Source organism: bacterium (assembly GCA_004299235.1).
In the GTDB taxonomy this organism is placed as follows: domain Bacteria; phylum Chloroflexota; class Dormibacteria; order Dormibacterales; family Dormibacteraceae; genus SCQL01.
Genome location: SCQL01000022.1, coordinates 55,218 through 103,442 on the forward strand (window position 1 = coordinate 55,218; position 48,225 = coordinate 103,442).

47 protein-coding genes and 1 pseudogene (1 of these 48 cut by a window edge) are annotated in these 48,225 nt (G+C 67.5%); 28 read left to right on the top strand and 20 right to left on the bottom strand.

All coding sequences use genetic code 11. From position 1 onward, the window contains the following. Positions 1–1,135: the 5' portion of a UDP-N-acetylmuramoyl-L-alanyl-D-glutamate--2,6-diaminopimelate ligase gene (locus tag EPN29_06140; protein TAN33333.1), read on the bottom strand. The gene continues 374 nt to the left of window position 1, outside the view; only the first 1,135 of its 1,509 coding nucleotides appear in the window; it begins with the start codon at positions 1,133–1,135; its stop codon lies off the left edge, out of view. 390 nt (positions 1,136–1,525) lie between these two features. On the opposite strand from EPN29_06140, the gene folP reads away from it, so the two are divergent. Together folP and folK are read left to right on the top strand one after the other, a co-directional pair. Beyond that, on the top strand, positions 1,526–2,281 hold the full coding sequence (gene folP, locus EPN29_06145) for a dihydropteroate synthase (protein TAN33381.1): 756 nt from the start codon (positions 1,526–1,528) through the stop codon (positions 2,279–2,281). A gap of 15 nt (positions 2,282–2,296) precedes the next feature. Further along, on the top strand, positions 2,297–2,710 hold the full coding sequence (gene folK / locus EPN29_06150) for a 2-amino-4-hydroxy-6-hydroxymethyldihydropteridine diphosphokinase (protein TAN33334.1): 414 nt from the start codon (positions 2,297–2,299) through the stop codon (positions 2,708–2,710). On the opposite strand, the gene EPN29_06155 is transcribed toward folK, so the two are convergent. The 4 genes from EPN29_06155 to EPN29_06170 all read right to left on the bottom strand — a co-directional run bounded on the left by EPN29_06155 (position 2,707) and on the right by EPN29_06170 (position 5,744). After that, a complete protein-coding gene (locus EPN29_06155) occupies positions 2,707–3,177 on the bottom strand; it encodes a hypothetical protein (protein TAN33335.1) in 471 nt (156 codons plus the stop codon). The genes folK and EPN29_06155 overlap by 4 nt on opposite strands. A 98-nt stretch (positions 3,178–3,275) precedes the next feature. Continuing rightward, on the bottom strand, positions 3,276–3,989 hold the full coding sequence (locus EPN29_06160) for a response regulator transcription factor (GenBank protein ID TAN33336.1): 714 nt from the start codon (positions 3,987–3,989) through the stop codon (positions 3,276–3,278). Positions 3,990–4,027: 38 nt separating this feature from the next. Beyond that, positions 4,028–5,005: a peptidoglycan bridge formation glycyltransferase FemA/FemB family protein gene (locus tag EPN29_06165; GenBank protein ID TAN33337.1), complete on the bottom strand. Its 978-nt coding sequence runs from the start codon at positions 5,003–5,005 to the stop codon at positions 4,028–4,030. A gap of 25 nt (positions 5,006–5,030) precedes the next feature. Further along, positions 5,031–5,744: a histidine phosphatase family protein gene (locus tag EPN29_06170; GenBank protein TAN33338.1), complete on the bottom strand. Its 714-nt coding sequence runs from the start codon at positions 5,742–5,744 to the stop codon at positions 5,031–5,033. A 23-nt stretch (positions 5,745–5,767) separates the two neighbouring features. On the opposite strand from EPN29_06170, the gene EPN29_06175 reads away from it, so the two are divergent. Together EPN29_06175 and EPN29_06180 are read left to right on the top strand one after the other, a co-directional pair. Then, on the top strand, positions 5,768–7,336 hold the full coding sequence (locus EPN29_06175; protein TAN33339.1) for a DUF4388 domain-containing protein: 1,569 nt from the start codon (positions 5,768–5,770) through the stop codon (positions 7,334–7,336). A gap of 66 nt (positions 7,337–7,402) precedes the next feature. Next, positions 7,403–9,001: a hypothetical protein gene (locus tag EPN29_06180; GenBank protein ID TAN33340.1), complete on the top strand. Its 1,599-nt coding sequence runs from the start codon at positions 7,403–7,405 to the stop codon at positions 8,999–9,001. A 50-nt stretch (positions 9,002–9,051) separates the two neighbouring features. Here the strand turns inward: EPN29_06180 and EPN29_06185 are convergent, their stop codons facing one another. Further along, a complete protein-coding gene (locus EPN29_06185; GenBank protein ID TAN33341.1) occupies positions 9,052–10,386 on the bottom strand; it encodes a glycosyltransferase family 1 protein in 1,335 nt (444 codons plus the stop codon). A gap of 155 nt (positions 10,387–10,541) precedes the next feature. Here EPN29_06185 and EPN29_06190 point away from each other — a divergent pair, with 155 nt between their 5' ends. Both EPN29_06190 and EPN29_06195 read left to right on the top strand, forming a co-directional pair. Then, on the top strand, positions 10,542–11,108 hold the full coding sequence (locus EPN29_06190; GenBank protein ID TAN33342.1) for a cytochrome c: 567 nt from the start codon (positions 10,542–10,544) through the stop codon (positions 11,106–11,108). Then, positions 11,072–12,325 (top strand): glycosyltransferase, encoded by a 1,254-nt coding sequence (locus EPN29_06195; protein TAN33343.1) that lies wholly within the window; start codon positions 11,072–11,074, stop codon positions 12,323–12,325. Before EPN29_06190 ends, EPN29_06195 begins: the two co-directional genes overlap by 37 nt. Here the strand turns inward: EPN29_06195 and EPN29_06200 are convergent. The 5 genes from EPN29_06200 to dnaA form a co-directional block, all read right to left on the bottom strand. Further along, positions 12,295–15,072: an ATP-dependent helicase gene (locus EPN29_06200; GenBank protein ID TAN33344.1), complete on the bottom strand. Its 2,778-nt coding sequence runs from the start codon at positions 15,070–15,072 to the stop codon at positions 12,295–12,297. The two genes, EPN29_06195 and EPN29_06200, sit on opposite strands and share 31 nt — an antisense overlap. Further along, positions 15,069–15,446 carry a DUF721 domain-containing protein gene (locus tag EPN29_06205; protein ID TAN33345.1) on the bottom strand — a complete coding sequence of 126 codons (378 nt, stop codon included), beginning with the start codon at positions 15,444–15,446 and terminating at the stop codon, positions 15,069–15,071. Before EPN29_06205 ends, EPN29_06200 begins: the two co-directional genes overlap by 4 nt. Then, a complete protein-coding gene (gene recF, locus EPN29_06210; GenBank protein ID TAN33346.1) occupies positions 15,361–16,446 on the bottom strand; it encodes a DNA replication/repair protein RecF in 1,086 nt (361 codons plus the stop codon). The genes EPN29_06205 and recF overlap by 86 nt, the downstream gene beginning before the upstream one ends. 7 nt (positions 16,447–16,453) lie before the next feature. Next, complete coding sequence (gene dnaN, locus EPN29_06215) at positions 16,454–17,572, bottom strand: DNA polymerase III subunit beta (GenBank protein TAN33347.1); 1,119 nt, start codon at positions 17,570–17,572, stop codon at positions 16,454–16,456. 268 nt (positions 17,573–17,840) lie between these two features. After that, entirely contained in the window at positions 17,841–19,226 is a 1,386-nt protein-coding gene (gene dnaA, locus EPN29_06220; protein ID TAN33348.1) for a chromosomal replication initiator protein DnaA, read from the bottom strand. 611 nt (positions 19,227–19,837) lie between these two features. Here dnaA and EPN29_06225 point away from each other — a divergent pair. Genes EPN29_06225 through EPN29_06255 form a run of 7 tightly spaced genes read left to right on the top strand, consistent with a single transcriptional unit; the run spans position 19,838 to position 23,821 of the window. Continuing rightward, the gene (locus EPN29_06225; protein ID TAN33382.1) at positions 19,838–19,972 is read left to right on the top strand and encodes a 50S ribosomal protein L34; all 135 of its coding nucleotides are present in this window, start codon (positions 19,838–19,840) and stop codon (positions 19,970–19,972) included. Positions 19,973–19,984: 12 nt separating this feature from the next. After that, the gene (rnpA, locus tag EPN29_06230; GenBank protein ID TAN33349.1) at positions 19,985–20,344 is read left to right on the top strand and encodes a ribonuclease P protein component; all 360 of its coding nucleotides are present in this window, start codon (positions 19,985–19,987) and stop codon (positions 20,342–20,344) included. Continuing rightward, complete coding sequence (gene yidD / locus EPN29_06235) at positions 20,341–20,550, top strand: membrane protein insertion efficiency factor YidD (protein TAN33350.1); 210 nt, start codon at positions 20,341–20,343, stop codon at positions 20,548–20,550. Before rnpA ends, yidD begins: the two co-directional genes overlap by 4 nt. 21 nt (positions 20,551–20,571) lie before the next feature. Next, positions 20,572–21,549: a YidC/Oxa1 family membrane protein insertase gene (locus EPN29_06240; GenBank protein TAN33351.1), complete on the top strand. Its 978-nt coding sequence runs from the start codon at positions 20,572–20,574 to the stop codon at positions 21,547–21,549. Next, a complete protein-coding gene (locus tag EPN29_06245) occupies positions 21,494–22,201 on the top strand; it encodes a KH domain-containing protein (GenBank protein TAN33352.1) in 708 nt (235 codons plus the stop codon). The genes EPN29_06240 and EPN29_06245 overlap by 56 nt, the downstream gene beginning before the upstream one ends. Positions 22,202–22,226: 25 nt before the next feature. Beyond that, positions 22,227–22,502, top strand: coding sequence for a hypothetical protein (locus EPN29_06250; GenBank protein TAN33353.1), 276 nt, complete (start codon positions 22,227–22,229; stop codon positions 22,500–22,502). Between the two features lie 47 nt (positions 22,503–22,549). Beyond that, positions 22,550–23,821: an insulinase family protein gene (locus tag EPN29_06255; protein ID TAN33354.1), complete on the top strand. Its 1,272-nt coding sequence runs from the start codon at positions 22,550–22,552 to the stop codon at positions 23,819–23,821. 18 nt (positions 23,822–23,839) lie between these two features. Here the strand turns inward: EPN29_06255 and lepB are convergent, their stop codons facing one another. The 6 genes from lepB to EPN29_06285 all read right to left on the bottom strand — a co-directional run bounded on the left by lepB (position 23,840) and on the right by EPN29_06285 (position 29,571). Further along, complete coding sequence (gene lepB / locus EPN29_06260) at positions 23,840–24,460, bottom strand: signal peptidase I (protein ID TAN33355.1); 621 nt, start codon at positions 24,458–24,460, stop codon at positions 23,840–23,842. A 5-nt stretch (positions 24,461–24,465) separates the two neighbouring features. Then, entirely contained in the window at positions 24,466–25,308 is an 843-nt protein-coding gene (locus EPN29_06265) for a ParB/RepB/Spo0J family partition protein (GenBank protein ID TAN33356.1), read from the bottom strand. Next, a complete protein-coding gene (locus tag EPN29_06270; protein ID TAN33383.1) occupies positions 25,305–26,078 on the bottom strand; it encodes a ParA family protein in 774 nt (257 codons plus the stop codon). Before EPN29_06270 ends, EPN29_06265 begins: the two co-directional genes overlap by 4 nt. A gap of 87 nt (positions 26,079–26,165) precedes the next feature. After that, positions 26,166–27,185 (bottom strand): CPBP family intramembrane metalloprotease, encoded by a 1,020-nt coding sequence (locus EPN29_06275; protein TAN33357.1) that lies wholly within the window; start codon positions 27,183–27,185, stop codon positions 26,166–26,168. 35 nt (positions 27,186–27,220) lie between these two features. After that, positions 27,221–28,027: a slipin family protein gene (locus EPN29_06280; GenBank protein ID TAN33384.1), complete on the bottom strand. Its 807-nt coding sequence runs from the start codon at positions 28,025–28,027 to the stop codon at positions 27,221–27,223. Positions 28,028–28,041: 14 nt separating this feature from the next. Continuing rightward, positions 28,042–29,571 carry a nodulation protein NfeD gene (locus EPN29_06285; protein ID TAN33358.1) on the bottom strand — a complete coding sequence of 510 codons (1,530 nt, stop codon included), beginning with the start codon at positions 29,569–29,571 and terminating at the stop codon, positions 28,042–28,044. On the opposite strand from EPN29_06285, the pseudogene EPN29_06290 reads away from it, so the two are divergent. After that, a pseudogene (locus tag EPN29_06290) lies at positions 28,981–29,793 on the top strand (hypothetical protein). The gene EPN29_06285 and the pseudogene EPN29_06290 overlap by 591 nt on opposite strands. Here EPN29_06290 and EPN29_06295 read toward each other — a convergent pair. After that, positions 29,776–30,147, bottom strand: a complete 372-nt coding sequence (locus EPN29_06295; protein ID TAN33359.1) for a hypothetical protein — start codon at positions 30,145–30,147, stop codon at positions 29,776–29,778. The pseudogene EPN29_06290 and the gene EPN29_06295 overlap by 18 nt on opposite strands. On the opposite strand from EPN29_06295, the gene gcvT reads away from it, so the two are divergent. From gcvT to EPN29_06345, 10 genes are all read left to right on the top strand, one after another. After that, entirely contained in the window at positions 30,107–31,252 is a 1,146-nt protein-coding gene (gene gcvT, locus EPN29_06300; protein TAN33360.1) for a glycine cleavage system aminomethyltransferase GcvT, read from the top strand. The two genes, EPN29_06295 and gcvT, sit on opposite strands and share 41 nt — an antisense overlap. 36 nt (positions 31,253–31,288) lie before the next feature. Next, entirely contained in the window at positions 31,289–31,666 is a 378-nt protein-coding gene (gene gcvH / locus EPN29_06305; protein TAN33361.1) for a glycine cleavage system protein GcvH, read from the top strand. A gap of 11 nt (positions 31,667–31,677) precedes the next feature. Beyond that, positions 31,678–32,970, top strand: a complete 1,293-nt coding sequence (locus EPN29_06310; GenBank protein ID TAN33362.1) for an aminomethyl-transferring glycine dehydrogenase subunit GcvPA — start codon at positions 31,678–31,680, stop codon at positions 32,968–32,970. Next, on the top strand, positions 32,967–34,451 hold the full coding sequence (locus EPN29_06315; GenBank protein TAN33363.1) for a glycine dehydrogenase subunit 2: 1,485 nt from the start codon (positions 32,967–32,969) through the stop codon (positions 34,449–34,451). The genes EPN29_06310 and EPN29_06315 overlap by 4 nt, the downstream gene beginning before the upstream one ends. A gap of 216 nt (positions 34,452–34,667) precedes the next feature. Next, positions 34,668–36,551: a DNA topoisomerase (ATP-hydrolyzing) subunit B gene (gyrB, locus tag EPN29_06320; GenBank protein ID TAN33364.1), complete on the top strand. Its 1,884-nt coding sequence runs from the start codon at positions 34,668–34,670 to the stop codon at positions 36,549–36,551. A 15-nt stretch (positions 36,552–36,566) separates the two neighbouring features. Next, on the top strand, positions 36,567–37,544 hold the full coding sequence (gene plsX, locus EPN29_06325; GenBank protein TAN33365.1) for a phosphate acyltransferase PlsX: 978 nt from the start codon (positions 36,567–36,569) through the stop codon (positions 37,542–37,544). Further along, the gene (gene fabF, locus EPN29_06330; protein ID TAN33366.1) at positions 37,541–38,788 is read left to right on the top strand and encodes a beta-ketoacyl-[acyl-carrier-protein] synthase II; all 1,248 of its coding nucleotides are present in this window, start codon (positions 37,541–37,543) and stop codon (positions 38,786–38,788) included. Before plsX ends, fabF begins: the two co-directional genes overlap by 4 nt. 79 nt (positions 38,789–38,867) lie before the next feature. Beyond that, a complete protein-coding gene (gene gyrA / locus EPN29_06335) occupies positions 38,868–41,303 on the top strand; it encodes a DNA gyrase subunit A (protein TAN33385.1) in 2,436 nt (811 codons plus the stop codon). A gap of 55 nt (positions 41,304–41,358) precedes the next feature. Then, positions 41,359–41,655, top strand: a complete 297-nt coding sequence (locus EPN29_06340) for a hypothetical protein (protein TAN33367.1) — start codon at positions 41,359–41,361, stop codon at positions 41,653–41,655. Then, positions 41,562–42,326 carry a sensor histidine kinase gene (locus EPN29_06345; protein ID TAN33368.1) on the top strand — a complete coding sequence of 255 codons (765 nt, stop codon included), beginning with the start codon at positions 41,562–41,564 and terminating at the stop codon, positions 42,324–42,326. The genes EPN29_06340 and EPN29_06345 overlap by 94 nt, the downstream gene beginning before the upstream one ends. A gap of 27 nt (positions 42,327–42,353) precedes the next feature. Here the strand turns inward: EPN29_06345 and EPN29_06350 are convergent, their stop codons facing one another. Then, positions 42,354–42,995 carry a hypothetical protein gene (locus EPN29_06350; GenBank protein TAN33369.1) on the bottom strand — a complete coding sequence of 214 codons (642 nt, stop codon included), beginning with the start codon at positions 42,993–42,995 and terminating at the stop codon, positions 42,354–42,356. A gap of 101 nt (positions 42,996–43,096) precedes the next feature. On the opposite strand from EPN29_06350, the gene EPN29_06355 reads away from it, so the two are divergent. From EPN29_06355 to EPN29_06365, 3 genes are all read left to right on the top strand, one after another. Beyond that, positions 43,097–43,774, top strand: a complete 678-nt coding sequence (locus tag EPN29_06355) for a response regulator transcription factor (protein ID TAN33370.1) — start codon at positions 43,097–43,099, stop codon at positions 43,772–43,774. Beyond that, entirely contained in the window at positions 43,740–44,270 is a 531-nt protein-coding gene (locus EPN29_06360) for a response regulator (GenBank protein ID TAN33371.1), read from the top strand. Before EPN29_06355 ends, EPN29_06360 begins: the two co-directional genes overlap by 35 nt. Before the next feature lie 62 nt (positions 44,271–44,332). Next, positions 44,333–45,463, top strand: a complete 1,131-nt coding sequence (locus EPN29_06365; protein TAN33372.1) for a hypothetical protein — start codon at positions 44,333–44,335, stop codon at positions 45,461–45,463. 6 nt (positions 45,464–45,469) lie between these two features. Here EPN29_06365 and EPN29_06370 read toward each other — a convergent pair whose 3' ends face one another. Continuing rightward, positions 45,470–46,843, bottom strand: a complete 1,374-nt coding sequence (locus EPN29_06370) for a HAMP domain-containing histidine kinase (protein ID TAN33373.1) — start codon at positions 46,841–46,843, stop codon at positions 45,470–45,472. 105 nt (positions 46,844–46,948) lie between these two features. On the opposite strand from EPN29_06370, the gene EPN29_06375 reads away from it, so the two are divergent. Then, positions 46,949–47,548 (top strand): response regulator transcription factor, encoded by a 600-nt coding sequence (locus EPN29_06375; protein ID TAN33374.1) that lies wholly within the window; start codon positions 46,949–46,951, stop codon positions 47,546–47,548. Positions 47,549–48,225 lie beyond the last annotated feature (677 nt).

The following is a 48,225-nucleotide window of genomic DNA, read 5'->3' on the forward strand; positions in this document are numbered from 1 at the left end:
GGGTGAACGGCCGCAGCTCCGCCAGCGCGCTGGCCAGCGCCCCGGCGGAATGAGCGAAGTCGATGAAGACGCGAAAGTCCTGGCCCAGATCGACCGGCTCGAGCCGGCCCCGGACGCCTTCGAAGCCGGCCAGGCCCCGGCCGATCTCCTCCAGCGGCACGCCCAGCGCCAGGCACACACCCGCCGCGCACAGCGCGTTGTAGATGTTGAAGCGCGCCGGCACGAGCAGCGTGACATCGGTCTCGCCCATTGGAGTCTTCATGCGGAAGCGCGACCCCGAACCGCTGACGCTCAGATCCAGCGGATGCAGGTCCGCCGCGGTGGTAAGACCGTACGACCAGCGGCGCGCGATCGGCCGCTGCGACAGGCGCTCGTAGCTGGCGTCGTCGTGGTTCAGGACGGCCGTCTTCTCGATGCCCTTGTCGGCGGCGCTCGCGGTCAGGTCGATGAGGCGCGCCTTGGCCTCGAGGTAGTTCTCCCAGGTCGGGTGATAGTCGAGATGGTCCCGACCGACATTGGTGAAGGCGGCGACGTCGAAGTCGCACGCACCCACTCGCTCCTGGACCAGCGCATGCGAGGTGGTTTCGATGACTGCACAGGCGACGCCCGCCTCGACCATGCGCTGGAGCCACGCCTGCACCTGAGGCGATTCCGTCGTGGTCTGGCCGCTGTTGTTGTCCATCTTGCGTCCGCTGACCGTGAACGACACCGTGCTCATCGCTCCGGCCAGGATGCCGCTCGCCTGCAGCACGTGCTCGGCCATATGCGTCGTCGTCGTCTTGCCGTCGGTGCCCGTGACGCCGGCCAGCTTGAGCCGGCGGGAAGGGCGGCCGTAGAACTCCGCCGCCGCCTCGGCCAGCCCGATTCGCGTCGACTGCATTTGCAGCACCGGCATTCCGGCCGGCAGCCTGACGGGACGCTCCAGCGCCACCGCCGCCGCGCCGTTGGCGACCGCGTCGGCCGCAAACACGTGGCCGTCCGCCTGCAGACCCTCGACGGCGACAAAGAGTTCGCCGGGTCTGACGAGCCGTGAGTCGTAGGCGATGCCGGTGATCTCCACCTCGCCGTCGCCGTCGAGGCTGGCTCCCGGCACCCCGCGGGCCAAGTCAACAAGCTTCATCCCACATCGCAGCATAAATGCCCTCTCCCCTTGGGGAGAGGTCCGGTGAGGGGCCGCTCGAACCAGCAAGCACCAGCTCGCCCCTGTGAGCGGGCCCGAACCAGCAAGCACCAGCTCGCCCCTGTTGGCGGCCGCCCGAACCAGCAAGCACCAGCTCGCCCCTGTGAGCGGGCCCGAACCAGCAAGCACCGGCTCGCCCCTGTGAGCGGGCCCGAACCGGCAAGCACCAGCTCGCCCCTGTTGGCGGCCGCCCGAACCGGCAAGCACCAGCTCGCCCCTGTTGGCGGCCGCCCGAACCGGCAAGCACCAGCTCGCGCCGGTGAGGGGGAACCCCAACCCTACAATCGGCGCGTGAGAGCCGACATCGGCGGCCACACCTTTTTGTGGGGTAGCCGCACCTACGTGATGGGCATCATCAACGTCACGCCCGACTCGTTCAGCGGCGACGGCCTGGGCGCGGACGAGGACCAAGCTGTGAGCCAAGGCCTGCAGATGCTGCGCGACGGCGCCGACCTCCTGGACGTCGGCGGTGAGTCGACGCGTCCGGGCCATGTGCCGATCAGCGCCGCGGAAGAGGTGTCGCGGACGGCAGCGGTGGTCAGGCGCCTGGCGCGTGAGACCGATGTACCGGTCTCGATCGACACCTACAAGCTGGAGGTGGCAGAGACGGCGGTGGCGGCGGGAGCCACCATCGTCAACGACATCTGGGGCTTGACCCGCTCGCCGGGGCTGGCGGAGCTCGCGGCCCGGAAGGGCTGTGCGCTGCTCCTGATGCACAACCAGGATGGGACCGAGTACGCCGGGGACCTGATGGACGAGGTCAAGCGCTTCCTGCGGGAGGCGGTCGAGCGCGCGACCCAGGCGGGGGTTCCGCGCGAGCGGATCCTCATCGACCCGGGAATCGGCTTCGGCAAGACCGCCGAGCAGAACTGGGAGGTGATGCGACGGCTCGGCGAGCTGAAGGCGCTGGAGCTCCCCATCCTCATCGGCACCTCACGGAAATCGTTCATCGGCAAGCTCCTCGACCTACCGGTCGGCGATCGCATCGAAGGCACGGCGGCGACGGTGACCGCCGCTGTGCTGCGCGGCGCCGACGTCGTCCGCGTGCACGACGTGCGTGAGATGACGCGGGTGGTCCGAGTCGCCGACCAGATGCGCTGACCGCGATTCACGTAGTTGGCAATCGCCTACCTCGGTCTTGGCTCAAACCTCGGTCGAAGAGCGCGCCACCTCAGTGCGGCCCGGCGCCGGCTGCGGCAGAAGGGGGCGCGCATCTTGCGTCAAAGCCGCGTCATCGAGACCGCGCCGTGGGGCGTCACCGACCAGCCGAGGTTCCTCAACCAGGTGCTCGAGGTGGAGTGGGCGGGAACAGCGCGTCAACTGCTGAAGGCCGCCAAGGAGGTGGAGCGCGAGGGCGGACGCGCCCCAACCCGGCACTGGGGCCCGCGCTGCATCGACGTCGACATCCTTCTTTTCGGGGGCGAGCGCATCTCCGAGCCCGGCCTCGAAGTGCCTCACCCACGCCTGATGGAGCGACCCTTCGTCCTGGAGTCGCTCCGCGAGCTCGGCCTGGGTTCGATCGCGACCTAGTAACCGAACCGCATCGCGATCATAAAGCTGATGATCAGGAGGAAGCCGCCGAGCTCGGCCAGCGTCAGCCCCTTCACGCGGTTCACGGCGGCGACGAACTCGGCGCCCTGTGGGGTGCGCTGCAGCTTCTCGACCGCGGGGGTGATGACGCGCAGGCCGAAGGACATCAGACCGACGGCCAGCAGCAGAGAGGCGATCCAGCTGGCGCCGTAGGCGCTGCCCAGGTTGCCCAGCACCCCGCCAGCGATGCCTCTGAGGATGCCGAGCAGGATCACCGCGCCGGCGACCGGGGTGATGAGCTTGGGCGCCCGCCGGCCGAGCGCGCCGCCAAAGGCATGCTGCACCTCCGCGGGGAGGCTCTGCAGCGTGGGCACGATCAGGAAGTCGATGGTGAGGACGCTTCCGAACCAGAAGATGGCGAAGAAAACATGGAGCCACTGCAGCACGGCCAGAGTCCAAAACAGCATGTTTCCCACCTCCACGCCGGCTGATAAACGGGTGGAGTCTAAACCCGTGGATGGCGCCGCGGCGACCCGCGGGCGAGGGCGCCGCGCCGCGGCTGCCGCTACCCGGGGCGGGCGTTCGTGAAGCGGTAGCCGATCCCCGGCACGGCCAGGATGTAATAAGGACGTGCCGGCACGCTCTCGATCTTCCGGCGCAGGTTCCGGATGTGGACGTCGATCACGCGGGTCTCGATCGGGTACTCGTATCCCCAGATCGAATTCAGGATCTTCTCCCGGCTCAGGACCTTGCCGGCGTTGCTCGCGAGGAAAGTCAGCAGGTCGAACTCGGTATGAGTCAGCTGCACCTCCTCGCCGGACTTGTACGTGCGTCGCTCGTTGACGTCGATGGCGAGATCGCGGAACTCGAGCCGGCCGCGAGTCGATTCCCCCGATTCCAAGCGCGTGCGCCGCAGGTGCGCGGTCATGCGCGCCACCAGCTCGCGCAGGCGCAGAGGTTTGGTGACGTAATCGTCGGCGCCGATCTCGAGGGCGACGACGACGTCGATCTCATCGGCCCGCGAACTCATCATGATCACCGGAATCGCGGCGTCCAGCTTGCGCAGCTCGCGGCAGACGTCAAAGCCGGCCCCTTCAGGCAGGGTCATCTCGAGCAGGACGAGGCCCGGGCGAGCCTGCTCGAACCGGCGCAGGGCCTCGGCCCCGCCGTCAGCTTCCAACACCTGGTACCCGTCCTGTTCGCAGGCCGCCCGGATCTGCCGGCGCGTGGCCACATCGGGATCGACGACCAGGACTTTGCGCGATGACTCGGAAGCCACAGCTAACCCGCCCGAATCTTAACCGATTTGAAGGATTGTTAGGAGATGTTTCGTCTTAACACTCGGAGCCGCATACGGGCCCTTTTTTCCAGCGTCATCACCCGCGCTCCGGCGCTCGAGAGGACCAACTCCCAGGCGCCGGCGAAGGCGACCTCCTCGCCGCCGAACTCGGCTTTGAAGAAGCCCAGTCCGCGCCATGGATGGTCTTCCCCGGCGTCTGGAGGCGGGACGCCCCAGAGGTCGAAGTCCCGGCAGCCGCTCTCGGCGGCGGCACTGATCGCGGCCCACCAGGCCAGGTCGTTGGCCATAAGCTCCGGGTGGGCTCCGCTGCGCCCGGCGAACAGGCTGTAGGCGCGGCCTGAATGCCGGGCCACCAGCACGGTCGCCAGGGCCTGGCGAGTCTGGGGTTCGTACCCGACATACGTGCGGCACCACGGGAGCAGGTCCAGTAGGAGCTGGTAGTAGCTCCGGCCCGGCAGGCTGATCGACTCCCGGCGCTCGACCGCCGCCGACTGGCGCCACAGCTCGGCGGCGTCCTTGCCTTCCTCGACGACCACTCCTCGCCGCAGCCCGGCGCGGATGTTGTACCGGCGGCCGTGCCTGAAGGTCGGGAGCAGCTCCGCGGGCGGGCGAAGAGCGAGGATTCGGGTGTGCTGCGGCTGCGTCGGCGCGGTTCGCGCGAAACCCCGCTCGGTGAGGCTCGCGCCAAGACCGTCGGGAACTTCCGGCTCGACCGTGAGCCTGGCCATCTTCGCCCGGCGCGCCCAAACGACGAGGGCGTCGATGGCCTCGGCGCTCGCGGGAACCGGGCCGCGTGGAACGTACGCTTCGCGCACCGGTCCGACAGCGCGCAGCTGCACGCTCGCCATCGCTCCGCCTGCAAGACGGACCCTCTCGATCGTCCATCCGGCCCGCGCCTGGACCTCGCCCCACGCCCAGGACTGCAGCAGCGGAGAAGGCGAGGGCGAGGCGCGTTGCTCGAGCTCGGCGTCCCAGCGCTCTGACTCGGTGGTCACTCGGTTGCGCCCCGCGAGCGCCGGCTCATCCGGGTCCGGGTTCTGAGACGAGAGCCGGTTCCAGATGGCTCGTGTCGTTGACGCCGCCGATGATCAGGTGTCCGTTGCGCCTCTCGAGCAGCGTGATGGACGCGTTCTGGATCTTGAACGGAAAGAGCCCGCGGCTGGGCCTGCCGACCACGCGGTGGAGCGCCACCTGGATCACGCCTCCGTGGGTCACGACCAGGACGTCGCCGTGCTGGTGCCGTTCGAGGATCGCGTCCAGCGCCGCGGCCACCCGGGCCTCGAAAAAGGCCGCGCCCTCGGCGCCCGGCACGAGGTCCCAGTCCGGCTCCCGCGTCCAGCTCGCCCAGGCATCGGGATACCGTTCGGCGATCTCCTCGCTCCGCAGTCCCTCCCAACCGCCGAGCTGGATCTCACGCAGGCCGGCCATCGGTTCAGGATCCACGCCAGTCGTCGCCGCGATGACCTCCGCGGTCTCGAAAGCGCGCCTCAGGTCGCTGGAGTAACAGCCGGCCAGGCGTCGCCCGAGCAGTCTTCGACCCAGCCGTGCAGCCTGGCCTCGGCCCTCATCGGAGAGACGCGGATCTTGCTGACCCTGAATTCTGTGCTCACGGTTCCACGTCGACTGGCCGTGCCGGACGAGCAGCAGGCGCGCGGGCGAAGCGTTGACGGTTGGAGGCGGAGGTGCGCCGGTCTCGGGCAGCTCCGGGAGCGCGGATTCGATCTCGATATCTATACTAACTTCTCTTACTTAGTCTCATGATCGGGCTGGGCCGATCCCAGGAGAAGCTCTTGCACTCACACGGCACTCTCGCCGAAATTCCCCTTCGATCACTGTTGGAGGCCGCTCAGGGTGAGCGGTCCACCGGTACGCTTACGCTCCACGATGGGAACGGCCAGTCGACGTCGCTCTACTTCCTGTTCGGTCATCTCTTCCACGCTCAGGGGGAAGGCACGGCCGGCGACGACGCGGTGGTCAACGCCCTCCACTGGACCAGGGGCGATTTCGAATTCGACACCAAGGCGAAGCTCCCCGCGGACGAAACGGTCAGGGCCGGCATCCACGACCTCGTCCATGCGGCCGAGTCCGCACCGAGGCAGATCCCCGTTGAGCCCCTTGCCGAACCCCGGGTCGAACCTCGGGTCGACGAGCCGGAACCACATCCCGAGCGCAGAGATCATGCTGAACCGGAGAGGAAGTTGGAAGCACCCCAGCCGAGACGAGGCGTGAAGCATCGCCCGCAGCCCAAGCATGGACGCGAACCGATCCCCGTTCCCGCAGGGCAGGTCATCTACGACTCGCTCAAGACTTCGTTCGTCGACTTTCCGCGGCTGATCACCACCCTCGAAAGGGAGGGCTACACCGGTTACGTCCGGCTGCTGACCGACGACGCGTCGGGACTGATCCTGTTCCGCGAAGGTTCGGCGCTCGAGTGCATGTACGACGGCGCGACCGAACCAGGCAGCCTGGTCCTCGGCAAACCGGCTTTGATGCAGTTCAACGATGACGTCACCGCCGGCCATGGGGTTCTCGACGTGGTCGGCCTTTCGGCCGAGCTCATCGACGGGCTGTACGAGCTGACCGTTTCGCGTCCGATGTACACCGAGCTCTACGCCGCGTGGGTCGACATGAAGGCGCTGCTCAAGTTCCTGAGCGACCGCAAGCTGAGCGGCAGCGTGATGATCCGGTCAGGCGCCGGCACCGGCGTGATCATCCTCGCTCAGGGTGAGCTCGCCGGTGCGTACACGAGCGAGTCCCGCGACATCTCCGACAAACCCGACCGGGCGCTCGCCCTGTGCGACGACCCCGCCGCGATGATCGAGGTCAAGTCGGCGGACGCAAGCAAGCACGCGCCCCTGGATGTCGGCGAGATCGCCGGCGGACGGCGCGGTTCCCGGAGCCCGCTGGCGGCTGCCCCCGCGACGCAGGCCGCGCCCGCGGCCCCCGAAACTGTGGTGCCGACCCCGCCGTCGATGCCCGTCATCACGCCAGAGCCGCCGACGGCTCAGTTCTCGACCAGCGCCTTTTCGAGCTATGGGCAGGCGCCCTCGGTGCCGGTTGCGCCGACGACTCCGCCCATCGCCGCCTCGGGCGACACGCAGCTGGACTGGGCGTCGATCGTGGCCGAGCTCCAGGCGATGGCCGAGGACGCGCTGGGCAACCGCGCCCGCAAGGTGAAGGACATCCTCGGCGCCGCCGATCCCTCGATGGCCGGCATCGAGTCGGCCATCGACCAGATCCCCAGCATCTCGCTTCTCTTCGTCGATTCCTCGCGGCTCGAGCAGCTGGCGCAGGAGATGAGGGCCCGTCTCAAGTCCCACCTCTAGCGGCCCATTGGAGCCCTTGAACCGGTGGGTTGTCTTGCGCCTCGGTCGAGCCTAGCCTTCGCCAAGGTGCGCCTCGGCGCCTGGGCGGCCGCGGCGGCGGCAGCGCTGCTTCTTCCGCTCACCTTGGCGTGCGGTGGAAACCCGCCCCAGATAGTCGACTACTCTCCCCAGCGCGGAGCGATCGATGTTTCGACGACCGAGCCGATCCGGATCACTTTCGACCACGACGTCGACCGGGCATCCGTCGAGAGCCGCCTGCGCCTGGCTCCGGCCGCGCGCGGCAGCGTGCGCTGGCTCAGTCCGCGCCAGCTGATTTACGAGCACGCGACGCTTCAGCCCAGCACCACATACGACGTGATCCTCGAGGCCGGTTACCGCGACCTGGCCGGCAACACGTACGCCCTGCGGCACCGCTGGGCGTTCATCACCGAGGGACCTCCAAGCCTGGTGAGCTCGGCTCCGGCCAACGCCGACACCGGCGTGGATCCCGCCACCTATCTGACCCTCGACTTCTCGCGCACCATGGACGCGACCAGCCTGAAGGAGGCGCTGACGCTGACCCCCCCTGCCCCCTTCGATGTGCGGCTCGATCCGGGTGACGGGCGCCGCGCCGTCATCGCGCCCTCGGAGCTACTGGCGCCAGACACCAAGTACCGGCTCGCCCTGAACATCGGCGCCCTCGACGCCGACGGCAATCAGCTCGACCGCGACCAGACCATCGATTTCACCACCAGCGCGCTGCGACCGCTGCACCACTGGGTGGCTTTCGCCACCGAGGGCGCGGACGGCGGTCTCGGTGGATTGTGGATCGTCAACGAGACCGGATTTCCACGCCAGCTGTTCAGCACCAGCGCCGTTCACTCGTTCAACTGGTCGCCCGCCGGGGACAAGCTGCTGCTCCAGGGCGACGGCGAGTCGTGGTCCGAATTCACTCCCGGCGGGGGTTCGGTGGCGCTCGCCTTCAAAGCGCCATGGGCGGCGGCACTCGCCTCTGGAACGGGATATGTGTACATCGACGGCAGCGGCACCCTGCACCGTTTCACCAGCGACGGTGCCGACGCCATCATCGCCACCGACGTGGCTGAGGCGGCCGTGGCGCCGAGTGGCCTGCGAGTCGCATACATTCAAGGCGCCACCGCGCCGGACGAGATCTGGGGCTATGACGTCGGCCTTCGAGCCCGCTACCAGCTGGCGCTGGACACCGCTCCGGTCAGCGCGGTCAGCTGGGCACCAGCCGGGAACCGGATCGCCTATCTGCGCACCGACGTGGGCACGACCACCTTGCGCGTGAGGAACCTGAGCGGGACAGCCGCCACCACCACGGTCGCGAGCGGAGATATCGGCCGGGCCGCCTGGCTTTCCGACTCGGCCCACCTCGTGTTTGCGGCGGCAACTCAGACCTCCGCCGGCGCCCTGCACAAGGCGTTCGTGGTCAACGTCGTCTCTCCGCCGGCGGCGCTGAGCCCGGCTTCAGGATTGCCGGCGGACTCGACGATCGACGTCACCGATCCCGTGCCGTCTCCCGACGGGCATCAGATCGCGTTCCTCAGCGGCGACCAGGTCTGGCTGATGAACGCGGACGGAACCCGACCGACGGCGCTGACGAGGTTCAACCTCGAGTCGTTCCCCTATTCGTGCCGCACGCCGGCATGGTCGCGGGCTTGACCGCGGCCATCCGCCGACTGGACGCGAGCCTGACCGCGGCCATCCGCCGACTAGACGCGAGCCTGACCGCGGCCATCCGCCGACTGGACGCGAACCTGACCGCGGCCATCCGCCGACTGGACGCGGGCTTGGCCGCGTTCGATCACGCCGTCGAACAGCTCCTCCAGGCGATCCGCGGTCCGCGTCCAGGAAAAGCGTTGCGCGAGCAGGCGGCCCCGGCGGCCCATCTGCTGCGCGAGCTCGCGATCAGCAAGCAGGCGTCCGATCCTTTCCGCGTACACCGCGGGGTCGTGGCCGGCGATGAGATACCCGCTCACCTCGTCTCGAACGACCGAACGCAGACCCGAAACGCCTGAGGCGACGACGGGGCACCCGCATGCCTGCGCCTCCAATCCGACCAGCCCGAACGACTCGCTGTAGGACGGCATAACGCAGACGTCAGCCGCGGCGTAGAAGTACGGCAGCTCGTGGTGGGCGACCGAGCCGGCGAAGGTGACACGATCACGCACGCCGAGCCCCGAGGCGACCGCCTTCAGCCGGTCCTTCTCGCTCTCGTCGCCGTCCCGGCTGTCCTCGCCGAGAATGAGCAGGCGCACGTCGTCATGCTGGCGATCCCGCAAGAGCGCCAGCGCGCGAATCGCCACGTCAACTCCTTTCAGCCGCTCGAGCCGTCCGACGAAAAGCAGCATCCGGCCGCTGCCGTATCCGATCTGGCGGCGAGCGTCGGCGCGGTCCATGGGCTGGAACGTCGTGGGGTCGACCCCCGGCGGCACGATGAAAACCCGTTCGGGATCCGCGCTGTAGCCGCCGACGATCTCCTGCCCTTCATCCGCGGTCGAGGCGATCAGGAGGTCCGCCTGCTGCGCGATCTCACCCTCCACCCGGATGCGCAGCGCAGGCTCGGGCCGCGCGCCGCTCGCAAGGGTGCGGTTCTTGACCAGGCCGAGGGTATGAGCGACGTGCGCCCACCCCAAAGCCAGCTCAGGGCGCAGGAGGCATGCCACCTCACCCGAGAGCCAGTAGTGAGAGAAGAGCAGGTCGTAGTCGATCTGCTCTCGGGCCGCGAAGTCGAGGATGCGCGTGGCGAAGGACGGCACCTCGTTGTACAGGGAGTACTTGTCCAGGTCGTGGCCGGCCGGCAGATAGATGACTCGTGAGAGAGGAGCCAGGGATTCGACCTCCGGATCGTCGGGGGACTGTTTGCGGGTGAATATGTCGGTGGCGATGCCCTGGTCGCTGAAGGCGCTGGCGACCTCGTGGACGTAGACGTTGAGGCCGCCGTTGGCGTTGTGGCCCAAAGAGGCGGTGGGCGACGTGTGCATGGAGATGACCGCGACGCGCCTGCGGGCGGTGCGGGCGGAGATCAGGTGACTCGCCTCAGCCACGGTAGGCCGATCTCGCGTCAAGCCAGCGTCTCGAGACGCAGCAGAACCCAGAACGGGAGACCGGCGAACAGGAGCCCATATCGCATAAAACGTACGCGGTCTCGGGCTATTCCCGCAGAAGGCGGAAAATTGGGGCAGGTTATGATTTGGCCGCGATGCCCCTGACTAGAGGCCTCAAGATTTCCGCGTTGGTCGCGCTGGCCGTGCCGGCGCTGCTCGCCCTTACCGCGATCACAACGCTGGCGGATGCGTCGCCCTCGCCGTCCGGGACTTCGGCACTGCCAGGAGACCCGGCCAAGGGTGCGAACCTTTACGCCGCCAACTGCACCTCGTGCCACGGCGTCAGCCTCGAGGGTGGGATCGGCGCCGTGCTCAATCCGATCGACAAGCTGCCCGGGGTGGCGGACACCCTCGCGCCCAGCTTTCTGATCGACGTCATCACTAACGGACGCCAGCCACAGGCGGGAGACCCGAAGCGGCTCCCGATGCCCGCCAAGGGCGGCAACGCCAAGCTTTCCGACCAGGACGTCAAAGACCTGGCGGCCTACATCATCGAGCAGAACCGCAACCCCGGAGGCGCTCCGCTGTCCGCCAACGAGCTGGCCAAGCGAACGATGCTCTGGGTCGGTATCGGGATCATCGCCATGATCTTCGTCACCCTCCTGCTGTCCCGATACAACATGCGGTGGATCGCGCGCCGCGCGGCGGCGCGACGGAAGTAAGCGCCGAACCGGCGGACGCCGGGTCGCTGGAGGCGCCGCCGCCTCTTCTTCCCACACCGACCGGCGGTTCACCTCGGGTCCTCATCCTCTTCAGTGATACCGGCGGCGGCCATCGAGCGGCGGCTCGAGCCCTCACCGACGCCCTGAAGCTCCTCGACCCGACCTGCACGGTGATGGTTGCCGACCCGCTCATCGGCCAGGGGCCCGGCGTCGTCCGCAGGCTCGCCTCGCTCTACTCGCCCGTGATCCAGCGGTCCCGCACCGCCTGGGGGGCCGTCTACCACACGAGCAACACCAAACCAGCATTCGCGGCGATCCGGGCCGTCTTCGGCCGCGGCGTGCGCAACGTCGTCGTGGACCTGTTGAAGAGCCACGACCCGGACGTCGTGCTGTCGGTCCATCCCCTTCTCAACCACATCAGCCACCAGGCGATCAGAAAAAGCGGCCGCCCGCGAGCTCTCATGACGGTGATAACCGACCTGGTCGACTTCCACCGCGGCTGGACATTCAGCCAGGCCGACCTCGTCATCGCCCCCACCGAGCTGGCGCGCCAGGTGGCGCTCAGACGTCGTGTGCCGGCAGACCGCGTCAAGCTGCTGGGCCTGCCGGTCGACCTGCGCTTCCGGCCGCCGGCGCCGGGCGAGAAGCAGGCGCTTCGCCGCCGTTTCGGCCTCGAGGAGAACCGCTTCACCCTCCTGGTCATGGGCGGCGGCGCGGGCGTGGGGCATCTCGCGCAGCAGGTCAGGGTGCTGGCATCGGAGCCCTACCAATGGCAGGTGATCGCGGTGTGCGGTCGCAACGAGAAATTGCGAAGGCGCCTGTCGGAGCTTCACTTTTCGACGCCCACGCTGGTGCTCGGCTTCGTCGACTACATGCCCGAGCTCATGCGCGCTTGCGACATCGCCGTGACGAAGGCCGGCCCGGGCGCGATCGCCGAAGCGCTGGCCACAGGCTTGCCCCTGATCATCACCGGGTTCCTCCCGGGCCAGGAGTCACCGAACGTCGACTTCGTCGTCGAGTCCGGGTTCGGCGCCTTCGCCCCCAAGGATGCCGAGCTTTTTGACGAGGTCCGGGTGCTCGCCGAAGGCGGACCCACGTGGCGCGAGATGTCGCGCAAGGCGGCCGAGCTCGCGCATCCGTACGCCTCGTCCGACATCGCGCGCGAGTGCCTGCTGCTGGCGGCGCGCTACAGGGCTTCGGGGCAGGCGAGCCGGTAGGGACAGAGCCGGCACCGCCGGCGCTCCGGGCGGGGATCGTACCGTCCCGCCCTCACGCCGTCCGCCACCTCGGCTCCCTGCTTTCGAGCCTCAGCCACCAGCGCATCCGCCTTTTCGACCGCGACCGATCTCCCGTTCGCCAGGTAAACGACTTCCAGCTCGACCGGCTCCAGCCGCAGCGCAGACCTGGCGCCCAGCGCGTACAGCGCCACCTGCAGGTCGCGCCGGCCGCGGGTCACCGGCCGGCCGCTCTTGTAGTCGGTGATGCGCCAGCCGGCTTCGGTGCGATCGATCCGGTCGATGACCCCGCGCAGAGTCCAGCCATCGACCGCGACCCTGAACGGCTGCTCCAGGTATTCCGGAGCCACCTCGAATCCTCCGCGCTTGCGATATGCCTCGAGCTGGTCCGCCCCGTTGCGCCGGAAGGTCGGCGCGCGACGCTGATCCGGGAACGTGGTCCGGCTCCAGGCGTCGTCGAGGATCGACCGCAGCCTCGTGGCGCTCACCTTGTCGCCCTGCCGCCGAACCTCGCCCGCCTGCCGCAGGACCTCATGCAGGATCACTCCGTGCACGGCTTCCGCGCTCTGGACCGCCGGCAGGCGCTGCTCGTACCGGTACCAGAACTGCCGCGGGCAGTCGCGATATGCCGCGATGGCGCTGTAGGAGAGGACCACCTCGCCCTTCGTCTCGGGTTGCGGGACTGCGTGCGGGGAGGCGGGGCAGCCTTCGATCTCCCGCTCGCGGACCATGCGCGGACCCGCCGCTCGCACCTCGTCGAGAAAGCGCGAATCGCGCCACCGCCTCCCGCCTTCGTAATGCGATGCGCGCGTCAGGTACAGATGGCGCTTGGCCCGTGTCATGGCGACGTAGAGCAGGCGCCGCTCCTCCGCCACCACGTCCTCACGGCCGCGCACGAGCGGCTCCAACACCGCCGGGGGGAGCTCGAAGCGCGGTGATCGACCAGATTGCGGCAGGCGGCCCTCGACCAACCCGGGCACGAAGACGGCGTCGAACTCCAGGCCTTTGGCCTGGTGGATGGTCATCACCTGGATCGCGTCCGCGACCGCCTCCACAGGCGCCGGCGCCTCGTCCTCTCCCGACAGCAGCACCAGGTCGAGGTGCCGCATGTAAGCCTCGAGCGAGCGATCGTTCGAGGTCTCGCAGAAGTCGGCGATCATTTCCGCGAACCGGCTCACGTTGGCGGTTGCGCTCGCCGCCTCACTCCTCTCCAGGCCCGCGCTCAGCGCCTCGAGGTAGCGCGTGCGCTCCATCAGCTCGAAGAACAGGTCGCGGACATCCAGGCGGCGGGCCTCGGCCGCCAGCTGTTCGAGGAGCTCCGCGAGCTGTGAGCTGGGCGCCCAGCGCTTGAGGGCGTCGACGGGGGAGGCCTCACCGCGATCCCGCAGCATGGTCAACGCCGCGGCCGCCTCCAGGCTCAGCGGTGGACGCGTCATCGCCCGCGCCAGCGCGACCACGTCGGTCGGGTCGCGCAGGACCCTGAGCTGGGCGATGACGTCGCGGATCTCGGGACGGTCGAGAAAACCGTGGCCGCCGGTCAGCACGTGCGGCAGGCCCCGAGCGGCGAGGGCGGCGGCGATCGGCCGCGCGATGGCGTGGGTGCGGCACAGAACCGCGATGCGCGCCAAGGATGTGCCTTGCTCCGCCAGCCGCGCCGCCTCGGCGGCGATGGCCGCGCCCTCGGTCGCCCCGTCGGGACACAGCCAGAGCTCCACCGGCGCTCCGGCGAGGTCGGAGCGGAGCTGTTTGGCCAGGCGGTCAGGGTTGCTTTCGATCAGGGCGGCCGCCGCGGCGACGATGCGGCGCGAGCTGCGGCGGTTCCGGCCGAGGGTGATGGTGTGCGCCACTGGGAAGTGGTGGAGGAATCGCTCCAGGCTGGCGCGTGACGCGCCACGGAATCGATAGATGGACTGATCGTCATCGCCGACGATGAACGGCTCCCCAGCTCCCGCGATCAGCTCGACAAGGCGCTCCTGAGCGAGATTCAGGTCCTGGTACTCGTCGACGAGCACATGCGGATAGCGCGCGGCGTAAGCCCCGAGCAGTCTCGGGTTCACCTCGAGCATCCGCACCGCCAGCAGCAGGAGGTCTTCGAAATCAAGCCAGCGGAGTTGGCGGCACGCCTTCTCGTAGGCGCGAAACAGCCGCAGGCACGCGCGCATCAACTCCGCCCGCTCGCGGTCCTCGCTGGCGGCCGCCCACGCCGCGAGCCGCTGCAGGGGCACCAGCTCCTGCTTCATGCGCTCGAGCACCTGTAGAACGGCGGAGACCAGGTCATCCGGCCGGTCGTCAGCGGTGAGGGCCGGGTCACCGAGCTCCCACATCAGCTCCCGGGCCAGGATCCAGCGATCGGCACCGGTCAGGATGCGAAAACCGGCAGGCACCCCCACCGCCCGGCCGTCGGCGCGAAGCCAGCCGAGCGCGATCGAGTGGAAGGTCCCGACGGCAGCCGCGGGTACGCCGACCAGGTCCTCGATGCGCTGGCGCATCTCGCCGGCGGCGCGCTCGGTGAAGGTCATGACCAGGATCGCCTCCGGCGCCACGCCGCTCGCCACCAGCCGGCGAAACCGCTCGGCGATGACCGCGGTCTTGCCGGTGCCCGCGCCGGCGACCACGCGGACAGGCCCGCGCCCGAGGGCGGCGGCCCGTCGCTGCTCGAGCCCAAGCGAGGCTGCCGGCCTGCCTGCTTCCGCCTGGGAAGGATCAGGGTGGGGACGTGGCGCTGTCATCCCGATCGAGTCGACCGTCCGATCCGCACCCGCAGCGCCCGAACCTTGCGGCCGAGACCCAGCCCGTTCAAACGGCCGACGATCGTCTCGGCGTCCAGCCTCAGCTGGTGGGCGAGCGCCGGGCTCGACGTCGTGATCACCAGGGTGCCGGAATGGAGCTCGATCTCGTCGCACAGCTTCGCCGGCTCGGCCCCGATGAGGTTGCGGAAGGCGGAACCCACCTGCGTCCCGATCAGCCGCCCGCCGCCGGGCTGCCGCCGAAGCACCCGGGGCAGGATATTGCCCAATTTATCCACAGGTCCGGATCCCCCCTTCGCTGACGCTCCAGACCATCGCCCTGGAAATGAGATCGGGGGGAAACGGACCCGCCTCAACGGATGTGATGATCACCTGGCCTGCAGCTGCCACCTGCCGAAGCAGCGCAGCCCGGCGCTCGGCATCGAGCTCGGAGAGCACGTCGTCGAGCAGGAGCACCGGCCGCTCGCCCGTGCGCTGAGTCACCACGGTCGCCTCGGCCAGCTTGAGGCCGACCACGGCGGTCCTCTGCTGGCCCTGTGAGCCGTAGCTGCGCGCCTCCTTGCCGTCCAGCAGAACCCGGAGGTCGTCTCGGTGCGGACCGATGCTGGTCGAGCCCCGGCGAAGGTCCTCGGCGAGCGAGTTATGCACAGCCTCCGCCAGACCGTCCGGCGGCCCCTCGTAGAGGATCTCGAGCCGTTCCCCCGCGGCGATCTCGGCATGAGAGCGCGCGGCTTCCGGCTCGAGCTCCCGGACGGCCGCCGCGCGCGCCGCCGAGATCTGGCCGCCGACCCGGACCAGCTCCTGGTTCCAGGCCTCCAGGACGTCCATGCCCTCCTCTCCGGCGGCCATCCGCTTGAGCAGGCTGTTCCGCTGCTCCAGCACCCGCCGCAGTCCGGCGAGCGCTCGGGCATAGCCCGGCTCGATCTGCACCAGCATCTGGTTCAGGAAGCGCCGGCGCAGCTCTGGACCGCCCTTCACCAGCCCGAGGTCGTCCGGCCAGAACAGGGTCACCCGGAAGTGGCCTGGCAGGTCGAAGGCCCTGCGCCGGATGCCGTCGACCTCGATCACGCGACGTGCTCGCTCGCCCTCGAGGTTCAGGGTGATCGCCAGCTCGACGGTCTTGCCGGCAGTCTCCACCTCGGCTTCGATGCGGGAGGCGCCGGCCACCGGGCCGACCAGCTCGAATTCGCGGCGCGCCCTGGGCGAGGCTGACAGCGCCAGCATCGCCACCGCCTCCAGCAGGTTGGTCTTGCCCTGGCCGTTGGCGCCGATGAAGACGTTGACGCCAGGCCCGGGGGTCAGATCCAGCTGGGCGTAGTTGCGGTGGTTCTTGAGTTGCAGGCGCCGGAGTCGCACTCCGGTTTCAGGACATCGCCACCCGCACGGGCATGATCACGTAGAGGTAGTGCTCCTTGCCCGGCGGTCGCAGCAGTCCCGGGCTGAGGGGGCCGTCGAAGAGCAGCTCGACCTCGTCCTCCCCAATCACTCCCAGGGCGTCCAGGACGTAGCGGGCGTTGAACGCGATCTGGATTTCGGAGCCCTCCACGTCGGCGGCCATCTCGGCTTTGCTGTCCCCGACCTCGTTGGTCGTGGCCGACAGGACCAGGGCGCCCGGTTGAGCTTTGACTCGGATCACATTGGCGCTGTCACGGGCGAAAAGGGAGACCGCGCGAACCGTCTGTGTGAGCTCGCTGGTGGAAACCCTCACCCGGGTTGAGCTTTTGCTGGGGATAACCTGTGCGTAGTTGGGATACTTCCCATCGATCAGCCTGGAGGTCAGCTCCGAGGTGCCGGCCCGGAAGAACACCTGGTTGCGAGCCTTCGAGATGATCACCTCGACCTTGCCGGGTTCGCCTTTCAGCACTCTGGAGAGCTCGGCCAGGGCGCGGGCGGGCACGATCAGGCTGGCTTCCAGGTCGGAGGCGCCCGCCGCGGTCAATTTGCGCACCGCCAGCCGATGGCCGTCCGTGGCCGCGAGCGTCAGGCTGCCGCCCTGGACCTGCACCAGCACGCCGGTCAGCACCGGCCGCGCCTCGTCGGTCGAGGCGGCCATCTGCGTCTGCTCGACCGCGCTGACGAGCTCGTCGAGCGCGACCTCCAGCCGGTCGCCCTCATCCGGCCGAGGTCCGGGAGGGAACTCCTCCGCCTCGATGCACTTGATGTGGGTGTCGAAGCGGGCGCAGCGCAAGGCCAGCGATTGGGTTGCGCCGTCCAGGGTCATGTCGAGGTCCTGGTCGGGAAGGGTGCCGACGAAATCGGTGAGCAGCCTTGCCGGCGCGGTGGTCGAACCCTCCATCGAAACTTCGGCTGGCACCAGCTTCTTGATGCCGATCTCGAGGTTGGTGGCGGTGAGCGCCAGCCCCTCTGCGGTGGTCTCGATGAGGATGTTGTTGAGAATCGGCAGAGTGGTTCGGCTGGAGATGGCGCGAGACACGACCTGGAGCGCCTGGCCCAGCACCGCCGGCCTGCAGGTGACCTTCATCTGAGCTGCGATTACTTTGGCATTCAAGACAGTTGTCCCCCGTTGAAAGAGTTTCTCTTGATTGAAATCATTCGTACTCGATAACAGTAAGCGCTGTGCAGACTGTGGATGTCGAGATCATTTACAGATCGGCCCGAGCCGTGGATAACCTCTTGGCAACCACCAGAGGACCGCTTGGGCCCTGTTGAGCCGATGGGGAGAATCCGGCCGCCACGGACGGATCCAAAGCCCATCCCCAGGGTGCTCGCACAAAGTGTGTAAAGGCGCATCACTGGGCGTAGAGCCGCTCACGGATGGCCTGCACCTCGTAACGCAGCCGCTCGTCTTCCTTCAGCTCGTTGGCGATCTTCTCGATGGAATGCAGCGCGGTCGTGTGATCCCGGCCGCCGAAGGCCTTGCCGATCGCCGGCAGCGATGACGGCGTCTCTTCGCGCACCAGGAACATCGCCACCTGCCGGGGAAAGACGATGTGCTTGTCGCGGCGCTTGCTCTTCATGTCCTCGAGGGTGACGTTGTAGTAATCGGCCACCAGAGCCTGGATGCGTTCGACGTTGATCGGCTTGCGGGTGCCGGCGGGGATGATGTCGGCGAGAAGTCGCGCCGCTTCCTCTTCGTCCAGCTGCCTCTGGTGGACGGCGGCGAAGGCTTGCACCCGGGTGAGCGCGCCCTCCAGCTCGCGGATGTTCCGCTGGACTTTGTGGGCGATGAAGCTGAGCACCTCCTCGGGGACGAGGCTGCTGTTGCCGCCGAGCTTGGTGTGCAGGATGGCCAGCCGGGTCTCGAAGTCCGGTGACTGGATGTCGGCGATGAGACCCCACTCGAACCGCGACCGCAGCCGGTCCTCGAGAGTGGGGATCTCTTTCGGCGGCCGGTCGGAGGAGATGACGATCTGCTTGTTGATCTCATGCAGCGCGTTGAAGGTGTGAAAGAACTCTTCCTTGGTGCGGTCCTTGCCGGCGAGGAACTGCACGTCGTCGATGAGCAGCACGTCGACGGTGCGGTACTTGTGCCGGAACTCACCCATGCGGGCGGTGGCGATGGAGGTGATGACCTCGTTCGTGAACTGCTCCGAAGTGAGGTAGACCACGCGCTTGCGGGGGAACCGGTCGTGCACCTCGTGGCCGATGGCGTGCATGAGATGTGTCTTGCCGAGACCCACGCCGCCATAGAGGAAGAGCGGGTTGTAACTGTCTCCCGGCGCCTCGGCGACCGCCTTGGCCGCGGCGTGGGCGAATTGCGAGTTGTGACCGACGACGAACGAGGAGAACCTGAACCGCGCGTTGAGCTCGGACGGCGTGATGAGCTCTTCGCCGGACGCGGCTTCCACCCCGTTGTCGTGCCCGTTCCCGTGTCCGTTCTCCGCCCCCTGGGCCTCGAAGTCGACCGCCACCAACAGGGGCCGGTGCCCGCTCGGCGAGATGACGAAATCGATGTTCACCTCGGAGCCCGTCACGGCCTGCAGCGTTTCCTGGATGAGGCCGGAGAATCGGTCCTCCAGCCAGTCTTTCGCGAGCTTGCTCGGCACTCCGATGCGGAAGGTGCCGCCGTCGGCAGACACCACAGACGTGTTTTTCAGCCACATGTCGTAGGTGCGCTTGGCGAGCTGGAAGCGCAGCTCCTCCTGGACCTGTGACCAGATCTGGTCCTGGTTCAACTCACCACCCCACGCGGTTGGCGGCCGTCCGCCCGGCGCCCGACCGGGCGGTGGGAGCGGTCGATGACGCCGGCCGTGCCTGGGGAAAGCGGGGGCGGCCGCTCTGCAAATGCTGTGGACAACCTGGGACCAAATCCTCTCCTGCCTTTTCCTGCCCCCGCACCCACGAGGCGACTCATGAATCGCGCCGCCGGCGACCGCAGGTTCAACCGAAGCTCCTTGACCATGAGCTCCGCCTCCGTGGTGCCTGTGGAAAAGAGCGGACCGGATTTCCACAGGTTGGCGGTGCCTGCCTGTCCGAAATCCCCTATCCGGTCAATCCCGAAATATGGAAGCGGTGTTGTACGTCTAGCTTACTGTGACTTGAAGAGATAAATCAGACCAGCGTGGTAAATCTGTACTGGATTGTTGGCCATGCCCCTGCCCCGTGTGCTTCCGGGCGGGGAGTGTACCAAACAGCCAACGTCGCTGCAAGGCTCCGACCGACCCGATGAAGTTACAAAAGCGCTATCAGCATCCGGCAGGCTGGTGTCCGGTACACTACCGCGGTTCTCATACGCTGCAGCCACGCGCGCGCGGGCCTGCGGTCATTTGCAAGGGAGATCCCTCCGATCAAGCGAACCTTCCAACCCAAGAAACGGTACCGCCGCCGCGTGCACGGCTTCCTGCTCCGCATGAGCGCAAGAGGCGGTGCTCGAGTCGTGCGCAACCGCCGTCGCAAGGGCCGCCAGCGGCTGACGAGCTAAGCCCGCACGCCGGTGAAGAGGCGCTTGCGGCTCCGCCGGCATCGCGATTTCCAGGCGACGCTCAGCGGCAGGCGGTTCTACAGCGGACGGGCCCTCGTGGCGTTTGCCGTCCCCAGCCAGGGCGCGGAGAGCCGGGTCGGGGTGACGGTCAGCCGCAGGCTGAAGAGCTCTGTCGAGCGGAACCGAGCCCGGCGCCGGCTGCGGGAGCTGGCGCGCATCAAGCTGCTCGGTGCTGATTCGCCGCTGCGCGACGTGGGAATACGATATGACGTGGTCCTGATCGCCCGCCCGGCGGCGCTGGAAGTTTCGTTCGCCGACCTGAGAGCGGAGGCTGATCAAGCAGTGCTCAGGCTCTCCCGGCTTGACCCATGACGAAGCTCCTGCTCGTTCTGATCCGCGGCTACCAGAAGTCGTTTTCCAAGATCCTCCCGCCGTCCTGCCGGTACTACCCCTCGTGCTCCCAGTACACGTACGAGGCGGTCGAGAGATACGGCTGGCTGAGGGGGGGATTCATGGGGGCGGCGCGGATCGCCCGGTGCCACCCGTTCGCCAAGGGCGGCTACGATCCTGTTCCCTGATCCACGTACTGCCGGCCGCCGATCACAGGAGTGCCTGACATTTTTCTGAGCGCCATCGTCCTTCTGAGCTCGGTCCTGGACGTGTTCAAGCCCATCAAGGACCTGTGGGATGCCGTGTTCGTGCAGAGCCTGGGCGGAGTGCTCGAGTACCTGTACGTCCACCTGCAGGCCGTGCCCCTGATCGAGACGATCGGTGCCTACGGCGTGGCGGTCGTGATCCTGACGGTCATCATCCGGCTGCTGCTGGCCCCGCTTCAGCAGTTCCAGCTGGTCACCCAGCGGAAGACGATGGTCGAGCAGCGCAAGCTCGCGCCCCAGGTCGCCGACCTGAGAAAGAAGTTCAAGAAAGACCCGCAGAAGCTGAACGCGGAGATGATGAAGCTGTACCAGGAGCACGGGGTCAACCCGCTGGGTGGATTGGTCGGCTGCCTTCCGCTCGTCGTCCAGCTGCCGATCCTGACCGCGCTCTACTACGTCTTCACCAACTTCGCCCGGGCGGCCCACCATCCCGCGCCGTTCCTCTTCATCCCCAACCTCAACGACAACCCCAACCACCACCTGCTGCTGGCCGGGCTGCCGATACCCGCCATCGCCTATCTGGTCTTCCCTCTCCTGGCGGCCGTGACCACGCTGGTGCAGTCGAGGATGCTGCAGATGCCGCCGCCGCCCAACCCGACGGACCAGGAGCTTCAGACGCAGCAGATGCAGCGGACGATGGTGTGGCTTTCGCCGCTGATGATCGGCTACTTCGCCCTCAACGTCCCCGCCGGCCTGGGCCTCTACTGGTTTATCGGCAACTGCGTCAGTATCATTCAGCAGGGCTTCGTGGTCGGGTGGGGAAACCTGTTGCCGGCGCGCCTCAGGCCGGCGCCGGCGGGCGCTGACCTCGGGCCGGGAGCCGGACCGAAGAGGGCCGGCGAGGGGCCCAGGAGTGGACCCAGACATGGACCCAAGGATGAACCCAGAAACGGCTCCAAACCCAGGAGGCCAAAGAGGTGAGGTTGCTATGAAGTCCGCTGAAGGCCGCGGCCGCACGCTCGACGAAGCCGTTGACGCCGCGCTGATCGAGCTTGGTGAGAGCCGCCGGAACGTCGATGTCAAGGTGCTCAGCGAGGGCGCCGACGAGACCGTGGTCGAAGTCAGCGTCATCGATCAAAGCGCCGGTGCGAGCGCCGGTGCCGCTCCCGTCAACGGCAAGGCGGACGCGGCGCGGGCCCTGGTCGAGGGCCTGCTGAAGCACATGGGCGTCCACGCGCAGGTGACCGTGCGGCCGGGCGCCGACCCGATCACACTCGACATCAGCGGTCGCGACCTCGGCACCTTGATCGGTTGGCGTGGCGAGACGCTGCGCGCGCTGCAATCGGTCACCAACGTGATGGTCGGCAGGCACCTGGCCGAAGGCGAGCGGATCATCGTCGATGTCGAGCGTTACCGGCAGCGCCGCGAGCACACGGTGCGCGAGATCGCCCTGCGTGCGGCCCGCCAGGTCAAGATGACCGGCGACGCGATCACGCTCGACGCCATGCAGCCGTTCGAACGGCGGGCCATCCACCTGGCGCTCGAAGGCGATCCGGACGTCACCAGCGGGAGCATCGGCGACGAGCCCGAAAGGCGGGTGGTCGTCGGACCTCGCAAGCCGGCGGCCGGCTAGGTACGAGCGGGTAGGGGCGGTTGCGGTGCCGAGCCGGGTCGCGGCTCAGCGGATCCGGAAGGCGATCGCGCTGATCAACTCGGTCGCCGACGGCGCCGGCGACGAGGAGATAACACCCACCGAGATCGCCGAGGCGATTCGCGATTGCCTGGAGCTGGGTGAGGTCGACCAGGTGGCCAACGTCCGCCGATACCTGGGCGAGGCGCTCGATGCGGTGTCCGACGGCATGCCGGCCGACTTTGTCGCGATGACCCTTTACGCCGCCCTCGGGGCGCTGCAGGAGGGGGGCTCGGCGGCATAGTCGAGCCCGGCGGCTCGGTTCCCTGGCGGTCCTATACTGGCGCTCCCATGGCCTCTTCTCATCGCGTCCACGTGCTTCAGGGAGGCGCCAGGCTCATCACCGCCACCATGCCGGAGAGGCTTTCCGCCAGCGTCGTCCTCATGTTCGGCGGTGGTTCCAGGCTGGAGGACGAGCGACTTGCCGGCGTCTCGCACTTCATCGAACACCTGTACTTCAAGGGCACGCGCCGGCGGCCGACCTCCAAGGAGATCGCCGATGCGATCGAGGGCATCGGGGGGTTCATCAACGCGTCCACGGACAAGGAGTTGACCGCGTACTGGACGCGCGTTCCGTCCGAGCACATGGATCTCGGGCTCGATGTGCTGTTCGACATCGTTTCGAACTCCAAGCTCGAGGAGGCGGACGTGGAACGCGAGCGGATGGTGATCCTGGAGGAGCTGAAGATGTACCAGGACCAGCCGCAGGATTACGTCCAGAACCTGTTCGAGGAGCTCGTCTGGCCGGGGCACCCACTGGGCCGCGACATCGCGGGCACGGTGGAATCGGTCAGCCGTCTCACTCGGGACGACATCCTGGAGTACGCGGACGCGCACTACCGGCTGCCGAACCTGGTGATCGGCGCGGCGGGCGCGCTGGATGAGGTCGAGACGCTCTCGGTCGTCCGGCCCCGGCTCACGCTTGCGCCCCATGCGGACGGCATGCTGCCCGCGCTCGCACCGGGGTCGCTGGACGGCGCCCACGTCCTCGTCCGCCGCAAGCGGACCGAGCAGGCACACATCTGCCTTGGCGTCCGCGCCTTCAGCTACCTGCACCCTGACCGCTACGCGCTGGATTTGCTCAACACGATTCTCGGCGAGGGGATGAGCTCCCGGCTGTTCTTGAACATTCGCGAGCGTCTCGGCCTCGCGTATGACGTGCACAGCTTCACGCAGAAGCACCGTGACACGGGCTACCTGGGCGTGTATCTCGGAGTGGATCCGAAGAAGGCGGCGGAGGCGGTGAACGCGGTGATCGCGGAGCTCGCCGGCTGCTGCGATCGCGAGGCGACGCTCGAGGAGCTCGAGCGGGCGAAGGAATTCACCAAAGGCCGGCTGCGCCTCGAGCTCGAGACCACCAACGGGGTCGCGTTCTGGCTCACCTACCAGGAGCTTTTGATCAACGAGATTCGAACGGTCGAGGAGGAGCTGGCGCTGGTCGACGCCGTGACGGCGGAGGACGTCAAGCGCGTCGCCAACGAGGTCCTGCGCTCACCGGTGCAGATGGCGGTGATCGGACCGTTCGTCCGCGACGTGGACTTCAGGACGGCGATCGGAGCCTGACCCGGCGGCTCGGCGACTCTAGCCCGCGAAGGTGGTCGCGCTCTCGAGCGTTGGCATCTGGGGGTAGATGTCACCGAAATGAGACAGGGGCCAGATGCGGAACCACGCGCGGCCGTCGATGCGGTCGCGGTCGATGGGCCCGAACACGCGGGAGTCCTGGGAGCGGTTGCGGTTGTCGCCCATGACGAAGTACTCATTGGGCGGGATCACCTTGCCGTCGGTGCCGTCCTGGGGCCAGTTGTTGAACACCGTCCACGCTTCGGGCAGGTAAGGCTCATCGAGACGGCGGCCGTTGATGTACACGGTGCCGTCCCGGATCAGCAATCGCTCGCCGGGTAGGGCGATGACCCGCTTGATGAAGTCCTTGGAGTTGTCGGTCGGCGGGCGCAGGATGATGATGTCGCCGCGCTGTGGCGCGTGCAGCCGGTAATCGACCTTGTTGGCGATGAGGTAATCGTTGTCGTCCAACGTCGCGAACATCGACAGCCCTTCGACATGCACCGTCTGCACGGCGAAGCTGATGCCGAAATAAAGGATGACCGCGAGCACGACGACTTCCGCGAGCTCGCGCAGGAGCGAGCCGCCAGTCGAAGCTTCGGTGGTGGCGGCTCCGGCCGCGCGCGGTTGTGGGGCGGCCATGAAATTTAAGAGACGAGCTTAGCGCAGACCCGTTCCAGCTCCTCGCGACTGGAGTATCGGAGCTCGACCTTGCCGCGGTTGGGGCTTCCGACCAGCTTGATCGGGAGGCCGAGCCTGGACTCGACGTCCGCGGCCATGGCGCGCAGCTCCGCCGTCGAGTCGGTGCGGGGTTTTTGGCGGGGGCGATAGGTCCTCACCCAGTTCTCGGTCTGGCGAACGGAGAGCCTGCGGGCGACGACCACCTTGAGGCCGTGCTCCTGCGCGTCCTGGCCCTCGAGGGCGATGAGCGCTCGAGCATGGCCGGCGCTGACCACGCCCGCCGCGACCGCTGATTGAACCGCGGCGCAGCCGCCGAGCAGCCGGAGTGACTGCGTGACCGAGACCCGGTGCCTGCCGATCTTCTGGGCAACGTCCTCGTGCGTGAGGCCGAACTCCTCGGTCAAACGGAGCAGGCCGCGGGCCTCTTCGATGGGATCCAGGTCTGCCCGCTGGAGGTTTTCGATGAGGCCGAGCACCAGCTGCGCGTCGTTGCCGGCGTCGGAGCGCACGACCGCGGGGACGGCGAGGAGCCCGGCGAGACGCGCCGCTCGCCAGCGGCGCTCACCGGCGATGAGCTCGTAGCCATCGGTGAGCCGGCGGACGAGCAGAGGCTGCAGCACGCCGTGCAGGCGGATCGATTCGGCCAGCTCGCTCAGCGGTTCGGCGTCGAAGCGCGTGCGCACCTGTTGCTGTGAGGGCCGGATCTGGTCGACCGCGATCATCTGCGGCACCAGGGCCTCGCCTTCGCGGGACATCGGGATGAGGGCGTCGAGTCCGCGGCCGAGGCCGCGCAAGCGTGGTTGGGTCATCGTTCCAAAAGCTCCTTCGCGAGGGCGCGATATGCGGCGGTGCCTCGACACGTGGGGTCGTATTCGATCACCGATTTGCCGTGGCTCGGCGCCTCGCTGATCCGGACGTTGCGCGGGATGAGGGTCTCGAGGACGTGGTGGGGGTGCGAGCGGCGAACCGATTCGAGGACATCCCAGGCCAGTGTCGTTCGCGCGTCAAATTGCGTCATGAGGATGCCGGCTATCGCCAGCTTGGGGTTGAGGTGTGAACGGACGAGCTGGTGCGTGTACATGAGGTGGCGGAGGCCTTCGAGCGCGAAGTACTCGCACTGGGTGGGGATGAGCATGCTGGTGGCGGCGGCGAGTGCGTTGAGGGTCAGCAGCCCGAGACTGGGGGGACAGTCGATGATCACGCAACTGATGCTCTCGGGCAGCGAGGACAGGGCCGTGCGGAGAAGAGTCTCGCGCCCGGGAAGGCCGGCCAGCTCGATCTCCCCACCGGCCAGGTCGATGTGTGACGCCACCAGCTGCATCCCGGCGATGCCGGTCGGCAGGGCCACCTTTTCGAGCGTCGCCTCGCCGGTGAGCAGGTGGTAGACGTTGAGGCGCGCGCGGGTGGGGTCCAGGCCCAGGCCGGAGGTGGAGTTGGCCTGGGGATCCAGGTCCACCAGCAGGATCGGGTGACCGAGCTCGGCGAGCGCCGCGCCCAGGTTGATGGCGGTCGTGGTCTTGCCGACGCCGCCTTTCTGATTGACCACCGCGACGATCGGACGGGCGATGGCAGCCAACATCTTGGGGTAGGCCTGCTCGGCTGATCCTATATCTGGTGCCATTCTGGGGATTCTAGCTCAGGGCTTCGGGGTTGCCTAGCCAGGTGGTTAAGGGTTGGCGGGCATGGCGGCGCGCCGGCGAGCCGACCAGATCGCGTACGCGGCGACGGCGACCAGGGCGAGCTCGACCGCGGCGGCGAGACCGATCAGCGAGTCGGCGATGCCGAGGCCGACCACCAGGTTGTAGGTGATATGGCAGACGCACGACGTGGTCGTGTTGGTGGACTTCCGGATCGCGCCCAGGCCGAGGGCGATGACGAATACGGACAGCGTATCGAGCGACAGGCCGTACTGGGTGTGGATCGACGTGAAAAGCACAGCCGTGGCGAGCAGGCCGAGGCGCGGCTGAAGCGCTCCCCGGAACAGGATCTCCTCACACAGCCCTGGCGCGATCGCCAGCGCGGCGATGCCGACCGGAGTGCCCAGGCCTCCAAACAGGTGCTGTGTGGTGACGTCCACCTGACGGGCCACCGCGGGCGTCCAGGCGTGGCTGAGGCCGCTCATTCCCTGGGCGAAGGCGAAAAAGGCGCCGGCGGCGGCCAGCGCGAGCGCCAGCTGCCACCATCGGGGGGCGACCAGCCCGAGCCGGGTGGCGGCCTGGAGGGAGTTACGCCGGATGTAGATGCCGACGCCGGCGGCGGCGAGGATCAGAAAGGGCGTTTCCTGGGAGATCAGGTCGGCCAGCGTGAGCGGCGGTATGGACCGATCCGAGGCGAGTACGTCCGTGAAGGCGATGGACGTCAACTGGGTGCCGAAGAGGATCACGGCGAGGACGAGGGCAAGGGCGTGGACCGGGCTGTCCGGGTCGATCGGCAGGATGCGGGCGACGCGCTCGCGGACTGGTTTGGAGGCCAGCGCCGCGGCGGCGACGGCGGTGACCATGATCCCCAGGTCCACGGCAAGCGGGCTGCGGCCGCCGGGGGCTCCGGCGCCGGCGAGATCGAGGGCGCCGAAGAGAAACGTCACCCCAGCGCTCAGGCCGGCGAGGATTCCGGTGGCGTGAAAGGCCCATCGCCTGCCCACGGCGGCGTTGGCCGTGATGACCAGGGGCAGCGGCGTCAGGACCACCAGCGCGCTGGCGGCGTCCAGGAAAAGCTGGTCGATCAGGCCTTCGAGCCCTGCTCGGGGAGGGGCCGCCGCCGGGAAGGGCCGCCGTCAGCTCCTCCCGCACCGATGTCGAGGAGCGGCCGGATCAGCTCGATCGGGAACGGCAAGATGACCGTGGTGTTCTTCTCGGAGCCGATCTCCACCAGGGTCTGAAGGAAGCGCAGCTGCAGAGCCCCCTGCTGGGACGAGATCACCTGGGCGGCGTTGGCGAGGGTCTGCGAGGCCTGGAACTCGCCGTCGGCGTTGATGATCTTGGCCCGCTTCTCGCGCTCCGCCTCGGCTTGCTTGGCCATGGCTCGCTGCATGGTGCTGGGCAGCTCGACATCCTTGATCTCGACCACGGCGACCTTGATGCCCCAGGGCTCGGTCTGCTCGTCGATGATCTTCTGCAGGTTCTGGTTGATCTTCTCCCGGTTGGCCAGGAGCTCATCGAGGGTCGCCTGTCCCAGGGCCGCACGCAAGGTGGTCTGGGCGATCTGGGAGGTGGCGTTGATGTAGTTGAGAACCTGGGTGACGGCCTTGCGCGCATCGATGACCTGGAAGTAGATGACGGCGTTGACCTTGGCGGTCACGTTGTCGTTGGTGATCACCTCCTGCGGCGGCACCTCGAGCGTGATCACCCGCAGGTCGATCTTCACCAGCCGGTCGACCCCGAACGGGATGATGAAGAACAGGCCGGGACCCTTGAGCGCGATGAGGCGGCCCAGGCGGAAGACGACGCCTCGTTCGTATTCGTTGGCGATGCGAAGGCTGGAGAAAACCACGATCACCGCCAGCGCGACGATCACGGCGACGACGGTCAGAGTGCCGACATCCACTACTTCTTCTCCTTGGTCTCCGGCGGCTCGCCGGCGACGACCTCCAATTCCAGGCCTTGACGACCGACGACGCGAACCGCCGTCCCCACCGGGATGGGACCCCCTGGGGCGACTGCCTTCCACAGCGCGCCCTGGATAAAGACTAGCCCCTCTGGCGCCAGCGCCTCGCGGGCCTCGCCGGTCGCGCCGACCAGCGCCTCAGCGCCCATGAACGCGGGCCGCAGGCGCGCCGCCCAGACCTTGCGGATGAACACGACGAAGAAGCCCAGCGTCACGGCCGCGGAGCCGGCGGCGGCGATCGGATTCACGCCGAGGCCGACCGGCCCGGTGTTGACCAGGAACGCCATGCCGAGAACGAGCGCGACGACACCTCCGACGCTGAGGATGCCGTGAGTGTTGGCCTTGAGGTCGGCGATGAACAGCAGGAGCGCCAACAGCATCATCAGCGCCCCGGCGATGTTCACCGGCAGGTTGACAAGCGACACGATGGCCAGGATGGCCGCGATGCCGCCGACGACTCCGGGCAGAATCGCGCCTGGGGTCGAGAGCTCGGTGATGATGCCGTATCCGGCGACGAGGATGAGAAGCGCGGCGATCGTGGGGTCGATGAGCGCGCTGAGGAACACCTGCCAGAACCCCATCGGCAGGTCGTAGAACTGGGCGCCCGCCGTGTGCAGGACCAGAGCGCCGCTCGGCCTGGGCACCGAGCGACCGTCGATCGCGGCCATGAGCGAGCCGGGGTCGGTCGCCTCCAGGTCGGCGACGTGCAGCTTGACCGCCTCTTCGGCGTTGATGTTGACGCTGTTCCGCACGGCCTGCTCTGCCCAGTCGGCATTGCGGCCGTGCAGGGTGGCGAGGTTGCGGACCCGGGTCACGGCATCGTTGAGCACCTTCTTGCCGAGATCTCCGGTTAGGTCGGCGCCGGTGGCCTGGATGGGATGGGCGGAGCCGATGTTGGTGCCGGGCGCCATCGCCAGGACGTCGGCGGCCTGAGCGACGAACAGCCCCGCGCTGGCTGCGCGAGCGCCGCTTGGATACACGTAGACGATCACCGGCACGCTCGAGTTCAGCAGGCTGGTGACGATTTCATCCATCGAGGTGGAGACGCCGCCCGGGGTGTTGAGCACGACCAGGAGGGCATCGGCTCGATCGGCTTCGGCCCGGCTGACCGCATTCGCCATGTAGGCGGCGGTGATGGTGTTGATGTCGCCGCTGAGGTCGGCCTGGTCGACATGCGGGGACCTCGCGGACGCGCTGAGCGGCAGGAGGGCGGCCAGGGCGAAACTGACAGCCCCAACTCGCAGCGCACCAACTCGGCGCATGTTTCGAGTATGGCAAGGCTGAGCTCGGGCTGCCGATGTAAAACGTGGAACATTCGGCGACCCGGTCCGGAGCCGGGGGGGGCGCCACGAGAGGGTCGTAAAATCCAGCGGATGGGGGCGCAGTCTCGGCGTGAGGAGCATGGCGGCTCGACCGGCCGGGACCATGTTCACGACGACGATGACGCGCTGCGGGAGCTGGTCCGGCAAGCCGCGATCGCTCGGCCCCTGCAACCAGGGGAACAAGACAAGCTGCTGGAGCTCTCGGCGCTGGGCGACCGGTCGAGCCAGGACCGGGTGGTCTCGGCCAACCTGAAGCTGGTCATCCGCCTGGCCGCCGGCCGCGGCGGACACGGACTGTCGGTTCCCGACCTGGTCCAGGAGGGTTCGATCGGCCTCGTCGAGGCCGTCCGGTCATTCGCGGGCAGTGGAGAGGGTGATTTCGGCCGCTTCGCCGAGCAGAGGATCGGCGCCCACTTGGATGCCGCCATCGCGGCCGAGGCGGCCGCCGTGCGTGATGCGCAGCTGCTGGTCGCCGCCGCCACCGACTACGAGCGCACCGAGCTGCTGCTGCGCCGCGAGCTTCACCGCCTGGCCACCGAGAACGAGCTCGCCGAGAAGCTCGAATGGACGGTGGAGCGCACCCGCTACGTCGCCCAGGTCGTGGCCGACGCCCGCCGGAGGCACGACGAAGAGCTGCTCGCCTTCATCGACCCAGAGGTCATCGACCTCGATCATGACGACGATGACGGCGAGCGGGTTGAATTTGACAGCTAGCGCGATCAACCGAACCGCCCTTTACGACCGCCACGTCGCGCTCGGCGGTCGCCTGGTGGATTTTGGCGGCTGGGAGATGCCACAGCAGTACAGCTCGATTCGCGACGAGCACCTCGCCGTCCGCAAGGTCGCGGGTCTGTTCGACGTCTCGCACATGGGCCGTCTCCTGGTCGAGGGCGCCGCGGCCGAGGCCTACCTGCAGGGCCTTCTCACCAACGACCTGGGCACGCTGGCGCCCGGGCATGCGCTCTACACCCTGCTCTGCCGGCCCGATGGCGGCGTCATCGACGACCTGGTCGTCTATCGCGAGACGAAGCACCGATTCCTGGTCGTCGTCAATGCCTCCAACCGCGCGAAGGACACGGCCTGGATGTGCGACCACCTGCCGCCTGGAGTGTCGCTTGAGGACCGGACGCGGGAGATCAGCCTGATCGCTCTTCAGGGCCCTGCCGCGCAGGCGCTGCTGCCGGGGGGCAGCTCCGACACCGCCGACATTCCGTACTTTGGCTTTCGTCCCGGTGAGGTGGCCGGGGTCAGCGCCCTGATCTCCCGCACGGGCTACACCGGAGAGGACGGTTTCGAGCTCTTCATCGACTCGAGCCAGGTCGGGAAAGTCTGGGATGCGATCCTGGAAGCCGGCGGCGCAGCCGGCGTCCTGCCCGCCGGACTCGGCGCTCGTGATGCCACCCGTCTGGAGGCCGCGCTCCGCCTTTACGGCAACGACATGGACGAAACCGTCAACCCTTACGAGGCCGGCCTGGGCTGGACGGTCAAGCTCGGCAAGGGCGATTTCATCGGTCGCGACGCCCTGGTCCAAGTTCGCGAGCAGGGTCCGCGAAGGACGCTGATCGGGCTCAGGACCGAGCCGGGCAGCATCCCTCGGCATGGCGCCGCGTTGATCGCTCAAGGCCGCCGCGCCGGCCTGGTCACCAGCGGCACCCACTCGTTCTTCCTCGGCCATCCCATCGCGCTGGCGATGGTGGAAGCCCCATCATTTCGTGTCGGAGACAAGGTCGCGGTCGAGGTGCGAGGCCGCGAAGCTCCAGCCGAGGTGGTCAAGCTGCCTTTCTATCGGGGTTCGGCCCGATCAGCGGTCGCCCCGGCCAAGCCTTGACCGGCATCGGCATCCAGCGAGTAGAAGGAGAATCGAATGGCTGACCGCCGCTATACCAAGTCGCATGAGTGGCTCACGGTCGACGGCAAGGAAGTCACGGTCGGCATCACCGACTTCGCCCAAGCCCAGCTCGGCGACGTCGTCTTCCTGGAGCTGCCCAGCCCGGGCCGGAAACTTGAAGAGCGCGAGAGCTTTGGGGTGGTGGAGTCGGTCAAGGCGGCGAGCGATCTTTACGCGCCCGTGGCGGGCCGGATCACGGCCGTCAACGACCAGCTCAGCGCCAATCCCGAGCTGCTCAACTCCGATCCATATGGCGAGGGCTGGATCCTCAAGCTCGAGCTGTCGGGAGACCTGCCCTCCGATCTCCTCGACGAGGCGGGTTACAAGAAGGTGACGGAGGCCTCGGCCGGCTAAGTGATCCACTGATGCCGTACCTCGTCCACTCCCCCGAAGATCGCGCGGCCATGCTGGCGGCCATCGGCGTCCAGTCGATGGACGAGCTGCTGGTCGACATCCCACGGTCGCTGCGGCTCCCGGCGCTCGAGCTTCCGGCCGGCCTTTCGGAGTTCGAGACGATGGCCCAAATCGCTTCGCTTGCGGCTCGCAACCGGGTCTTTCCCGACCGGCTGACGTTCCGCGGCGGTGGGATTTATCGCCGGTTCATCCCGGCCGCTGTGGCCGCGGTCACCTCCAAGCCCGAGTTCTACACCGCCTACACGCCCTATCAGCCCGAGGCGAGCCAGGGCACGCTGCAGGCGATCTTTGAATTCCAGACGCTGATCGCTGAGCTGACCGCGCTCGACGTCGCCAACGCCTCGCTGTATGACGGCGCCACGGCCGTCGCCGAGGCGGCGATGATGGCTCACATCCACACGGGACGCGACGAGGTCCTGGTGTCGGGATACCTGCACCCCGAGTACGCGGAGGTCCTGCGGGCTTTCAGCGAGGGTCGGGGCATCAAGGTGCGGAAGGGAACCGAGCCGACGGCGAAGACCGCGGCGGTGATCTACCAGCAGCCGGACTTCCTCGGCCTGGTGGTCGACGCGCCCGGGTTGACACAGGCGGCGCATCGAGCCGGAGCGCTGGCCATCGCGTGCGTCGACCCGATCAGCCTCGCCCTCCTGGCTCCTCCCGGTGAGTACGGCGCCGACATCGCGGTGGGCGAGGGGCAGCAGCTGGGCCTCAGCCCGAGCTACGGCGGTCCGCACGTCGGCTTCATCGCGTGCCGCAAGGAGCTCGTGCGCCGCCTGCCAGGACGTCTTGTCGGCACCTCGCACGATGCCGGCGGGCGCCGCGGGTTCGTGCTCGCGCTGGCCGCCCGCGAGCAGCACATCAGGCGGGAGAAGGCGACCTCCAATGTCTGCACCAACCACTCGCTTTGCGCCCTGGCCGCCAGCGTCTACATGACCTACATGGGCCCGGATGGGCTGCGTCAGGTCGCCGAGGTCGGCTTCAAGCGCGCGCATGCCCTGGCCGAGCGGCTCGCCGGCCTGCCCGGATGGGAGCCGGCGTTCCCCGAGCGTCAATTCATCAACGAATTCCCGATGCGCGTGCCCAAGGGACCGGCGGTGATCAGGAAGCTTGCCCGCAAGGGCATTCTGGGCGGCCTCGACGTGCATCGCTGGTTTCGTGAGCTCAAAGGCGTGCTCACGTTCACCTGCACCGAGGTCAACGACGCCCGGGCGCTCGACGAGCTGGTGGCGGTGCTGGAATCGTGAGCGAGCCGCTGAGCTTCGAAAAGAGCCGTCCCCACGCTCAGGGACCGCGCCTGCCTGACGCCGAGGTCGTCGCGCCCGAACCCGCCGAACTCCTCCCGCGAGACCTCCTGCGTGCCAAACCTCCACGGCTGCCGCGGCTCAGCGAGCCCGAGATCATGCGCCACTACAGCCGCCTGGCCTCCCTCAACTACTCGATCAGCGAGCAGTTCTATCCGCTGGGCAGCTGCACGATGAAATACAACCCGGTCGTCAACGAGGCCGCCGCGGCCCTGCCCGGGTTCGCCGGCCTCCATCCGTACCAGGACGAGGACACGGTGCAGGGGGCGCTCGAGCTCATGTGGCGCCTCGAGCGCGCGCTGTGCGCCGTGGTCGGGGTGGATCGCGTCACGCTCCAGCCGGCGGCCGGGGCCCACGGCGAGTGGACGGCGCTGCGGATGATCCAGGCCTACCAGCGCTCGCGAGGCGAGGCGCGCACGGAGGTCCTGGTGCCCGACTCCGCCCATGGCACCAACCCCGCCAGCGCCGCGCTCAGCGGCTTCCGCGTGGTCGAGGTGAAATCCGGCCCCGACGGCCGCATCAGCCTGGCCGACCTGGAGTCCAAGCTGTCGCCGAGGGTGGCGGCGCTCATGCTGACCAACCCCAACACCTTGGGTCTGTTCGAGAGGGAAATACTGGATATTGCGGAAATGGTGCATGCGACTGGTGCCATGCTGTACTACGACGGCGCCAACCTCAACGCCTTCATGGGCATCTGCCGGCCGGGCGACATGGGGTTCGACGCCGTGCACATGAACCTGCACAAGACGTTCACCACGCCGCACGGCGGCGGCGGCCCGGGGGCCGGGCCCGTGGGGGTGAAGGCGGACCTCGTCCCGTTCCTGCCGACGCCCACGGTGGAGCGCACCAACGGTCACCTCACCCTCGACTTCAAGCGGCCGCAGTCCATCGGGCGGGTGCGCAGCTTCTACGGCAACTTCGGCATGCTCGTCCGCGCCTACACCTACATCGTTGCCATGGGCGGTGACGGGCTCACCCAGGCCTCCCAGGATGCGGTGCTGGCCGCGAACTACCTCCGCAAGCAGGTGGAGGGCGACCTCGAGATGCCGCACGCGGGGCCGTGCATGCACGAATTCGTCGCCAGCGCCCGCAACCTGGGCAACGACGGCGTCCGCGCCCTCGACGTCGCCAAGGGCCTGCTGGAGCGCGACTTCTATGCGCCGACGGTGTATTTCCCGCTGGTGGTGCCCGAGGCGATCATGGTCGAGCCCACGGAAACGGAGAGCAAGGCCACGCTGGACGCCTTCGCCGCGGCGATCAAAGAGATCGTGGCGGAGGCCAGGACCAACCCGCAAGCGCTCCACGACGAGCCCCGAAGCCTGCCCGTCGGCCGCCTCGACGAGGTGGCCACCGCGCGGCAGATCAACGCCTACCTGCAAGGCCAGGCGGAAGATCCGGTTCTGCGCTGGAAACCCTCCTCCTAGGCTGAGCCGGCGCCCGGCGCGCCCGCGGCCCGGAGCCCTGGTTAAGGCCCGCCGGTGGCCGTGTTTGAATTCGAAATCGGGTAGAATTAGGGGCCTGAACCTCTGCCCAGTTGATCCCTACGAGTTCTCCACGCTGGGAGGGCCGATTCCCCGGTGATCGAGGCCAAAACCCCGCCCCCGGACCGCAATCACAGGCCCAAACCCCTAGGCGCGGACGTGGCGTACACCGCCGAGCAGATCCAGGTCCTCGAAGGCCGGGAGCACGTGCGGCGGCGTCCGAGCATGTACATCGGCTCGACGAGCTCGACCGGCCTGCACCACCTGGTCTACGAGGTGGTCGACAACGCCGTCGACGAGGCCCTGGCCGGCTACTGCACCAGGATCCTGGTCACCCTGCACGCCGACGGCAGCTGCTCGGTCGAGGACGACGGGCGCGGGATCCCGGTCGACATCCACAAGAAAGAGGGCCTTTCCGCCCTCGAGCTGGTGCTCACCCGCCTGAACGCCGGCGGCAAGTTCGGCGGCGGCGGCTACAAGGTGTCCTCCGGCCTGCACGGCGTCGGCGTCTCCGCGGTCAACTTCCTCAGCCAACGCCTCGAGGTTTGGGTCCACCGCGGCGGCAAGGTCCACCACCAGGAATACGAGCGCGGCGTGCCGCAAGGCCCGGTCACGGTCGTCGGCAAGACGGACCACACCGGGACGGTCGTGCGCTTCTGGCCCGATCCGCAAATCTTCCCCGACACCAAGCTCGATGGCGAGATCATCCAGCACCGGCTGCGCGAGATGGCCTACCTGAACAAGCGGCTCGAGATCGCGCTCGCCGATGAGAGCCTGGGCTTCACCAACACCTTCTATTTCGAGGGCGGCATCGTCTCGTTCGTCCGCGCCCTCAACCGCGACAAGGCGGTCGTCAACCAGCCCTTCTACGTCGACCGCGAGGTCGAGGGCACACAGGTCGAGATCGCCCTCCAGTACAACGACACGTTCGTCGAGAACGTCATCGCCTTCGCCAACACCATCCACACGATCGAGGGCGGCAGCCACCTCACCGGCTTCCGAGCGGCGCTGACCAACGTCCTCAACCGATACGCACGCAAGGCGGGCATCCTCAAGGAGCAGGATCCGAACCTCACCGGTGAGGACGTGCGCGAGGGCCTGACGGCCGTGATCAGCGTCAAGGTGCTGGAGCCGCAGTTCGAAGGCCAGACGAAGGGCAAGCTCGGCAACGCCGAGGTCCAGGGCCACGTCTCCATCGCCTTGACCGAAGGCCTGACCCAGTACCTGGACGAGAATCCGTCCGAGGGCCGGCGCATCGTCGAGAAGTCGCTGACCGCGGCTCGCGCCCGTGAGGCGGCGCGCAAGGCGCGTGACCTGGTGCAGCGCAAGAGCCTGCTCGAGTCGAGCACCCTGCCCGGCAAGCTCGCGGACTGCTCGGAGCGCGATCCCGCTCACTGTGAGCTCTACATCGTCGAAGGCGACTCCGCCGGCGGCACCGCCAAGGGCGGCCGCGACCGCAGGACGCAGGCCATCCTGCCGCTGCGCGGCAAGATCCTGAACGTCGAGAAGGCGCGACTGGACAAGGTCCTGACGTCGGATGAGATTCGCAACCTGATCACCGCGATGGGCGCGGGCGTCGGCGACAACTTCAACATCGAAAAGATCCGCTACCACCGCATCATCACCATGACCGACGCCGATGTCGACGGCAGCCACATCCGCACGCTGCTGCTGACGTTCTTCTTTCGCTACTTCCCGGAGGTCATCGAAAAGGGCTATCTCTACATGGCCCAGCCGCCGCTCTTCAAGGTGTTCAAGGGCAAGCAGGTGATCTGGTGTCACTCCGAGGGCGAGCGCGACAAGGCGACGCGACAGCTGGGCAAGAACGCCGAGGCGGCGCGCATGAAGGGTCTTGGTGAGATGAACGCCGAGGAGCTCTGGGAGACGACGATGAACCCTGAGACCCGGCTGTTGCTGCGGGTCGAGGTCGAGGACGCGGCGGCGGTCAACGACACATTTGAAAAGTTGATGGGCCCGGATGTCGAGCCGCGCAAGAAGTTCATCCAGGCGCACGCCAAGAGCGTCCGCAACCTCGACATCTGAGGCCGGTCCCGTCAGATGCGAATAGCCGTGGACGCCATGGGCGGGGACTTCGCGCCGGCTCAGGTCGTGCAGGGCGCGGCGCGGGCCGCGACGGAGTACGGGCTCGACATCTCGCTCGTCGGGCTGCCGCCCGCGGTGCAGCCGCTGCTGGACCGCCATCCGCGACTGCGGCTGGTGCCGTGCACCCAGGTCATCACGATGGAAGAGCACCCCGCGCAGGCGGTGCGGGCGAAACCCGACTCGTCGATATGCGTCTGCGCCCGGTTGTGCAAGGAAGGCAAGGTGGACGGCTGGACCTCGGCCGGCAACTCCGGCGCGATCATGGCCGCGGCGCTGCTCATCCAGGGGCGGATCAAAGGCATCGAGCGGCCGGCGCTGGGCTCGATCGTGCCGACCCAGGACGGCTTCGCCTACTTCTTGGACGTCGGCGCCAATGTCGACTCCAAGCCCGAATACCTGGTCCAGTTCGCCGCGATGGGCGCCGTCTACGCGCGCGAGATGCTCGGCCGCGCCAACCCGCGGGTGGGCCTGCTCAGCAACGGCGAGGAGGAGGGCAAGGGTGACGAGCGGGTCAAGGAGACGACCCGGCGGCTCAAGGGCGCGTTGCGGGGGTTTGTCGGCAACATCGAGCCCAAGGACATCTACGCGGCGCGCGCGGACGTCATCGTGGCGGATGGCTTCCTGGGCAATGTCGCCATCAAGATGGCGGAGGCGACTGCGGATTTCCTCTTCCGCAATCTCCGCGAGGAGATCCCCAAGACGGTGCGCGGCAAGCTGGGCGGGCTGCTGATCAGATCCGGCGTCCGGCAGCTGCGCGCCCGCATCGACTGGCGCGAGTTCGGCGGCGCGCCCCTGCTCGGGATCGATGGCGTGGCGGTGGTCGCGCACGGGCGCTCGGATGCCCGGGCCGTCAAGAACGCGATCCGGGTCACCAGGGATGCGGTGGAAAATCAGCTCGTGCGTAAGATTCGCGCAGAGGTGGGTAAGCCATGAAAAACGGCCGCACGCGCGTCGTGGTGACCGGAATGGGGACTGTTAATCCTCTTGGCAAGAACCTGGATGAGTACTGGGACGGCCTGATCGAGGGGCGCAGCACCGCCCGCATCGTCGAGAGCGCGTATTCGACCGAAAAATTGACGACGAAGTTCGCCTGCGAGGTGCACAACTTCGATCCCCAGGATTTCATGGACCGCAAGGCGGCCCAGCGCATGGCCCGCTTTTCCCAGATGGCGGTCGCCGCCTCCACCATGGCGCTGGCCGACTCCGGCCTCGACCTCGCCAAAGAGGACAGCTTTCGGGTGGGAGTCGACATGGGCACCGGGATCGGCGGCTTCATCGAAATGACCAACGGGGCGATCGCCTACGCCACCAAAGGGCGCCTCAATCCGCTGTACGCCCCCATGATCATCCCCAACATGGCCGCGGCCTCGGTCGCGATGGCCTTCCACCTGCGCGGCCCCAACACCACGGTGACGACGGCGTGCGCGGCCTCCACCCACACGCTCGGTGACGCCACGCGGATGATCCAGCACGGCGACGCCGACGTCATGCTGGCCGGCGGCGCGGAAGCCTCGCTCTGCGAGGTCGGGATCTCATCCTTCAACGCCATCCGGGCGCTGTCGACACGCAACGCGGCGCCGGAGAAGGCGAGCCGGCCTTTTGATCGAGATCGTGACGGCTTCGTCCCTGGGGAAGGCGCCGGCACGCTGGTCCTGGAATCCGACGCGCACGCCAAGAATCGCGGCGCGCGCATCTACGGTGAGGTGCTCGGGTTCGCCCTGACCTGCGACGCGTTTCACCAGGTCGCGCCGGACGAAACCGGAGAGGCGCCGGCGCGATGCGTCACGCTGGCGCTGCAGGACGCAGGTATCGCACCCGGCGACGTCGACTACGTCAACGCGCACGGCACCTCGACGCCGCTCAACGACGCGGGTGAGACGAAGGCGCTGAAGATCGCGCTCGGCGAGCACGCGCACAAGGTGCCCATCAGCAGCACCAAGTCGATGATCGGGCACCTGCTCGGCGCGGCGGGCGCGGTGGAGGCGATCGCGACGCTGCTGACCATCAATCGCGGCATCATCCACCCGACCATCAACTACGAAAACCCAGACCCCGCGTGCGACCTCGACTACGTGCCCAACCAGGCGCGGCGCAAAGATGTGCGCATCGCCATCTCCAACGGGTTCGGCTTCGGCGGGCACAACGCCGTGGTGGTCTTGAAGAGGTACGAGGAATGAATCATCAAAGGCATGGCATCGACCAGTGACTGACGAAAGCACCATCGGAACCGTTCTCGGCCGCAGCCTCCAGGAGGAGATGCAGAACTCCTACCTGGAGTACGCGATGTCCGTCATCATCAGCCGGGCGCTGCCCGAGATACGTGACGGGCTGAAACCGGTCCAGCGCCGCATCCTCTATGCGATGCATCGCGCCGGCGCCACCTCGGGCAGCCGGCATCGCAAGTGCGCGGCTTTCGTCGGTGACGTGCTCAAGCTGTACCACCCGCACGGGGACACGGCCGTCTATGACGCCCTCGTGCGCATGGCGCAGCCCTTCTCTCTCCGCTACCCGCTCATCGACGGCCAGGGTAACTTCGGCAGCGTGGACGGTGATCCGCCCGCCGCAATGCGCTACACCGAGGCTCGATTGTCGGCGATCACCGGCGAGCTGCTGGCGGACATCGACAAGCAGACGGTCGACATGGTCCCCAACTACGACAACACCGAAGAGCAGCCGGACGTCCTGCCGGCTCGCATCCCCAACCTGTTGGTCAATGGTGCCACCGGCATCGCGGTCGGGATGACGACCAACATCCCGCCCCACAACCTGCGTGAGATCACCGGTGGGGTCAAGCACCTAATCGACAACCCGGAGGCGACCGGCGAGGACCTGCTCGCCTTTGTCAAGGGCCCCGACTTCCCGACGGGCGGGCTGATCATGGGCACGGCGGGCATCAAGGCGGCCTACGCCACCGGGCACGGCCGCATCGTGGTCCGTGCGCGGCACACCTTCGAGCAGGCGCCCAACGGCCGGGAGCGGATCATCATCGACGAGCTTCCATACGCGGTCAACAAGGCGACGCTGGTGGCGAAGATCGCGGAGCTGGTCTCCGACCGCCGGCTCGAGGGGATCGCGGACCTGCGCGACGAATCCGATCGCCAGGGCATGCGGATAGTCATCGAGCTGAAGCGCGAGGCGCAGGTGTTCACCGTGCTCAACAACCTGTACAAGCACACCGCGCTGCAGACGACGTTCGGCGTGATCATGCTCGCCATCGTGGGCGGGCGGCCGGTCATCCTCGGCCTCAAGCAGGCGCTGCAGCTCTTCATCGACCATCGCCGCGACGTCATTCTCCGGCGCACCCGTTTCGACCTCGCGCGAGCGCAGGAGCGGGCCCACATCCTCGAGGGTTTGAAGATCTGCCTCGATCACCTGGATGAGGTGATCAAGACGATCCGCGCCGCCGCCGACACCGACACGGCGGCCACCGAGCTGCAGACCAAGTTCGGCCTCAGCGAAAAGCAGGCCAAGGCGGTCCTCGCTCTGACTCTCGGACGCCTGACCAGGCTCGAGCGCGGCAAGATCGACCAGGAGTACGAAGAGATCATCAAGACCATTGCTTACCTGGAGAGCATCCTGGCCAGCGACCAGAAGGTGCGGATGCTGATCAAGGAAGAGATGGACGACATGGCCAAGAAGTACGGCGACGATCGCCGCACCGAGATCACCGACCAGGAGCCGACCGAGCTCTCGGCGGAAGACCTCGTGCCCAAGGAAGACGTGGTCGTGACGCTGACACATCGCGGCTACACGAAGCGACAGCCGCTGCGGGTGTTCCGCGCGCAGAAGCGGGGTGGGGTCGGGCTCAAGGGAGCGCGGCCCACCGCCGGGAGCGACGCGCCGAGCGGCACGCGTGAGGAGGACTACGCCGTCCACCTGCTCACCACGCACACGCATGCTTCGATGCTTTTCTTCACCCAGAGCGGACGCGTGTTCCAGCTCCGGGTCCACGAGGTGCCGGAGCGTGAGCGGCAGGCGAAGGGCATGCCGATCAACAACCTCATCGACATCGGCTCGAACGAGCGGATCACCGCGGTGTTCGTGCGGCCGGAGTCGGAGACCGAGGCGCGCTACATGCTGATGGTCACCCGGAACGGTTACATCAAGAAGACGGCGCTGGCGGAATACGCCAACGTGCGTCGCAACGGGCTCATCGCGATCAACCTGCAGGAAGGCGACGAGCTCGACTGGGTGACGCCGACGAGCGGCTCGGACGAGATCCTCATCGCCACCCAGCTCGGCAAGGCCATCCGCTTCAGCGAGACCGAGGTTCGCGCGATGGGCCGCGACACGCAGGGCGTGATCGGCATCAAGTTCGGCAAGGGCGATTCTGTTGCCGGCATGGCCGTGGCCGCGCCGGGCGGCGATCTCCTGGTCATGACCGAGCGTGGCTACGGCAAGAGGACGCCGGTGTCGGAGTACCCGATGCACCACCGTGCCGGTCAGGGCGTCTTCACGCTCAAGGTCACGGACCGCGTGGGCAAGCTCACCGCCATGCGGGTCGTGAGCGACCCCGAAGAAGAGGTGCTCGTGATCAGCGCCAGCGGCATGGTGCTGCGGACCCAGGTCGGCGCCATCTCGCAAATCGGCCGGCAGACCCAGGGCGTGATCGTGATGCGCATCGCGGCTGACGACCAGGTGGTGGCGATCGCCCCGGTGGCCGCGATCGAAGAGAACGACACGAAGGAATGAGCCGCGAGCCACGGCCGGAAGCCCGCGCCCGAATCTCGCGGCGAGAATTCCTGCCATGACGCCTGCCGGCTGGATCGGCGTCTGGCTGCTGGCGGCGGCCGGGGTGGCGATCGTGGCCGAGGGCCTACTGGCGGCGATTTGGGGCATGGCGATCGGCAAGCGCGCCCGCCTGCTGGCTGAGCGAATCGAGACCGAACGCGTCGGGTTGGAGGCGGACGTCGAACGCCTGCGTCTGGCCGTCGAGGAGATGGCGAGGTTGTGGCGGCCCTACCGGTACGCTTTGCGCCGTCTGCGCCATCCCTTGGTCGTCGCTCTTCTGCGGTCCTATGCCAGGCGTGGGGCGGCGGCGTGACCGAGGCGCGCCACAAGGTGGCGGCCCCGCCGGAGGGCTTCGCCGCCCACCAGGCGGTCGAGGATGCGCTCGTCCGCGAGCGCGCTCGCATCGCCCGCGATCTGCACGACGGCATCGCCACCGATCTTGCCGGTGCCATCTCGCTCTTCAAGGTCTACCTGGAAGGCCATTCGGCGACCGGCAAGAAGGGCCGAGCGGACGAGACGCTGAGCAACGTCTTCGAGATCCTGGAGCGGATGCTGAAGCAGGTGCGCGAAGCGCTGGCCGACCTGCGGCCGCCTCCGATCGGTCCGGAAGGCCTGCTCGGTGATCTGCGGCGCCAGGGCGACGAGTTTGCCCGCCTGTACGGCATCCGGGTCGAGCTGTCGAGCAACGGCACTGAGGACCTGCTGCCGGCCCAGCAGCGTGAGGTCGTCTACCAGGTCGTGCGCGAGGCCCTGACCAACGTGCGGCGGCACTCCGGTTCGTCGATCTGCAGGGTCAGGATGGCCTTCGCGGCCAAGCCGTTCCTGATCGAAGTGTCGGATGAGGGCCGCGGTTTTGTGGCGGCCGGGTCGGGTGGTTACGGACTGGTTGGGATGCGGGAGCGTGCCGCGGGCATCGGCGGCCGGCTGGAGGTGGTCAGCACCCGAGGCCGCGGCACGACCGTCTTCCTTTTCGGCCCCACCTAAGTCCAGGTCATGGTTCTTCCCTCCACTTCATAGCCGGAACGCCCGGCGCCGAAGCCGCATGTCCGCCAGAGGCAGGACCAGCTCGTCAGCGCTCAGGGTCCGGAGCTTGTGAGTCACGCCCTCGACCAGCAGCCGGGTGCCGTGCTCGTCGACCCGGATCGCATGCGCGATCTCCTGCGTTGACAGTCCGTAGCTCAGCAGCTGAGCGACCTCCCCCTCTGACTCGTTGAGACGTCCCAAAGGGCCGCGCAACGCCGCCACCATCGGCGCCAGGGTGATACCGAGGCTCGCCGCATAGCTGACGTCTTCTTCCGAATACCAGTGGTCGCGGCGGCACCCGAGCACGAGCAGGCCGATCGGTCGCCGGCCGGCCTCCCCGACGGGTGCGTAGAGGATCGCGGGCCAGTCCAGCTCCCAGTCGTAGCCGTTGGAGGGCTTGGGATTCTCGATCACCGAATTGACGACCATGGGTCGCTGCTCGTACAGCGCGCGGCGGGACAGGGGCATCAGGGGGCGGCCCTGAAGGAACCGGCGCGAAACCTCCGACGCGGCGATGGGCTGCAGCCGGCCGCCGCGCAGATAGCCGAGGACCCAGCGGTCGTGACAGAGGACGTCGAGGGCCAGTCCCAGCCGGCGCCTGGCTTCTTGGAGGTCTGGGAGCTGGCCCATGCACGCAGGCTAGGCGTGCCTGGCCGGGTCTGGCCTCAGCGGAACCTCAGCGTTTCCTCAAGAAACGCTGAACCTGTTAGGTTGCCGCTGGGGATAGAGGCGTGACGGCCAAACTCCTAGTCGTCGACGACGAGCCGCGCACGGCGGAGCTCACCGCCGGGCTGCTGCGGCGGGCCGGCTACGCGGTGGAGGTTGCGGGCAGCGGAACCGAAGCCCTGGAAAGAGTCCGGTCGAGCTCCCCAGACCTGATGCTGCTGGACTACGAGATGCCCGACATGGACGCCCCGGAAGTCCTGGATTCGCTCCGGTCCGGCGCCGACCGGGTCGCGTTTCCCGTGATCATCCTGACGGGGGCGCGTCACGCGCCTGCGGATCAGGTCGTCGGGATCGAGCGCGGCGCCACCGACTACATCGTCAAGGGCACCGACCGGCAGGTGCTGCTGGCCCGGGTCCGCGGGGCGCTCAGGGAACGGGCGCCGGTGACCCGGATCATCGCCAGCGGGCGGCTGCGCGTGGATGTCGCGAGCGGTCAAGCCTGGCTGGGCCAGCGAGCGCTCAAGCTCGAGCGCCGTCCCCTGCTGATGCTGCAGCTACTGGCGAGCCGTTCCGGCGAGGTCGTGCCGCGCGGCGAATTGCTCGAGCGCGTGTGGGGAAGCACGTATGCCGGTTTTGAGCACAGCGTCGAGCAGGCTGTGCACGAGATCCGCCGCGCGCTCAAGGAGCCGGGCTGGGTTGAGACAGTACGTGGGATCGGCTACAGGCTCGTCGTCCAGGCCTGAGCTGGCGGCGGCGCTGCACCGGCTGCGCTCGACGCTGGCGAGGCTGAAAGCTGAGCTGGAGCTGGCCGAAGCGGACGGCACGGCGCCGGCGGCCGAACGGTTGTTGGGTGATCTGGACGAGGCGTTGACGCTGCTCCGAACGGTGGAGGAGGCCGCCTTCGTGCTGTCTCCCGTGCTCGTCGTGGATGACGACGCGCGGCTGGCGGAGATCACGGCGCGGGGCTTGCGGCGCCTGGGTTACGAGGCGGATTCGAAGAGCGCTCTGCGGCCGTTGCGGCCGCGCGAGATCGTGGTTTTCGACCTGAGCCTTCTGCCGGCGCTCGATCCGCCGGCGCGGGCAATGCTCCGAGCGTCGCGCCCCATCGTGGTCACAGGAGCCACCGATCCAGGATCACATGCGCTGGCGGCAAGCCTTGACGCCAGCGATTACCTGGTCAAACCCATCGAACTGGAAGTTCTGGCCGCGGCGATCAGCCGCCGAATGGCGGAACAATGACCATGAGGACGGCGCCCCGGCGACCGCAGTAACCTGGCGGCGGCGACGCCGTTGGGATTGACGTGAGAAGGCGGAACGTCCTGATGGCCGGCTTCGGCCTGGGCGGGCTTGTCGTCCTGGCCCTGGTCGTGCTTGCCGGCGGCGTGTTCCGATTGCCCGGGCAACGTCCCGCCGGCGCCACCCTCGTTTCTCCCGCACCGTCTGCCGTGCCCTCACCCTCCATCCCGGCGTCGCCTGATGGCAACGCTGTATCCGCGAGCCCCCCGCCCGTCGCGGCCGGACCCGGCGCGCGCGCCGGTGCGGCCCTGATCTACGACCCCGAGGATCATGGGGTCCTGCTTTTTGGCGGCGCCGCCTCAGTCACAACCCCAGATGGTCACAACCCCTCCATCACACTGGGGGACACGTGGCTGTGGGATGGCCGGTCCTGGCGGCAGCTCGACGTGCAGGGGCCTGGGGCCCGCAGCGCCGCGATGGTCGCCTATGACTCGGTCAGGCACGTCGTGGTCCTGTTCGGCGGATCGGGTCCAGGGGGCGTGGGCCAGGGTCTGTATTTCCAGGACACCTGGACCTGGGACGGCGTTCAGTGGCAGCTGCGGCACCCGGCGCACATGCCCAACCCGAGGATGCGCGCTGGAATGGCATTCGACGAACACCACGGTGTGATCGTGATGTTCGGTGGCGAGGGCGAGACGACGACATACACCGCCACCTGGACCTGGGACGGTGTCGACTGGACGTTGCTCGATCCCACGACCACGCCGCCGGCAAGGCGTTTCTTCGGGATGGCCTACGACATGGCGCGTGGCGTGACGGTTCTGTTCGGCGGGAGCTTTGGCGCCGCGAGGCTCAATGACACATGGACGTGGGACGGGACTGACTGGACGCGGCAGCCGGTTGCGGCTCCGAGCGCCCGCGGCTGGACTCAGCTTGCCTATGACGGCAGGACGAGGGACATCGTCGGGTACGTGTACTTCGCCTCGGACAGCGAACCATTGGCGGAGTACACGGTTGTCTGGGACGGCACGAAGTGGACCGACCGCACCGGCGCTCAAGACCCAACCCCTCGCGCGGAGGTCCGCATGACCTACGACCCGGACACCGGCCAGGTCGTCCTTTACGGCCCGACGTCTGAGACCTGGATCTGGGACGGCACGGCGTGGGCTTGGTGGGAGCCGGCCGCGGTCACGTAGTGTTGGTCACGACGTGCGGGCCCCGTGAGGTTGCCTGCCGCCGAATGGAGGAAGGGTGACGGTGAAGACTGCTCCACGCCGGCTCCCTTCGTACAAGAGGTCCCCTTGATGCTCGTGGACGATGCCATAGGACATGAACAAGCCGAGCCCGGTGCCGCCCTCTTTGGTGGTGAAGTGGGGCGCGAAGAGACGATGCCGGCGGTCATCTGGGACGCCTGGTCCGTCGTCGGCGACGCTGAGGTACGGCCACCCGTTGCCCCGACGGCCGGCGCTGAGCTCGACGTGTCCGCCCACAGCGACCGCGTCGATGGCGTTGTTGACCAGGTTGGTGATGACCTCGCGCATCAGCAGCGGGTCGGCACGAACCCTGACGTCCTCCGGCGTCTCACGCACGGCCAGCTGAACCTCTTTGGTTCGCGCCCGTGGGCGAGACATGCCGAGCGCGCGGGTCACCAGCTCGTTCAGGTCGACGGGCTCGGAGGCGTAGCTGACGCGAGGCGTGGCGCCCTGCGCGAGGCTGCGGAGCACGGCGACCGCGTCGTTGGCGGCTGCAGTCGCGGTTTCGATGCTTTCACGGTCGACCGGGTCGAGCCGGCGCGGATCGATCTCCTTCAGGTAGCCGACGGCGGTCGCCACGTGGTTGCGCAGGTTGTGGACGACGCCCTCGACGGCGCGGCTGTGGAAGAGGTGGCGGTCGGCGTCGGAGAGCTCGGACTCCAGGACTCGACGAACGCGCCGGCCTGAAATGGTGTCGGTAAGGGCGAGCGCGAGGACGCAGACGATGGTCGCGAGCAGGTAGCCGAGCGGAGACCCATCGAGGACGTAACTGATGAGCAGTGCTGCCAGCCCGGAGTAGGCGAAGGCGAGGTAGAAGGGAGCGCTGGAATTCTGCCGAAGCATGTTCCTAATGCGTTCGCCTGAGCGAATCCGTAAGCCGATCAACACCAACAACATGTTGATGGCGATACATGTCGCCACTACCAAGAGCCGCGGGCCAAGCGACAGCACAGTTCCAATCCGCAACTCCGCGCCCACGATCGCGCCGACACAACTCAAAGCGGCGGAGAAGACGCCATTGGCAGCTATTGGAAACGTACCGCGCCGAAGCAGCGAAGCGGACGATGCGAGGCCGACGATCGTTGCATTGAGTGGGTTCAGCAGTAGGGCCGCAGCCCACAGAGCAATACCAAGTAGGCTCAGGCGTCCGCGTTCGATGCGCACCTGTGGAATGTTCAGAAGTGCTGCAGCCAGGCAAAGGTAGACGACTTCGGCAGCGGGATCTGCATGGGAAATGTCGTAGTCGCGAGCGAACACATTTATGACAGCAAGTGAAGTGGCGAGCAATACCAGATATCCGTACGAGGCGGCCGTGCGCTGCATGCTTCTTGCTAAGCTGGCCTCATCTCGAAAGCGGCATCGGACCGAAAGGTGTTCCGAGTCCTGGTCGTCGACGACAGTATCCTCCCGCGGGCGGCTGCGCGAGCAATGCTGGGGTCGGCGCCTGGACTGAGGCTCGTAGGTGAAGCATCATCAGGCACCGATGCGCTGAAGGCGATGGATACGCTGAAGGCCGACCTGGTCCTGATGGATGTCCACATGCCGGAAATGGACGGACCTGCCACGGCCAAGGCCCTTCTCGCTCGGCATCCGGAGACAAAGGTCATTGCATGGACAGTCTCGGAGTCCAGCGACGACCTCTTGCGAATGATGCGTGCTGGCTGCTCGGGCTACGTCCTGAAGGATGCTGGCCCTTCTGAATTGCAGCGCGCGTTAGGAGCTGCATTGAGGAGCGATAATCCGGTGCCGCGCAGGATGATCCCGGAAGTTCTCCGCCGGGTTGCCGAGCAGACTCCGCTTTCTGAGTCCGGGACCAATATGGTGTCGTTGACGTCCCGCGAGATGCAGATCCTCAGGGGAGCGGCGAAGGGACATACGACCAAACGCCTTGCCAAGGACCTCGGCTTGGCAGCTCCCTCGGTCGAGACTCATCTCCACAACATATTCAAAAAGCTGAACGCGACCAACCGCGGAGAGGCAGTCAGTACCGCATTGAAACGGGGACTCCTGACGCTGGCCGACTTGTAGGTCGGCTCATGGATTCCCCTGAGCGTGCCTCATGGCTTTCCATGAACCGATCCATGGGATTTGACGATTGTCAATGAGCCCCGGTGCTTGGAAACTTGGCTTCCTGAAGTGACTTGGAAAACACTGCCGAAACGACCGGAAATCTAACGGGACAGGAGGGAAGCCGAGATGGTTCGCAAGTTCAAGCGTCTGCTGCGAGACAGCGGTAAGCAGCGGGTATACGGTTGGTGGATTTTCTAGATCAAATCTAGACCAGATCCAGTTAAAGGTCCGCTCGGCAGCGGACCTTTTGGTTTAGCGGCGATAGAGCAGTAAACCCAGTCTAGAATTCCTGCGTCTTGGTTCCGTTCCGCTCGCTGTCGCCGCCGGCGCAGTCATACCTCGCCGGAATCATTGCAATAGGCGTCGGCATGGTGGGGCTTGGGTGGCTGGTGCGTCCCCTCCCTGCTACAGCCCTACCGGTCCTTCTCTATCTCGCGATCGGCACTCAGATTGCCGCCCTTCGCCCGATTCCTTTGAGGGGCGGTCACCAGACGGTGATCGATCCGCTCTTGGTGGCGACCGGACTTGTTGCGCCAGGGTTTGGGGTTGGAGCGGTGGCTTGGCTTGCCGTTTTTGACGGACGGGTCCCTGGTCGGACCATTAATTGGTGGGCATTCCTATTCAATCGGGCGATG

Coding starts and splice junctions, on each gene's coding strand:
- folP (TAN33381.1), top strand. CDS start 1,526: ATGGGCATCATCAACGTCACGCCCGACTCGTTCAGCGGCGACGGCCTG.
- EPN29_06155 (TAN33335.1), bottom strand. CDS start 3,177: ATGCTGTTTTGGACTCTGGCCGTGCTGCAGTGGCTCCATGTTTTCTTC.
- EPN29_06175 (TAN33339.1), top strand. CDS start 5,768: ATGATCGGGCTGGGCCGATCCCAGGAGAAGCTCTTGCACTCACACGGC.
- EPN29_06190 (TAN33342.1), top strand. CDS start 10,542: ATGCCCCTGACTAGAGGCCTCAAGATTTCCGCGTTGGTCGCGCTGGCC.
- EPN29_06200 (TAN33344.1), bottom strand. CDS start 15,072: ATGACAGCGCCACGTCCCCACCCTGATCCTTCCCAGGCGGAAGCAGGC.
- dnaN (TAN33347.1), bottom strand. CDS start 17,572: ATGAAGGTCACCTGCAGGCCGGCGGTGCTGGGCCAGGCGCTCCAGGTC.
- yidD (TAN33350.1), top strand. CDS start 20,341: ATGACGAAGCTCCTGCTCGTTCTGATCCGCGGCTACCAGAAGTCGTTT.
- EPN29_06245 (TAN33352.1), top strand. CDS start 21,494: ATGGACCCAAGGATGAACCCAGAAACGGCTCCAAACCCAGGAGGCCAA.
- EPN29_06255 (TAN33354.1), top strand. CDS start 22,550: ATGGCCTCTTCTCATCGCGTCCACGTGCTTCAGGGAGGCGCCAGGCTC.
- lepB (TAN33355.1), bottom strand. CDS start 24,460: ATGGCCGCCCCACAACCGCGCGCGGCCGGAGCCGCCACCACCGAAGCT.
- EPN29_06265 (TAN33356.1), bottom strand. CDS start 25,308: ATGACCCAACCACGCTTGCGCGGCCTCGGCCGCGGACTCGACGCCCTC.
- EPN29_06270 (TAN33383.1), bottom strand. CDS start 26,078: ATGTTGGCTGCCATCGCCCGTCCGATCGTCGCGGTGGTCAATCAGAAA.
- gcvT (TAN33360.1), top strand. CDS start 30,107: ATGACGGCGAGCGGGTTGAATTTGACAGCTAGCGCGATCAACCGAACC.
- gcvH (TAN33361.1), top strand. CDS start 31,289: ATGGCTGACCGCCGCTATACCAAGTCGCATGAGTGGCTCACGGTCGAC.
- EPN29_06310 (TAN33362.1), top strand. CDS start 31,678: ATGCCGTACCTCGTCCACTCCCCCGAAGATCGCGCGGCCATGCTGGCG.
- plsX (TAN33365.1), top strand. CDS start 36,567: ATGCGAATAGCCGTGGACGCCATGGGCGGGGACTTCGCGCCGGCTCAG.
- fabF (TAN33366.1), top strand. CDS start 37,541: ATGAAAAACGGCCGCACGCGCGTCGTGGTGACCGGAATGGGGACTGTT.
- gyrA (TAN33385.1), top strand. CDS start 38,868: ATGCAGAACTCCTACCTGGAGTACGCGATGTCCGTCATCATCAGCCGG.
- EPN29_06340 (TAN33367.1), top strand. CDS start 41,359: ATGACGCCTGCCGGCTGGATCGGCGTCTGGCTGCTGGCGGCGGCCGGG.
- EPN29_06350 (TAN33369.1), bottom strand. CDS start 42,995: ATGGGCCAGCTCCCAGACCTCCAAGAAGCCAGGCGCCGGCTGGGACTG.
- EPN29_06370 (TAN33373.1), bottom strand. CDS start 46,843: ATGCAGCGCACGGCCGCCTCGTACGGATATCTGGTATTGCTCGCCACT.
- EPN29_06375 (TAN33374.1), top strand. CDS start 46,949: ATGCTGGGGTCGGCGCCTGGACTGAGGCTCGTAGGTGAAGCATCATCA.